General features: G+C 71.5%; 50 protein-coding genes, 1 tRNA gene and 2 pseudogenes. 29 read left to right on the top strand and 24 right to left on the bottom strand.

Annotated elements, in window-relative coordinates; all coding sequences use genetic code 11:
• Nucleotides 1-681: 681 nt before the first annotated feature.
• The 3 genes from ACFYPM_RS26850 to ACFYPM_RS26840 all read left to right on the top strand — a co-directional run bounded on the left by ACFYPM_RS26850 (nt 682) and on the right by ACFYPM_RS26840 (nt 2,468).
• On the top strand, nt 682-1,143 hold the full coding sequence (locus ACFYPM_RS26850; RefSeq protein ID WP_387202402.1) for a hypothetical protein: 462 nt from the start codon (nt 682-684) through the stop codon (nt 1,141-1,143).
• Between the two features lie 60 nt (nt 1,144-1,203).
• Nucleotides 1,204-1,821 (top strand): WHG domain-containing protein, encoded by a 618-nt coding sequence (locus tag ACFYPM_RS26845; protein ID WP_357377017.1) that lies wholly within the window; start codon nt 1,204-1,206, stop codon nt 1,819-1,821.
• A 68-nt stretch (nt 1,822-1,889) separates the two neighbouring features.
• Nucleotides 1,890-2,468 carry a TetR/AcrR family transcriptional regulator gene (locus ACFYPM_RS26840; RefSeq protein ID WP_387202399.1) on the top strand — a complete coding sequence of 193 codons (579 nt, stop codon included), beginning with the start codon at nt 1,890-1,892 and terminating at the stop codon, nt 2,466-2,468.
• Between the two features lie 12 nt (nt 2,469-2,480).
• Here the strand turns inward: ACFYPM_RS26840 and ACFYPM_RS26835 are convergent, their stop codons facing one another.
• Complete coding sequence (locus ACFYPM_RS26835) at nt 2,481-3,107, bottom strand: hypothetical protein (protein ID WP_387202396.1); 627 nt, start codon at nt 3,105-3,107, stop codon at nt 2,481-2,483.
• 167 nt (nt 3,108-3,274) lie between these two features.
• Between ACFYPM_RS26835 and ACFYPM_RS26830 the strand changes: the two genes are divergently transcribed.
• Together ACFYPM_RS26830 and ACFYPM_RS26825 are read left to right on the top strand one after the other, a co-directional pair.
• Entirely contained in the window at nt 3,275-3,985 is a 711-nt protein-coding gene (locus tag ACFYPM_RS26830; RefSeq protein WP_387202393.1) for an HAD family hydrolase, read from the top strand.
• 345 nt (nt 3,986-4,330) lie between these two features.
• Nucleotides 4,331-5,116, top strand: coding sequence for a L,D-transpeptidase (locus ACFYPM_RS26825; RefSeq protein ID WP_387202390.1), 786 nt, complete (start codon nt 4,331-4,333; stop codon nt 5,114-5,116).
• A 13-nt stretch (nt 5,117-5,129) separates the two neighbouring features.
• Here ACFYPM_RS26825 and ACFYPM_RS26820 read toward each other — a convergent pair whose 3' ends face one another.
• From ACFYPM_RS26820 to ACFYPM_RS26800, 5 genes are all read right to left on the bottom strand, one after another.
• Nucleotides 5,130-5,405: a hypothetical protein gene (locus ACFYPM_RS26820; protein WP_387202387.1), complete on the bottom strand. Its 276-nt coding sequence runs from the start codon at nt 5,403-5,405 to the stop codon at nt 5,130-5,132.
• A gap of 47 nt (nt 5,406-5,452) precedes the next feature.
• Nucleotides 5,453-5,884, bottom strand: coding sequence for a hypothetical protein (locus ACFYPM_RS26815; RefSeq protein WP_387202384.1), 432 nt, complete (start codon nt 5,882-5,884; stop codon nt 5,453-5,455).
• A 185-nt stretch (nt 5,885-6,069) separates the two neighbouring features.
• Nucleotides 6,070-6,774, bottom strand: a complete 705-nt coding sequence (locus ACFYPM_RS26810; RefSeq protein WP_387202381.1) for a VOC family protein — start codon at nt 6,772-6,774, stop codon at nt 6,070-6,072.
• A 131-nt stretch (nt 6,775-6,905) separates the two neighbouring features.
• Entirely contained in the window at nt 6,906-7,094 is a 189-nt protein-coding gene (locus ACFYPM_RS26805) for a DUF397 domain-containing protein (protein WP_387202378.1), read from the bottom strand.
• On the bottom strand, nt 7,082-7,882 hold the full coding sequence (locus ACFYPM_RS26800) for a helix-turn-helix domain-containing protein (RefSeq protein WP_387202375.1): 801 nt from the start codon (nt 7,880-7,882) through the stop codon (nt 7,082-7,084). The genes ACFYPM_RS26805 and ACFYPM_RS26800 overlap by 13 nt, the downstream gene beginning before the upstream one ends.
• Nucleotides 7,883-8,159: 277 nt before the next feature.
• Between ACFYPM_RS26800 and ACFYPM_RS26795 the strand changes: the two genes are divergently transcribed.
• Nucleotides 8,160-8,414 (top strand): flavin reductase, encoded by a 255-nt coding sequence (locus ACFYPM_RS26795; RefSeq protein ID WP_357524533.1) that lies wholly within the window; start codon nt 8,160-8,162, stop codon nt 8,412-8,414.
• Nucleotides 8,415-8,432: 18 nt separating this feature from the next.
• On the opposite strand, the gene ACFYPM_RS26790 is transcribed toward ACFYPM_RS26795, so the two are convergent.
• From ACFYPM_RS26790 to ACFYPM_RS26775, 4 genes are read right to left on the bottom strand one after another with little or no spacing between them, the layout of a single operon-like run.
• Nucleotides 8,433-8,831, bottom strand: coding sequence for a hypothetical protein (locus ACFYPM_RS26790; protein ID WP_387202372.1), 399 nt, complete (start codon nt 8,829-8,831; stop codon nt 8,433-8,435).
• Nucleotides 8,828-9,151: a hypothetical protein gene (locus ACFYPM_RS26785; protein ID WP_387202369.1), complete on the bottom strand. Its 324-nt coding sequence runs from the start codon at nt 9,149-9,151 to the stop codon at nt 8,828-8,830. Before ACFYPM_RS26785 ends, ACFYPM_RS26790 begins: the two co-directional genes overlap by 4 nt.
• Nucleotides 9,152-9,200: 49 nt before the next feature.
• Entirely contained in the window at nt 9,201-9,899 is a 699-nt protein-coding gene (locus ACFYPM_RS26780) for a hypothetical protein (RefSeq protein WP_387202366.1), read from the bottom strand.
• Nucleotides 9,900-9,902: 3 nt separating this feature from the next.
• Nucleotides 9,903-10,280 carry a PadR family transcriptional regulator gene (locus tag ACFYPM_RS26775; RefSeq protein ID WP_387202363.1) on the bottom strand — a complete coding sequence of 126 codons (378 nt, stop codon included), beginning with the start codon at nt 10,278-10,280 and terminating at the stop codon, nt 9,903-9,905.
• Nucleotides 10,281-10,494: 214 nt separating this feature from the next.
• Here ACFYPM_RS26775 and ACFYPM_RS26770 point away from each other — a divergent pair, with 214 nt between their 5' ends.
• The 5 genes from ACFYPM_RS26770 (at nt 10,495) to malQ (ending at nt 17,357) form a co-directional block, all read left to right on the top strand.
• A complete protein-coding gene (locus tag ACFYPM_RS26770; protein WP_387202360.1) occupies nt 10,495-11,781 on the top strand; it encodes an ABC transporter substrate-binding protein in 1,287 nt (428 codons plus the stop codon).
• Between the two features lie 291 nt (nt 11,782-12,072).
• The gene (locus ACFYPM_RS26765) at nt 12,073-13,056 is read left to right on the top strand and encodes a carbohydrate ABC transporter permease (RefSeq protein ID WP_387202357.1); all 984 of its coding nucleotides are present in this window, start codon (nt 12,073-12,075) and stop codon (nt 13,054-13,056) included.
• A gap of 1 nt (nt 13,057) precedes the next feature.
• Entirely contained in the window at nt 13,058-13,894 is an 837-nt protein-coding gene (locus ACFYPM_RS26760) for a carbohydrate ABC transporter permease (RefSeq protein ID WP_387202354.1), read from the top strand.
• Between the two features lie 10 nt (nt 13,895-13,904).
• The gene (locus ACFYPM_RS26755; protein WP_387202351.1) at nt 13,905-15,113 is read left to right on the top strand and encodes an ABC transporter ATP-binding protein; all 1,209 of its coding nucleotides are present in this window, start codon (nt 13,905-13,907) and stop codon (nt 15,111-15,113) included.
• A 114-nt stretch (nt 15,114-15,227) separates the two neighbouring features.
• Nucleotides 15,228-17,357, top strand: a complete 2,130-nt coding sequence (gene malQ, locus ACFYPM_RS26750) for a 4-alpha-glucanotransferase (protein WP_387202348.1) — start codon at nt 15,228-15,230, stop codon at nt 17,355-17,357.
• A 162-nt stretch (nt 17,358-17,519) separates the two neighbouring features.
• Here malQ and ACFYPM_RS26745 read toward each other — a convergent pair whose 3' ends face one another.
• Nucleotides 17,520-18,629 (bottom strand): winged helix DNA-binding domain-containing protein, encoded by a 1,110-nt coding sequence (locus ACFYPM_RS26745; RefSeq protein ID WP_387202345.1) that lies wholly within the window; start codon nt 18,627-18,629, stop codon nt 17,520-17,522.
• A gap of 157 nt (nt 18,630-18,786) precedes the next feature.
• Here ACFYPM_RS26745 and ACFYPM_RS26740 point away from each other — a divergent pair, with 157 nt between their 5' ends.
• The 5 genes from ACFYPM_RS26740 to wrbA all read left to right on the top strand — a co-directional run bounded on the left by ACFYPM_RS26740 (nt 18,787) and on the right by wrbA (nt 21,939).
• Nucleotides 18,787-19,365: a hypothetical protein gene (locus tag ACFYPM_RS26740; RefSeq protein WP_387202342.1), complete on the top strand. Its 579-nt coding sequence runs from the start codon at nt 18,787-18,789 to the stop codon at nt 19,363-19,365.
• A 93-nt stretch (nt 19,366-19,458) separates the two neighbouring features.
• Nucleotides 19,459-19,851 (top strand): hypothetical protein, encoded by a 393-nt coding sequence (locus tag ACFYPM_RS26735; RefSeq protein ID WP_387202339.1) that lies wholly within the window; start codon nt 19,459-19,461, stop codon nt 19,849-19,851.
• A 64-nt stretch (nt 19,852-19,915) separates the two neighbouring features.
• On the top strand, nt 19,916-20,674 hold the full coding sequence (locus tag ACFYPM_RS26730) for a HipA family kinase (RefSeq protein WP_387202336.1): 759 nt from the start codon (nt 19,916-19,918) through the stop codon (nt 20,672-20,674).
• A complete protein-coding gene (locus ACFYPM_RS26725; RefSeq protein WP_387202333.1) occupies nt 20,671-21,039 on the top strand; it encodes a DUF3037 domain-containing protein in 369 nt (122 codons plus the stop codon). Before ACFYPM_RS26730 ends, ACFYPM_RS26725 begins: the two co-directional genes overlap by 4 nt.
• 282 nt (nt 21,040-21,321) lie before the next feature.
• Nucleotides 21,322-21,939, top strand: a complete 618-nt coding sequence (gene wrbA / locus ACFYPM_RS26720) for an NAD(P)H:quinone oxidoreductase (protein ID WP_357248453.1) — start codon at nt 21,322-21,324, stop codon at nt 21,937-21,939.
• Between the two features lie 88 nt (nt 21,940-22,027).
• Here the strand turns inward: wrbA and ACFYPM_RS26715 are convergent, their stop codons facing one another.
• The gene (locus ACFYPM_RS26715) at nt 22,028-23,947 is read right to left on the bottom strand and encodes an anthranilate synthase family protein (protein WP_387202330.1); all 1,920 of its coding nucleotides are present in this window, start codon (nt 23,945-23,947) and stop codon (nt 22,028-22,030) included.
• A 209-nt stretch (nt 23,948-24,156) separates the two neighbouring features.
• Between ACFYPM_RS26715 and ACFYPM_RS26710 the strand changes: the two genes are divergently transcribed.
• From ACFYPM_RS26710 to ACFYPM_RS26700, 3 genes are all read left to right on the top strand, one after another.
• The gene (locus tag ACFYPM_RS26710) at nt 24,157-25,569 is read left to right on the top strand and encodes an FGGY family carbohydrate kinase (RefSeq protein WP_387202327.1); all 1,413 of its coding nucleotides are present in this window, start codon (nt 24,157-24,159) and stop codon (nt 25,567-25,569) included.
• Between the two features lie 99 nt (nt 25,570-25,668).
• Nucleotides 25,669-28,206: a nitrate- and nitrite sensing domain-containing protein gene (locus ACFYPM_RS26705; protein ID WP_387202324.1), complete on the top strand. Its 2,538-nt coding sequence runs from the start codon at nt 25,669-25,671 to the stop codon at nt 28,204-28,206.
• A gap of 5 nt (nt 28,207-28,211) precedes the next feature.
• A complete protein-coding gene (locus ACFYPM_RS26700; protein WP_357248782.1) occupies nt 28,212-28,625 on the top strand; it encodes a roadblock/LC7 domain-containing protein in 414 nt (137 codons plus the stop codon).
• 80 nt (nt 28,626-28,705) lie between these two features.
• Here ACFYPM_RS26700 and ACFYPM_RS26695 read toward each other — a convergent pair whose 3' ends face one another.
• Nucleotides 28,706-30,049, bottom strand: coding sequence for a GH1 family beta-glucosidase (locus ACFYPM_RS26695; protein WP_387202321.1), 1,344 nt, complete (start codon nt 30,047-30,049; stop codon nt 28,706-28,708).
• An 840-nt stretch (nt 30,050-30,889) separates the two neighbouring features.
• Between ACFYPM_RS26695 and ACFYPM_RS26690 the strand changes: the two genes are divergently transcribed.
• Nucleotides 30,890-33,796: a glycoside hydrolase family 48 protein gene (locus ACFYPM_RS26690; protein ID WP_387202318.1), complete on the top strand. Its 2,907-nt coding sequence runs from the start codon at nt 30,890-30,892 to the stop codon at nt 33,794-33,796.
• Nucleotides 33,797-34,113: 317 nt separating this feature from the next.
• On the opposite strand, the gene ACFYPM_RS26685 is transcribed toward ACFYPM_RS26690, so the two are convergent.
• The gene (locus ACFYPM_RS26685) at nt 34,114-34,836 is read right to left on the bottom strand and encodes a DUF3159 domain-containing protein (protein ID WP_387202315.1); all 723 of its coding nucleotides are present in this window, start codon (nt 34,834-34,836) and stop codon (nt 34,114-34,116) included.
• 82 nt (nt 34,837-34,918) lie between these two features.
• Between ACFYPM_RS26685 and ACFYPM_RS26680 the strand changes: the two genes are divergently transcribed.
• Both ACFYPM_RS26680 and ACFYPM_RS26675 read left to right on the top strand, forming a co-directional pair.
• Complete coding sequence (locus ACFYPM_RS26680) at nt 34,919-35,806, top strand: phosphatase PAP2 family protein (protein WP_387202312.1); 888 nt, start codon at nt 34,919-34,921, stop codon at nt 35,804-35,806.
• 8 nt (nt 35,807-35,814) lie between these two features.
• Nucleotides 35,815-36,483, top strand: coding sequence for a maleylpyruvate isomerase N-terminal domain-containing protein (locus tag ACFYPM_RS26675; RefSeq protein ID WP_387202309.1), 669 nt, complete (start codon nt 35,815-35,817; stop codon nt 36,481-36,483).
• 121 nt (nt 36,484-36,604) lie between these two features.
• Here the strand turns inward: ACFYPM_RS26675 and ACFYPM_RS26670 are convergent, their stop codons facing one another.
• On the bottom strand, nt 36,605-37,468 hold the full coding sequence (locus ACFYPM_RS26670) for a DUF1028 domain-containing protein (RefSeq protein WP_387202306.1): 864 nt from the start codon (nt 37,466-37,468) through the stop codon (nt 36,605-36,607).
• Nucleotides 37,469-37,508: 40 nt separating this feature from the next.
• Nucleotides 37,509-38,723, bottom strand: a complete 1,215-nt coding sequence (locus tag ACFYPM_RS26665) for a low temperature requirement protein A (protein WP_387202303.1) — start codon at nt 38,721-38,723, stop codon at nt 37,509-37,511.
• 153 nt (nt 38,724-38,876) lie between these two features.
• Here ACFYPM_RS26665 and ACFYPM_RS26660 point away from each other — a divergent pair, with 153 nt between their 5' ends.
• Together ACFYPM_RS26660 and ACFYPM_RS26655 are read left to right on the top strand one after the other, a co-directional pair.
• The gene (locus ACFYPM_RS26660) at nt 38,877-39,860 is read left to right on the top strand and encodes an LLM class F420-dependent oxidoreductase (RefSeq protein ID WP_387202600.1); all 984 of its coding nucleotides are present in this window, start codon (nt 38,877-38,879) and stop codon (nt 39,858-39,860) included.
• Nucleotides 39,857-40,648: an SDR family oxidoreductase gene (locus ACFYPM_RS26655; RefSeq protein WP_387202300.1), complete on the top strand. Its 792-nt coding sequence runs from the start codon at nt 39,857-39,859 to the stop codon at nt 40,646-40,648. The genes ACFYPM_RS26660 and ACFYPM_RS26655 overlap by 4 nt, the downstream gene beginning before the upstream one ends.
• 90 nt (nt 40,649-40,738) lie before the next feature.
• Here the strand turns inward: ACFYPM_RS26655 and ACFYPM_RS26650 are convergent, their stop codons facing one another.
• The 5 genes from ACFYPM_RS26650 to ACFYPM_RS26630 form a co-directional block, all read right to left on the bottom strand.
• A complete protein-coding gene (locus ACFYPM_RS26650) occupies nt 40,739-43,069 on the bottom strand; it encodes a transglutaminaseTgpA domain-containing protein (protein WP_387202298.1) in 2,331 nt (776 codons plus the stop codon).
• Nucleotides 43,063-44,232, bottom strand: a complete 1,170-nt coding sequence (locus tag ACFYPM_RS26645) for a DUF58 domain-containing protein (RefSeq protein WP_387202295.1) — start codon at nt 44,230-44,232, stop codon at nt 43,063-43,065. Before ACFYPM_RS26645 ends, ACFYPM_RS26650 begins: the two co-directional genes overlap by 7 nt.
• Before the next feature lie 14 nt (nt 44,233-44,246).
• The gene (locus ACFYPM_RS26640; protein WP_387202293.1) at nt 44,247-45,242 is read right to left on the bottom strand and encodes an AAA family ATPase; all 996 of its coding nucleotides are present in this window, start codon (nt 45,240-45,242) and stop codon (nt 44,247-44,249) included.
• A gap of 27 nt (nt 45,243-45,269) precedes the next feature.
• Nucleotides 45,270-47,903, bottom strand: coding sequence for a fibronectin type III domain-containing protein (locus ACFYPM_RS26635; RefSeq protein WP_387202290.1), 2,634 nt, complete (start codon nt 47,901-47,903; stop codon nt 45,270-45,272).
• 191 nt (nt 47,904-48,094) lie between these two features.
• A complete protein-coding gene (locus ACFYPM_RS26630) occupies nt 48,095-50,593 on the bottom strand; it encodes a hypothetical protein (RefSeq protein ID WP_387202287.1) in 2,499 nt (832 codons plus the stop codon).
• Nucleotides 50,594-50,825: 232 nt separating this feature from the next.
• Between ACFYPM_RS26630 and ACFYPM_RS26625 the strand changes: the two genes are divergently transcribed.
• From ACFYPM_RS26625 to ACFYPM_RS26615, 3 genes and pseudogenes are all read left to right on the top strand, one after another.
• A tRNA-Leu gene (locus tag ACFYPM_RS26625) sits at nt 50,826-50,909 on the top strand.
• Between the two features lie 124 nt (nt 50,910-51,033).
• Nucleotides 51,034-51,722: pseudogene (locus ACFYPM_RS26620) on the top strand (IS3 family transposase); the annotation flags it as partial.
• A gap of 342 nt (nt 51,723-52,064) precedes the next feature.
• The gene (locus tag ACFYPM_RS26615) at nt 52,065-52,574 is read left to right on the top strand and encodes a hypothetical protein (RefSeq protein ID WP_387202284.1); all 510 of its coding nucleotides are present in this window, start codon (nt 52,065-52,067) and stop codon (nt 52,572-52,574) included.
• A gap of 280 nt (nt 52,575-52,854) precedes the next feature.
• Here ACFYPM_RS26615 and ACFYPM_RS26610 read toward each other — a convergent pair whose 3' ends face one another.
• Complete coding sequence (locus tag ACFYPM_RS26610; RefSeq protein WP_387202281.1) at nt 52,855-53,010, bottom strand: hypothetical protein; 156 nt, start codon at nt 53,008-53,010, stop codon at nt 52,855-52,857.
• 363 nt (nt 53,011-53,373) lie between these two features.
• Nucleotides 53,374-54,321 (bottom strand): NADP-dependent oxidoreductase, encoded by a 948-nt coding sequence (locus ACFYPM_RS26605; protein WP_387202278.1) that lies wholly within the window; start codon nt 54,319-54,321, stop codon nt 53,374-53,376.
• A gap of 92 nt (nt 54,322-54,413) precedes the next feature.
• Between ACFYPM_RS26605 and ACFYPM_RS26600 the strand changes: the two genes are divergently transcribed.
• Nucleotides 54,414-54,980: a MarR family winged helix-turn-helix transcriptional regulator gene (locus ACFYPM_RS26600; protein ID WP_387202275.1), complete on the top strand. Its 567-nt coding sequence runs from the start codon at nt 54,414-54,416 to the stop codon at nt 54,978-54,980.
• A gap of 54 nt (nt 54,981-55,034) precedes the next feature.
• Here ACFYPM_RS26600 and ACFYPM_RS26595 read toward each other — a convergent pair.
• Nucleotides 55,035-56,123: pseudogene (locus tag ACFYPM_RS26595) on the bottom strand (IS701 family transposase); the annotation flags it as partial.
• A 273-nt stretch (nt 56,124-56,396) separates the two neighbouring features.
• Here ACFYPM_RS26595 and ACFYPM_RS26590 point away from each other — a divergent pair.
• Nucleotides 56,397-56,642, top strand: coding sequence for a hypothetical protein (locus tag ACFYPM_RS26590; protein ID WP_387202272.1), 246 nt, complete (start codon nt 56,397-56,399; stop codon nt 56,640-56,642).
• The last annotated feature ends 65 nt before the right edge of the window (nt 56,643-56,707 follow it).

Here is a 56,707-nt window from a genome sequence, read left to right as displayed (position 1 = left end):
GGAGCATAGACGCGAGTGTCACTTGTTGACACGAATGAAGGCGGGTGCACGTGCCTGACGATCCGACGGTGTCCGCCAGGGTGGCCCCTTACCTCGGCACGCACGGGGAGCGGTGGCCGAGCACCCCCGTTGGACCTCCGACCTCGGGTGGTCGTTCACGTCCAGTAGCCGTCGACGGCTACTGGACGTGGGGCGTCGACGTCCTACTCGACGGGCCGGACCGCCATGGCCCCGGGCAACTGGCCGCACGTCACGCTCAGCTACGAGAGCGCGACCCTGGTGTCACCGGGGTCGCCCTGAACGGTGTCCCTGAGGTATGCGAGGTCAGCGGCCCCACCGATCGTTGCTGGTACGACGGGGGTGGCGGCGCACCTCTCACTGCGTGGCTGGCCCGCCGGGAGGGACCTCTGGGTGTTGCGGTACTTCTCAAGGACCGGAGTTGGGTTGTCCGGCGTGCTCGACCAGCTCAGTGCGATCGGCGAACGGGACGACTGGTGCGCGATCTGTAGCCGGGCACTGCAACCGTCGATGCCGTCCTGCGTTCCGCAGGGCGGCGAACCGGGCCGCTGTCTGCCCTCGCCCTCGGATCACCCGTGGCCCGCTGCCTCGTGCGCTGAACGGGTTCCCCGGCGCTCGTCGTGGGGCGGCGAACGTGTCCCTCCTTCACTATCCTGATCGTCCATGGGGGCGGACCCGGTGGGTGAGGTTCTCGTGCTCGGGCAGTCACGGGTCTGGCCCGCCGTCGCGGTGCCGGTCGCGATCGTGGTCGGGCTGATCGTCAGCGCGGTCCTGCTCGACTGGGTGAGCTGGTTCGGGATGGTGCTCGGCGCCGCGTCGATAGTCCTCGCGTTCGTCCACTGGCGAAACGCGGTATTGGCTGACGACACCGGGCTGCTGCTCCGCGACCGTGGTGGCCTGCGGCGCTCGTACCCATGGTCGGAGATCGAGCGGATGGGCTGGCAGGATGGCAGTATGTGGGGGAGTTCCCTGGTGGTCTTTCCACGCGGCGGCCCCTACGACGTACCGGGGCCCAACGCGCCAGTCACCGTGGCGCGCCTCTGGCGACCGGGACGCGCACACCTCGCCGACCCGATGCCGGCGCTGCTCCAGGCACACGGCATCAAGGCGCTAGGCGAGCCCTGACACTCCCGCCCGGAGCGTCAGGGAACGGACTCGTTCGCCTTACGGCTGTAAGGTCATGAGGTGACCACACCGAGAGCGCGGGCTCGCAACAAGCGCGGCGAAGGCGCCCAGTTGCGCGAGGAGATCGTCAGTGCCGCCGGCACGCTGCTGGACGGTGGCGACCCGCAGAGCGTGACGCTGCGGGCGGTGGCGCGGGAGGCCGGCATCTCGGCACCGTCGATCTACGCGCACTTTCCGGACCTGGACTCGATTCTGCTGGTGGTCGCGCAGCGCGCGTTCGCCGCCCTGGAGCAGGAGTTGGCCGGGCCGGACGACCCGGATCCGGCCGAGCGGCTGCGGGCGATAAGTGCGGCCTACCTGACCTTCGCCGAGCGTCAGCCCCACCGGTACCGGCTGATGTTCGGGGCGGTCTGGGATGCCAGCCAGGCCCGCGATCGGACGCCGGCGCTGGCGGACGATCTCGCCGTGCTCGGCATGGGAGCCTTCGAGGTCATCCACCGCACCGTCGCCGAGTGTGCCGCGAAGGGGCTCTCGACCAGCGCGGATCCCTTCGCCGACGCGACGGCGCTCTGGGTCGGGCTGCACGGGTTGGCCCAGCTCCGGGTGGCGACGCCGCTCTTTCCCTGGCCACCCAACCTGCGGGAGGCCCTCATCGGCCGGCTGGCACTGCTGGTCTGACCGGCCCAGACAGTCGCCAATCCGTCACCGGGCGACTGCGGTAGGTGTCCGCCCGTACGCTCAACGGCGTGCCCGGACCTGCCGAGAAGGCCACCGAACAGGACCGGCGTGACCTCATCGTCACGGTCGCGCGCGAGCTGGCCGAGGCGGAAGGCTGGGCGGAGGTGAGCACCCGACGGCTCGCCGAGCGGACCGAGATCGACGTCGGTGACCTCTACCGGTATTTCGCGGATCTGGACGCACTCCTGGCCGCCGTGGCCGTCTGCGCCTTCGCCGACCTGGCCGCCGATCTGGCGGAGGCGCACGCGGAGGCGACCAGCAGCCCCGAGGGGGCCTGGCCGGCGGTCGCCAGCGCGTACCTCGACTTCGCGTACACGAATCCGGAGGTCTACGACGCGATGCTCGCGCTGACCCCCGACCTGGCCCTCGGCGTCGATGGTGTCCCGGCCGCGCCGCGCGCGGTGTTCGCCGAACTGCGCGCGGCCCTGACCCCGCTGGCCGAGGGGCGCGACCCGGACACCCTCGCCGAGGTGGGGTGGAGCCTGCTGCACGGCGTGGTGATGCTCACCCGGGGCGGACGGCTCCGACCCGAGGGGCAGGAGGAACGCGAGGTGTTGATCGCCCAGCGGTTGCTCCGGTGGCCGTGACAGGCCGCGTGCTCAGTTGAGGGGCTCGCGGTCGAACGGCCCCTTGTCGACGAACCGGAACGTGCTGTCCAGCGGTGCGTTGCTCAGCTCCTTGAGGATCAGGCCGTTGCCGGCGGCGTGCAGCAGGAACCGGGTCTCACTGCCGATCGCGTACGTGTCGGGGCCCATGGCGGTGATGCTGAACCGCTGGATCGGGTTGTCCACGTCGCAGACGGCGGCCTCGACGGTCAGCTCGGGCTCGATGTCCAGACCGTTCACCTGCCAGCAGGACGGATCGTCGTTGGCGGGGTGATCGTCCTTCGTGCCGAAAGCCTTGATCACGTACTGGTCGCCGCCGATCGGCGTCGGCACGAACAGGACGCGTCCGCCGGTGTCGCCGCCCTCCTCGAGACGACCGCTGAGTTCCAGTGCGTCCCCTGGTCCCTGCACCCGCGCGATCGTGACCTCGCGCTTGCCGGACAGTAGGGGGTCGGCCGCGAGTCCCGGTGACGGCGTTCCCGCCGGGGCCGGCACGGCAACCGACGGCGTCGGCGTGCCCGTCCTGGGCTTCGGCGCCTTGTCGGCGTCGCTCCCGCACGCCACGAGCGCGCCGGTGCACGCCAGCAGTGCCGCGCCGGCAAGCCACTTCATGGTGATCACGTCGTACTCCTCATGAGCTGTCCCGACCCCTCGGCCGCCAGGAATTCTCCCACCCCCCAGACGAACGCCAAGCCGAGGCGGTTCACGGAAAAGTCCGAAAATCAGAGCGGATCTCCCGCCTATCCTGTCCCCTCGACGGGGCGGCGAAGGCATGGGGAGGGGACGGTATGACGGACGGGGCGGCGGCACGGCGGCAGGCGCAGGTGCTGATCTTCGATGCGGACGACACGTTGTGGGAGAACAACGTCGTCTTCGAGCAGGTGATCGACGACTTTCTCGAGTGGCTCGACCATCCCACGATGGATCGCACCGAGATCCGGACGATCCTCGACGACATCGAGCGGGCCAACACGGTGGCGCACGGGTACGGCAGCAAGGTCTTCCTGCGCAGTCTGGCAGAGTGCCTGGAGCGGCTGCGCGAACGGCCGGCCACCGACTCCGAGCGCCAAGAGATCGAGCGCTTGGCGGTCGCCCTCGTCGAGCACCAGGTGGAGCTGATGCCCGGGGTGGCCGACGCGCTCGACGAGCTGGCCGGCCGGCACGAGCTACTGCTGCTCACCAAGGGCGACCAGGCGGATCAGCAGCGCAAGCTGGACGCGTGCGGGCTGCTGCACCACTTCCGGGCCGCGCACATCGTGGCCGAGAAGGACGTCGAGACGTACCGGTGGTTGGTCCGGGAACACCGCTTTGATCCGGCCCTCGCCTGGATGATCGGTAACTCCCCGAAGTCGGACATCCTGCCGGCCCGCGCGGCCGGACTGAACGCGGTCTTCATCCCGAACGAGAACACGTGGGTGCTGGAGCACGACGAACTGGACCCCACCGACTCCGGGGTGTTGCGGCTCGCCGCGTTCCCCGATCTGCTGCGGCACTTCTGAGCGCGTCGAGAGCGAACAGCGTCAGCGATCATGGTCGCGTTACGCCGCACTGTCTGATTTTCACCCTGAGATCAGTCCCGCCGTCGGTCGCCCGACGCGGCTTGTCCGCCCGGTCCGGGCCGGCCTAACCTGGCCCGGCGCTCACGGCCTTCGGGGTGTCGGCCGGGAGCGCGTCGGCGTTCGGCGGCTGGCACCGTGGAGCTGAGTGCCGGAGCTGTCCGCTCCCATCCGGACGGCCGAGGGTCAGGGTCGGGTAGTTGCGGACCCGGCCCTGACCCGGCCACCGATCGATCGCACCGGCGAGCGGGGCAGACCGCACGCCGGTCGTACTGTCAGGATGACGCAATGAACCGCAGAAACCTTCTGTTCGGCGCTGCCGCAGGTCTGGCGGCACCAGCCCTGCTCGCCCCGACGGCGCCCGCGCTCGGCGCGCCCCGGCCGACGCCGCCGTGGGGCACCACGCCGCGGCCCCGCCGCCCCGGATCGAGCACCCCGCGCCGCAACCTGGCCGCCCGGTTGACCACCCTGCCGACGGAGACCCGGCAGGTGATCGTCGTCGGCGCCGCCAGCTACACCACCACCTACGCCACGCTTGAGGCGTACGTGCGGATCAGGGGCCGCTGGCGGCCGGCCTCGGCGGCGTTGCCGGCCCGCCTCGGCTCCGAGGGGTTCAGCGACAACCACGTGGAGGGTGTGCCGACCACCCCCACCGGCGTCTACTCGATCGGCCCCACCATGTACGGCATTGCCACCAACCCGGGAGTGCGATACCCCTACCACCGGTTGGTCAGCGGCGACTGGTGGAACGAGGACCCGTCGTCCCCGCGCTACAACACCTTCCAGCAGAGCGCGACCAACCCGGGTGGGGCCAGCGAGGCGCTGTGGAAGGAGATCCCCTCGTACCGGCACTTCGCGGTGATCACCTACAACATGCCACCTAACGTGGCGACCCCGATCCCCAACGCGGGCAGCGGCATCTTCCTGCACCAAAACCGGGTCAGCGGCGGCAACGCCACGGCCGGCTGTGTCTCGCTCGCCCAGAACCACCTGGTCGGCGTGCTCAACTGGCTGGACCCGGCGCTCTCGCCGCGCATCGTGCTCAGCCCGTACGCCCAGCTCGACCGATATTGACAAGCACTGCCGCTCAGCCGGCCCCGCCCCGGACGATCGACACCGCCACCCGGCAGAACTCGTCCATGTCCGGGTTGAACCCGGCCGCGATGTCGGGATGCAACCCGGAGCGGGTCTCCTCCAACAGTCGCTGGCAGACCTGCTCGACCGGCTCGCCACCGTAGTGGGAGCGGACCCGGTCGGTGGCAGCCTGAAGCGCCGAGGTCAGTTGCTCCTCCAGCGGGCCCCGGAGCTTCTGCTGCACAGGGTCGAGCCCGCGTGGGTCGAGCGTGACATGTGGCTCCGACATCGGTGCTCCCTTCGTCGCCGTCCGCGATACCCCACCGCGGTCGTCGGTCAAACCCCGTCCGGTACGGCGGTGACCCGCACCTCGTACGAGAATTCCTCGGCCGGCTTCTCCTGGTACGACAATCGGCGGATCTGCCGGTCGTCGTGGTAGAGCGCGACGTCCACAAGCACACCGAGGTGGGTGAGGCCGATGGATGACACCCGCTTCTTGTCCTGCAACACGGCGCAGACGCCGCCGAGCAGGGTGCTGGCGTCGCCCGTGCGGTGCCCGGGCGGACACCGCAGGACCAGCTCCACCTCGATGGGTCCGGCCAACGGCGTCCAGCCGGTGCGCTGAGCGGCCGCGAGGGCGGCCTGGAGCAGGGTGCGGACCCTCGTCGCCTGCCGGTGCCCGGCCGCGAAGATGGACAACGCTTCGGTCTTGACCGGTGGCAGGCCGCTCACCTCGAACGTCAGGGCGAGAGCGCGGGTGTCCTGCACGACGGCACCTCCTCGTTGGGACGATCCTGCCGAACCGGGGGAGCGGCGGTGGGGCGTTCCCGCGATTACCAACCGATCGGGCAGGCAGGGGGCGGCCGGAGGCGTGTCGACGGCGGCGGCGAACGCGCCGGCGGCGGCGCTAGGAAAACGCTAGCCGACGCCGCCCGCCCTCGGTAGTCGGCCAGTCACCCGATGGGGCGCGGCGGAAAGGCGCAGAACTCGTTGCCCTCCGGGTCGGCCAGCACCCACCACCAGCGCGCCGCGTCGAGCGGCTCCCGCAGTAGCGTCGCGCCCGCCGCGATCAGCGCCGTCGGCTCCGGGTCGACCAGGTCGACGTCCCAGTGCAGCCGGTTCTTGACCGTCTTGGGCTCGGGCACCCCGGCGAAGACCCAGTGGTCCCAGGGGAACCCGGCCGCGCCGGTGACGCCCGCGTGGGTCGACTCGTCCTCGACGGTGCCGCCGACCACACCGGCCCACCAGATCGCCTGCGCGAGTGGGTCGGTCGAGTCGACGACCAGCTCGAACGGGCCCGGCCTGGTGCCCTCGCGAGCCGCGAAAGCACAGAACTCGTTGCCCTCCGGGTCGACGAGGACCCACCAGGTGGCCTCGCCGCCCGGCTCCCGGACCAGCCGTGCGCCGGCCGCGAGCAGCGCCGCCGGGTCGGCGTCGGCCAACCGCAGATCCAGGTGTACGCGGGTCTTGCCCACCCGCGGTTCGGGCACCTTGTTGACCCAGATCGACTCGGCGTTCGAGCGCGCGGAGCGCGGGTCCACCCGGGTGTCGTCGTCACCGGCGTCGGCCACGTCAGCGTCGAGCATCCGGGCCCAGAAGGCACCGAGTGCGAGCGGGTCCGTGGCGTCGAGACAGAGATCCTTGAAGCGTGCGATCACGGTGCCAGCATGCCTGATTCGGGTCCGAGGTGTCCGGCACGCAGCGCCGCGTTGCCGCCGGCCCGGGTAGATCTTGGACAGTTTCCGTTTCGCGCGGACGGAAACTGTCCAAGATCCCCAGGAGGTCTGGTTCAGTGCTGCTTGGCGTACGCGACGAAGGTCTTCCAGGCCGTCGGGTTGACGCGCAGGGTGCCGCCGTCGCGGTCCTTGGTGTCGCGCACCAGCACCACGCTCGGCAGGTTGTCGGCGACCTCCACGCAGGACCCGCCGTTGCCGCCGGACCTGGTCGACGTGCGCCACTGTGGGGTCAGCATGTCCATGACTTCGCCACTTCCTTGATCAGCTCGATTGACGGCCGGCGGGGGAGCGCCTCGTTTCGCACGATCTCCCACGTCTTCGCCAGCTTAGCAACGTCGGTCGGTGCATCGACGATCTGCGCGGTGAGCTGGTTGTCGGCGTGAGCGACCCGCTCACCGTCGGGCATCTCGGCGATGATGAACTGCCCAGCCAACCCCAGATACATCCCCGCGTCCACCGGCACGACGTGCACCTGGATGTGCTCCGCCGTCGCCAACTGCGCCAGGTGCTCGCACTGCTCGACCATGAGCCCCGGCTGGTCGAGCACCGGACGGCGCAGCACCGCCTCGTCCAGCACGGCGATGAGCTGCGGCGGGCGCGGGCGGTGCAGGATCGCCTGCCGCTCCAGCCGGGAGGCGACGATCCGGTCCACGTCCTCGGCGTCGAACCGACCACCGGCCAGGGTGGCCCGCGCGTACCGCTCGGTCTGGAGCAGACCCGGCACGTACGCCAACTCGAACCAGCGCAGCGTGGTCGCCTCCCGCTCGAACTCGATCCACTCGCGCAGCCAGGCCGGCTCGGCGTCGAGCCGGGCCAGCCGATCCAGCATCCGTTGGAAGCGCCCAGCGGTCGGGTGGTGCGTGTCGATAGCCCGCATGTACTCCTTCGTGGGCGCCCGTCCGCCGGTCTCCACCGAGCTGACGTGTGAGCCGGAATAGCCGATGCCCCGGCCGAAGTCGTCCTGACTGAGCCCGAGCCCCGTACGGAACAGGCGCAGCTCGTCCAAGACGTAGTCGGTGACGTTGCCCATCGAATCCCCAATCCCTGCCCAACCTGCACCGGCGTGTCCTTCGTGGCTGCTCGACCGAGCCGCTGAGCTGCACGGATGCCGCGAGCACGTATCGACCGTAGTCGGGTCCTCGCAAACTGTCACCAGTGGCGGGCTCGCTGGTGGCCGGGACGGCGGCGGCGGGCTCTGCCCCGGGGTCGCTCCCGTCTCCCCCTTGCGGGAGCGGCCCCCTTCCCCGCCCCGAGGAGGTCTTTGTGCTGAGCCCGACAGAGCACCACGACGAGACGCGGTGGCGGTGATGGTGGTCCGGCCGCCCGTGCCGCACGTCGCCATGCGTCCGTTGTGGCGGTGCCGCAGCTGCGGCAGCGAATGGCCCTGCCAGCCGGCGAAGCTCACCCTGCTGTCGGAGTACCGGACCAACAGGATCGCGCTGCTCATCTACCTCGGCACGCTCATGAGCGAGGCGACGGCCCAGCTCACCCAGCTCCACCCGGACCACCCGCCGGCTCGGATGACCGAGCGCTTCCTCTCCTGGGCGAGAGCCCGGGGCTGACGCTCGGCCCGCCGTAGGTCATCCCGGGAAGTGAATAAGCGGCACCCCGCCGGAGTATTCCGGCCCTTCACTTGTCAGCACCGCGGAGTCGTGGGCCAGGCCCGCCACGGCGGCGGCGGCCAGGTCGAAGCGGCGGGTCCTGCGCTGCCAGAAGGTCAGCTCCGGCAGATCCTCCGACCGCTCTGGCAGCAGCGCGCAGGAGGGCAGGGCCAGTAGCTTGTGCAGCAGTGCCAGATCCTTGCCGGTCGCGATGGTCAACGCTTCGGTCGCTGCCACCACCGGCACCCCGAACCGCACCCCGTCCTCAATCACCTCGTGGACGGGCTCGCCCACGTGCACGGTCCGGAGGACGCCGTAGCCCAGCAGGGCTGACCGGTCCAGAATCAGCCGGACCGGTGGCGTCGTTTCCCAGGTCACGCGGCGTCAGCGGTGGGAGCGTCGTCATCGCCGTTCATCTCGGCCGCCATGGCGGCGCGGATCTTGGCTCGCTCGGCCTCGAACCGCTCCGGGGACCACTCGGCCTCGACGCCCAGGCGACGGGCACGCGCCTCGGCCACACCCTGCTCGCTCACGTGGATGCCGGAGGCGAGCAACAACTCCCTGTGCTGCTCCACCCGTCGGCGACGGCGCACCGACTCGGTGACGTAGGCACTGGCCATGCGGTTGCCCTGGCTCTCCAGGATCTGACTCACGTCCGGGGGAACGGAGATCGTGAAGCGGCGCTGAGGCTCTGTCATACGCGCAGCCTACACCTGTCATACTCCAGGATCGGTGCTGCTCGTGGAGTCAGGCGGGTTTGACCGTGGTGGCGTCCGGGTGCGACGTGTCGGAGGCGGGCCGGCTCTCCCGCAGTGCCAGGCGACGCGCCACCATCGTGGCGCCCGCGATCGCGGCCAGGACCATGGCGATCTCCATGATCACCACCGACGGTGCCGTGCTGTAGCCGGTGGCCCAGGCGAAGCCGATGGTGATCGGCGTGATGACGATGCCGGCCGCCGGCACGAGGACGCTCATCAGTCGAGTCGTCCGCCGGATCTCGGGCAGGTCGCGGAGCAGGGTCCGGACCGCGACGACCGCTCCGGCGGCGACCACCGCGCCCGGCACGCCGTAGGCGACGGCGACGGCGAGCTGGATCGGTACGTCTATCGAGCGGGGGATGTCGATCAGGTAGACGAATACCGGGTAGACCGCCATCAGAAGGGTGTAGCCGAGCACGGCACCGAGCACCGCGCCGATCAGTGCGGTGGCGACGAGGCGGCCGTAGTCCCCGCGCACCCGTCGGACGACGGCAGCCTCGTCGGCGAGCCGCCGCGCGAAGCCGGCCACGTCACCGCCGATCAACTGCGCGGGATCGCCCCCGTCGGAGGCCGCGGCCCGCAGGTCGAGGCGCAGGTCAGCGGCGAGTGTCGACCGATCGGCGGAGCCGACCCCGTACCCGCGCCACGCCTGGTCGGCCTCGCCCAGCAGGCGGTCGATGGTGTCCATGGGTCAACTCCTCGTGGGGTGCTGGTCGAGCGGGCTGAGAACGGCGTCGACGGTGTCGGTGAAGCGGTCCCACTGTTTCTGCCAGGCGTCCAGGTGGGCCCGGCCGGACCTGGTCAGCGCGTAGACCTTTCGGGGCGGGCCGCTTGGACTGACCTGCTGTTCGTCGGCGACGAGGCCAAGTCGGCGCATCCGGGTGAGCAGGGGATAGATGGTGCCGTAGCTGATGGCGCCGAAGCCGGCCGTCTCCATCCGCCGCACCAGCTCGTAGCCGTGCGCCGGCTCGCGTGCCAGCAGCGCCAGCAGGCACATGTCCAGCGCGCCGCGCAGGAGTTGGGTCTGCCGGTCGTTGTCGTCGATGGACTGGCTCTCCGCCGCTACCATGCGACACATACTACCTCGCTAGTTGGCGTCGCGATATACCAGAACCAACTTTCGCTGTGACAGCCAGGTTTCGCGACTTCGCAGGTGGGGCAGAGTAGCCGCACAGAGCATCCGGGCCGGGCGTTTTCGCAGCTCGTCAGACCTGGACGCGGCTCGCCGTGCGCCGGGGCACGGATGCCCTCCCCGGTCTTTCGCCGAGGAGAGGGGGAGGGCGATGACGGACCCCGAAACGGCACGACACCGACGCCGGCCAATTGTTCGGCTGGGCGCGGCGGCCGCCGCGATGGCGCTTGTCGCACCGCTCGCCGCGTGCGGCGCCGACGACGATGGCGGCCCACCGACGATCAACCTGTACTACCCGCCCGAGCAGAACCTGCAAAAGGTCGTCGACGACTGCAACACGCAGTCGCAGGGGCGGTACGAGATCGCCTACCAGGTGCTGCCCCGACAGGCCGACGACCAGCGGGTGCAGATGGTGCGCCGGCTGGCCGCCCAGGACAGCGGAATGGACCTGCTCGGGCTGGACGTGACCTGGACCCAGGAGTTCGCCAGCGCCGACTGGATTCGCGAGTGGACCGGCCAGGACAAGGCCGAGGTCGAGCAGGGCACCCTCGCCGGGCCGCTGTCCACCGCCCGCTACGAGGACAAGCTGTACGCGGCGCCAAAGAACACGAACGTCCAGTTGCTCTGGTACCGCAAGGATCTGGTGCCGCAGCCGCCGACCACCTGGGACCAGATGATCAGCGCGGCCCAGCAGCTCAAGGACCAGGGAAAGCCGTACCAGGTGCTCACCATGGGCGCCCAGTACGAGGGCCTGGTTGTCCTCTACAACACCCTGGCCGAGAGCGCCGGAGGCAAGATCCTCAACGACGACGGCACCCAGGCCGTGATGGACGACGGCACGGTCCGGGCGTTGGAGCAGCTCAAGAAGTTCGCCACCTCGGGCGTGACCTCGCCGTCGTTCAGCAACGCCACGGAGGACCCGGTCCGGCTGGAGTTCCAGTCCGGTTCGGGCGCGTTCCAGGTGAATTGGCCGTTCGTCTACCCGGCCCTGCAGGAGGCCAACCCGGACCTGGCCAAGCAGGTCGGCTGGGCCCGGATCCCCGGCGTCGACGAGGGCACCCCCAGCAAGGTCACCATCGGCGGGGTCAACCTGGCCGTCAGCTCCTACTCCAAGCACCCGGAGCTGTCCTTCGAGGCGGCCCGGTGCATCCGCAGCGCCGAGCACCAGAAGTTCTCCGCCATCAACGACGGCGTGCCACCCACCATCGAGGCGGTCTTCGACGATCCGGAGATGACCGAGGCGTACCCGATGAAGGACACCATCCTGGAAGAGCTGAAGGAACCGGCGACTCGTCCCCTGACGCCGGCCTACCAGAGCATCTCCACGGTGATGTCGGCGATCCTGTCGCCGCCGTCGGCAATCCGTCCACAGCAGACCGCCGACGAGCTGCGCGGTGCCATCGCCGACGCCCTCCAATCCAAGGGGGTCCTGCCGTGAGCGCGAGGAGTGAGCCGGTCCTGCGAGCCCCGCAGTCGCGAAGAAAGGTGGCACCGTGAGCGCGAGGAGTGCGCCGTTCCTGCGAGCCCCGCAGTCACGAAAGAGGGTGGCACCGTGAGCGCGAGGAGTGCGCCGGTCCTGCGAGCCCCGCAGTCGCGAAAGAGGGTGGCACCGTGAGCGCGAGGAGTGAGCCGTTCCTGCGAGCCCCGCAGTCGCGAAAGAGGGTGGCACCGTGAGCGCGAGGAGTGCGCCGTTCCTGCGAGCCCCGCAGTCGCGAGGAAAGGTGGCACCGTGAGCATCAACGCCACGCCGACCGGCGCGGACGTCGCCGGCCAGGAGAGCCGTGCGCCCGCCGCCGTGCCCACCCAACGCGGCGGTGGCCGTAGGCCGCCGTTGAGCGCGAACAAGAAGTCCGAGCGCAGGCTGGGCTGGTTGCTCTGCGCCCCCGCCGCCCTGGTCATGATCCTGGTGACCGCGTACCCGATCCTCTACTCGGTCTGGCTGTCATTGCAGCGCTACGACCTGCGCTTTCCCGACCAGCGTGAGTTCATCGGCCTGGAAAACTACGTCACGGTGCTCACCAACGAGTTCTGGTGGACCGCGTTCGGGGTGACCGCGCTGATCACGGTGGTCACCGTGGCCGTCGAGCTGGTGCTCGGCATGGGTCTGGCGATCATCATGCACCGCACGCTGGTCGGGCGGGGCATCGTCCGCACCTCCGCGCTCATCCCGTACGGGATCGTCACGGTAGTGGCGGCGTTCTCCTGGCGGTACGCCTGGACGCCCGGCACCGGCTACCTGGCCGACGTGTTCAGTGACGGCGCACCCCTCACCGAGCGGGCCAGCTCGCTGGCGATCATCATGCTCGCGGAGATCTGGAAGACCACCCCGTTCATGGCGCTGCTGTTGATGGCCGGGCTGGCACTGGTGCCGGAGGACCTGCTCAAGGCGGCCTCCACCGACGGTGCCACCGCCTGGCAGAAGTTCACGAAGGTGATGCTGCCGGTGATGAAGCCGGCGATCCTGGTCGCGCTGCTGTTCCGCACCCTGGACGCGTTCCGCGTCTTCGACAACATCTTCGTGCTGACCGCCGGCGGCAACGAGACCTCGTCGGTGTCGATGCTCGCCTACAACAACCTGATCCGGGGCCTGAACCTCGGCATCGGCTCGACGATGTCGGTGCTGATCTTCATCGCCGTGGCGATCATCGCGTTCGTCTTCGTGAAGCTGTTCGGCACCGCTGCCCCCGGCAGCGACGACGGGGAGAGGCGCTGACATGGCCGTCGAAACCACCACCCGAGCGAAGCTGCGCTGGGGTCTGCTGGACGTCGTCGTGGTCGTCTTCGCGCTCGTCCCGGTGCTGTGGATCGCGTCGCTGTCGTTCAAGACGCCGGCCACCCTCACCGACGGAAACTTCATTCCTCGGGAGTGGACGCTCGACAACTACAAGACGATCTTCGACACCGACCAGTTCGTCCGGGCACTCGTCAACTCGATCGGCATCGCCCTGATCGCCACGCTGATCGCGGTGGTGCTCGGCGCGATGGCCGCGTACGCGATCAGTCGGCTGGACTTCCCCGGCAAGAAGGTGCTGGTCGGCGTCTCCCTGCTGATCGCGATGTTCCCGCAGGTGTCGCTGGTGTCACCGCTGTTCGAGATCGAGCGGACGATCGGCATCTTCGACACCTGGCTCGGGCTGATCACGCCGTACATCACCTTCGCGCTGCCGCTGGCGATCTACACGCTGTCGGCGTTCTTCAAGCAGATCCCGTGGGACCTGGAGAAGGCGGCGAAGATGGACGGTGCCACGCAGGCCCAGGCGTTCCGCCGGGTGATCGCCCCGCTGGCCGCGCCCGGGTTGTTCACCACGGCGATCCTGGTGTTCATCTTCTGCTGGAACGACTTCCTGTTCGCCATCTCGTTGACCTCCACCGAACGGTCCCGCACGGTGCCGGCCGCGCTGTCGTTCTTCACCGGCGCGTCGCAGTTCGAGGACCCCACCGGGGCGATCTGCGCCGCCGCCGTCGTGATCACCGTTCCGATCATCCTGTTCGTCCTCTTCTTCCAGCGCCGCATCGTGTCCGGCCTGACCTCCGGCGCAATCAAGGGATAGGTGGGTAGTCATGGCTGACATCGTGCTCGACAAGGTGAGCAAGAGTTTCCCGGACGGGACCGTCGCCGTGCAGGACGTCGACCTGGAGATCGCCGACGGCGAGTTCGTGATCCTGGTCGGCCCTTCGGGCTGCGGCAAGTCCACCACCCTCAACATGATCGCCGGCCTGGAGGACATCAGCTCCGGCGAGCTGCGCATCGGCGGCCAGCGGGTCAACGACAAGGCTCCCCGGGACCGGGACATCGCCATGGTCTTCCAGTCGTACGCCCTGTATCCGAACATGACCGTGCGGGAGAACATGGCGTTCCCGCTGCGGCTGGCGAAGCTGGACAAGGAGACCATCAACCAGAAGGTCGACGAGGCGGCCAAGGTGCTGGAGCTGACCACCCTGCTGGACCGCAAGCCGGCCAACCTCTCCGGCGGTCAGCGGCAGCGGGTGGCGATGGGCCGGGCGATTGTCCGCCAGCCGAAGGCGTTCCTGATGGACGAGCCGCTGTCCAACCTCGACGCCAAGCTGCGGGTGCAGATGCGCACGGTGGTGTCCCGGTTGCAGAAGCAGCTCGGCACGACCACCGTCTACGTCACTCACGACCAGACCGAGGCGATGACCCTCGGCGACCGCGTGGTGATCATGCGCGGCGGCGCAGTGCAGCAGGTCGGCCCTCCCCAGGAGCTGTACGACCACCCGCGCAACCTCTTCGTGGCCGGCTTCATCGGCTCCCCGTCGATGAACTTCCTGCACGCCGCCGTACAGGACGGCGGCCTGCACACCGCGCTGGGTGACGTGCCGCTCGGCGACCGGGTCCGCCGCGAGCTGGAGGCGGCCGACGCACCCCGGGAGCTGATCCTCGGCATCCGCCCCGAGCACTTCGAGGACGCCGAACTTGTCGACGACGACACCCGCCGCCGGGGCATGGAGTTCGAGGCGCCTGTCGACATCGTCGAGTCGATGGGCTCGGACAAGTACGTCTACTTCACCGTGGACGGCGAGAAGGCCAGCGCCGCCGAGTTGGAGGAGTTGGCCGCCGACGCGGGTGCCGCCGACTTCGCCGGTGCGGGTGGCAACCTGGTGACCCGGCTGTCCGCGGAGTCACCGGTGGCCGAGGGACAGTCCCGCCGGGTCTGGTTCAACCTGGAGAAGATCCACCTGTTCGACCCGGCGACCGGCCGCAACCTGACCCTCCACGAGGGCCGCGCAGCCGGCGCGCTGGCCGACTGAACGCCAAATCGCGCCGATCTTGCACTTTCTGTCGCCGATATGAGTTGAACGCCCCACTTTGCCGGGGCAGAAAGTGCAAGATCGGCGCGGGCGGAGGCGGAGGCGGGGGGCGGGATGGATCGACGATTGACTGCGCTGGCTAAGGCGCACGGTGTGTCCACCTGGTACGAGGACTGGCGACACCGTCGCGTCGAGGTCGCACCGGAAACCGTCGTGGGCGTGCTCGGACTGCTCGGCGTGGACGCCACCAGCCCGACCGCCGTGGCCGACGCGCTCGCCGCCGCCCGCGCGGTCGACCGGAGCGCGCTGCCGGCGACTGTGGTGCTCACCCCCGGCGCGACCCGGGCGCTGCCCGGCCCGGGTGTGGTGGCCCTGGAGGACGGCGGTCGGCGTGCCGTCGACAGTGAGCTGCCGGGGGACCTGCCGCTGGGCTGGCACCGGTTGAGCTGCGCCGGCCGGGAGGTGACGCTGGTCGTGGTGCCCCGTCGGCTGCCGGTGCCGCCGCGCACCTGGGGTTGGATGCTCCAGCTCTACGCGCTCAGTTCGGAACGCTCCTGGGGCATGGGCGACCTCGGCGACCTCGCCGACTTCACCGGCTGGGCCGGGGCCACCGGCGCCGGGCTGGTGCTGCTCAACCCGCTGCACGCGGTCGGGCCGGCGCACCCGGTCGCCGCATCCCCCTACTCGCCGGCCAGCCGCCGCTTCGTCAACCCGCTCTACCTGCGCGTCAGCGACACCGCCGCATACACCGCGGCGGACCCGGCGACCCGGGCCGTGGTCGACGCCCTGCGCCCCGACCGTGGGGACCTGATCGACTATGACCAGGTGTGGACGGCCAAGCGGCACGCCCTGGAGCTGCTGCACCCGTACGCCCAGCCGGTCGACCTCGACGCGGACCCGGCGCTGGCGAGCTTCGCCACCTGGTGCGCCCTGGCCGAGCGGCACGGCAACGACTGGCGGGCCTGGCCGGCTGAACTGCACCACCCGGACGCCCCGGCGGTCGCCGAGCAGCGCCGCCAGCTCGCCGACCGGGTGGCCTTCCACGCCTGGCTGCAACACCTGTGCGACGAGCAGCTCGACGCCGTCACGGCGGCGGCCCGCGCCGCCGGAATGCCGGTCGGCGTGGTGCACGACCTGGCCGTCGGCATCGACCCGGGCGGCGCGGACGGCTGGCAGCTCGCCGATGTGCTGGCCCAGGGCGTCCGGGTCGGCGCGCCGCCGGACGACTTCAACCAGCTCGGCCAGGACTGGGGGCTCGCCGCGTGGCGACCGGACCGGCTGGCCGCGACCGGGTACGCCGCGTACCGGGACATGTTGCGCCGGACCCTGCGGCACGCGGGCGGCCTGCGGGTCGACCATGTCGCCGGCCTGTGGCGGCTGTGGTGGGTGCCGCCGGGCGGCGGGGCCGCCGAGGGCACCTACGTGCGCTACGACGCCGAGGCGATGCTCGGCATCCTCGCGTTGGAGGCGCACCGTGCCGGCGCCGTGGTGGTCGGCGAGGATCTGGGTACGGTCCAACCGGCGGTGACCCGTGGTCTGCGCGGGCGCAACATGCTCGGCTCGACGGTGCTGTGGTTCGCCCGCGACGACCAGGGTGACTTCGTCCCACCGGCCCGGTGGCCGCGCAACGCTCTCGCCACGATCTCCACCCACGACCTGCCGACCGCGCCGGGCTTCCTCACCGGCGAGCACGTGCGGGTGCGCGACGACCTGAAGCTGCTCGACACCGACGTGGCGGTGGAGCGGGCTCGCGCCGTCGCCGACCGGGAGCGCCTGCTCACGATGCTGCGGACCGAGCGACTCCTGCCCGACCCGGCCACGGCACCCGACCTGGCCACGGCACCCGACCCGGCGCCGGGCCAGCTCGCCACGGCACCCGACCCGGCGTTGGGTCAGCTCGCCACGGCCTCCGATCCGGCGCTTGACCGGCCGGTCGCGGCAGCCCAAGACGGCGAGGTGGTGGTGGCGATGCACGCCGCGCTCGCGGCAAGTCCGGCCCGGCTGCTCGGCGTCTCCCTCTACGACGTGCTGGGCGAGGTACGCCAGCCCAACCTGCCGGGCACGGTCGACGAATATCCGAACTGGCGGTTGCCGCTGCCCTCCGGTGTGGCGCAGATCCGCGCGGACCCCCGGGTGGCCCGGGTCGTCGACCTGCTCAATGCGGCACGTCCACGATCGGGTGACGCGCGGTCGGCACGCCCACCATCGGGTGACAAGCGGTCGGCGCGCCCGGCCGAGGACTGACGCCCCCCGACCAGGCCGGACCGGACAGCCAAGCCGGACCAGGCCGGACCGGACCAGGCCGGACCAGGCCAGGCCGGACCGGACCGGACCAGGCCAGGCCAGGCCGGACCGGACCAGGCCGGACCAGGCCAAGCCGGCCAGACGGACCGGGGTGGGCAGTGCTCAGGTCGGCCAGTCGAAGCGGGGCGGCAGCCCGAGGTAGTCGGCGTACCGCTGTAGTGCCTGCTCGACGCGGGCCTGCTCGTCGGCCGCCATCGGGGTCAGTGGCTGGACCGAGATGGTGACCCCGGCCCGGCCCACCTTGCGCTTCCACACGCCCACCACCCGGCCGGCGCGGACCACGGTCGCCTGGAAGATGCCGTTGTTGCCCGGCACCACGGCCGCCTGGTGCGCCGGGTCGAGCATCAGCCTGCGATCCCGGTAGCCGAGCAGGTACTCGTCAAAGCCGGGCAGCGCCAGCACGTCATCGGGCGCGGTACGCGGCGCACCGGCCAGCGCCGCGTCGACGTGCATCGGTGCGCCGTCGACCCGTACCGTGCTCAGCAGGTCGCCGGCCGCGGCCAGGCCGCGCCGGGCGTCGGTCAGGGTGAGGCCGGTCCAGCCGGCGAACTCGCGGTCGGTGACCGGCCCGTGCCCCCGGACGTAGCGGTGGGCGAGCAGGGCCAACGCCTCGTCCCGGTCCAGCCGACGTTGCTCCGGCGCCCACTCGTCGAGCAGGGCGAAGGTCTGGTCGGTGCCGACGTTCGGTGCCACACAGGTCACTCCGCGCACACTCGCGTACCAGAGCAGGTGGTAGCCACGTTGTCCGTCGGTGCCCAGGCCGGCTTCGCGCAGGGTCGCCAGGCACTGTGCGCGGGTGAGCCGGCCGCCGCCGGTCAACGCGGTGCCGAGGACGTCCAGCGCCCGATCCGCGTCGGTCTCGGTGAGCCCGAGCTGTGCCCGCCGGGTCGCCGCGCCGGCCAGCGAGCGAACGCCGGTCAGCTCCAGCATCCAGCGGGCGTCGGCGGGTGGGACGAGGTGCACGGTGCCCCGCATCGGCCAGGTACGCAGCGCCTCGCGCCGCTCCAGGGCCGCCTGCACGTCCGTGACGGTCCGGCCAGCCAGCCGCGCGCCCAGCGACCACAGCCCACTGGCCAGGTCCTGTGCCTGCATCGCGCCGAACCACTCGACGACGTCGGCGACACCAGCGGGTCGGGTGCTCGGATGCGGGCGCAGCAGCAGGCTGGTCATCCGCAGACCGAGCGCCTCTGATGCGGTGAGCTCCCCGATCATCGGGCTCCTTCCCCGGAGGTTGCTGCGTCAGGGTAGGCCACCCGACCGACAGTGGACGCCCGGCGGGACGAGGAGGTGGCACGAGGCCGCTGTCCGCACGGGGATCCCCAGCGGAACCGGGCAGGGTGGATCCGGCGCGTGCGGCTACGGTTGGGCGATGGCGATCGAGTGGAACAGCCGGGTCAACCGCGCGTTCGTCCTTCGCGACGCGGTCGATCTGACGGGCGTCCGGCTGGCCGAGTTGCTCGGCTGGCCGGACGCCCGACGGCGGGTCGAGGCACGTGAGGCGAGCGTGGCCCGGCACAGGGGTGGGACAAGCGGTCCGGTTGCTCCGTCGGTGCTCGGACAGCGGGTCGATCCGCACCATGACCGGTTCGCCACCGTCGACGTGTACCTCGAGATCCCCGACTGGGATGCGGCTGCTCTCGTATCCGTCTCGCAGTACGAGCCGCGGACGGAGGACCCGGAGACCGGCATGTTCGCGTGGGTCTCGTCCGCGCGAACGACGGTGTCCCACGCGCTGGCCATCGCCGCGACGGTCGCCCTGGCCGAGTGTGGTGACGGGGAGGTCGTCGACGAGTACGGCTACCTGTCCGACGAGCGGTTGAACCCGCCCGCCGAGCTGTTCGAGCGGTTGCGTGTGCCCGCGGCGCCGGAGTCCCTCGACGCCGCCGTCGACGCCGTCCTGGCCAAGACCCGGCTGCTCCGGCGGTATCCCCGGGTCGACGTCCCCTGACCGGTAGCCCCGCCTCGGGTGGCATAACCGCAGGCCGGCAGGGAAGGCGGCCGACCGGAAGTACGCGAGCCGCGCGTACGAAAGGGGAGTCTCATGACTGCCGCAAGCGAACCGGCACGGGGTGGCGGCGTAACGGCCGGATCCCGGGCACACCGGGCGTCCACCGATGCCAAGACCAGCGCGGCCGCCACCTTCGCACTGGTCTTCGGGGTGGCCGGCCTGTTCAGTGTGTTGACCGCGATCCTCGCCTGGCTGGGGCTGGTGCTCGGCATCATCGGGATCATCCTCGGCATCGTCGGGCTCAAGATGGCACGCCGACCAGGGGTCACCGGCCGCGGCGTGTCGATCGGCGGTCTGGTGCTCAGCATCCTGGCGGTGCTGATCGGCCTGGGCCTCGCCGCGGGCATCACCACCTTCGTCAACAACGAGAACGCGGTGGACCGCCTGCAGACCCAGGTCGACAAGCTGCGCGACAAGATCGACTGACCCGCACGGCCCGGTCTGGGGCGGCCCGCCACCCGTCCCGGCCGGCCCCAGTAGGGTGGGCGGCGTGCTCCGCCAGGTCACCGCCATCCGCTACGTCACCCCGCTGCGCGAGGGTGGGTCGCTGCCGGGCGTGGTGGAGGCCGACGACCTGGGCACGTACGTGGCGAAGTTCCGTGGCGCCGGTCAGGGACCCAAGGCGCTGATCGCCGAGGTGATCTGCGGCGAGTTGGCCCGCCGTCTGGAGCTGCGGGTGCCGCCGCTGGTCGTGCTCGACATCGACCCGGTCATCGGGCGAGCCGAGCCCGACCAGGAGGTGCAGGAGTTGCTGCGCAACAGCGGCGGGGCCAACCTGGGGATGGACTTCCTGCCCGGGGCGCTGGGCTTCGACCCGCTGGCGCACCCCGTCGATGAGGTGCTGGCCTCCCGGGTGCTCTGGTTCGACGCGTACGTGGAGAACGTCGACCGGAGTTGGCGCAACCCCAACCTGCTGGTCTGGCACCGGGAGTTGTGGCTGATCGACCACGGGGCCGCGCTGTACTTCCACCACAACTGGCCGCGGGCCGAGGCGGCCGTGCACCGTGCCTACCGGGCTGACGACCACGTGCTCGCGCCGTACGCCTGCCGGCTGGCCGACGCCGACGCCGAGTTGGCGCCCCGGGTCACCCCGGAGTTGCTCACCGAGGTGCTGGCGCTGGTGCCGGGGGAGTGGCTGACCGCCGCCGACTTCGAGACGGCCGACGCCGCTCGCACCGCGTACCTGGAACATCTGTCCCGTCGGGTCGCCCGCACCGCCGACTGGCTGCCGCAGGGGAGCGCGGCATGAGGCACCCCTTCGAGTACGCGCTGATCCGGCTGGTGCCCCGCATCGAGCGCGGCGAACAGATCAACGTCGGGGTGCTGCTCTACTGCCAACAGCGCGACTTCCTGGCCGCGCGTACGCACCTGGACGCCGACCGGGTCCGCGCGCTGGCACCGGACGTCGACCTGCCGGCGGTGGCCGCCGTGCTCTCGTCCCTCGACCGGACCTGCTCCGGCGACGGGCCGGCGACCCGGATGCGGCTCGGTGAGCGGTTCCACTGGCTGGCCGCTCCGCGCAGCACGATGATCCAGACCGGGCCGGTGCACACCGGGCTCACCACCGATCCGGCGGCCGAGGTGGAACGGTTGATGGCGGCCCTGGTCCACTGAGCGGCGGCGGCCCGGGCTCGGCCCCTGATCGCGCTGCGCCAGCTCCGTTGCTGGCGAAGCGCGATCCCCCGTTCAGGTGCCCGGTGCGGGGCGGCGGTTGGTTCCCGCCGGCACCGGTGACATCAGGATCGCCGTCCGTACGGGGCGCGGGGTCGAAACAGTCGGGAAGTTGCGGAAAACTTGAGCCGGCGGACCGGAACAGGGGTCCGCTTGCCCTGCCGTTAGAGGTCGCGCCCAGCGGGTAGTCGCGGGAGCTGACCCGAGACGAGAAGGGGACATCTGATGGCTGCCCAGACCAAGGTAGCGGTGATCTACTACAGCGCCACCAGCATCACGTACCAGATGGCGCAGGCTGTCTGCGAGGCTGCCGGAGATGCCGGCGCCGACGTACGCCTGCGTAAGGTCCGCGAGCTGGCGCCGGACGAGGCGATCCGCTCCAACTCCGGCTGGCAGGCGCATCACCTGGAGACCCAGGACGTTCCCGAGGCGATGGTCGACGACCTGGCCTGGGCCGATGTGGTGATCATGGGTGCTCCGACCCGGTACGGCATGATCGCGGCCCAGTTGAAGCAGTTCATCGACACCACCGGTCCGCTGTGGGCACAGGGTGCGCTGGCCAACAAGGTCTACGCCGCCTTCACCTCGACGGCGACCTCGCACGGCGGGCAGGAGACCACGTTGACCTCGCTCTTCAACGTCTTCTACCACTGGGGTGGCGTCGTGGTCGCCCCCGGCTACACCGACACCAGCCAGTTCATCGCCGGCAACCCGTACGGTGCCTCGCACACGAGCAACAACGGGGAGATCGCCCCGGATGCCGTGGCACTCGGGGCCTGCGCGCTGACCGCCCGACGTGCGGTGCTGCTCGGCACCGCGCTGAAGGCGGGCATGGCCGGCTGACGACGGCAGGCGACCGGTGGCGCGGGCGGGGGCTCTCGGCCCGTCCACGCCACCGGTCCGCATCCCGCTCTACCCGGCGGCGGGACGGCTATGCGCGCCCGCCCGTGGCGGACAGCTCGTCGGCGCTCGGTGCCGGCAGCAGATCAGTCAACAGCTCGCTGAGCACCGCGAGCCCGTCCGGGCTGAGCACCGACTCCGGGTGGAACTGCACCCCGGCGAAGCCACGCCCCCGGAGGGCGTGCACGGCACCGTCGCCCGCGTCCCGGGCCAGCTCCACCGGCCCGTACGCGCTGGCCACCCGGTCCTCGTCCGCGCGCGCCGTGAACGTGGAGTAGAACCCCACCCGGCGGTCCCGCCCGAACAGTGACACCTCCCGCTGCGTCCCCTGGTAGGGCGCCTCCCGGCGATGCAGGGCCAGCCCCAGCAGCCCAGCCAGCACCTGGTGGCCGAGGCAGACCGCGAGGGTGGGCTGCCCGGTCGCCAGCAACTCGGTCAGCAACTCCCGCAGCGCCACCATCTTCGGCTCGTCCAGGCGGCCCGGGTCACCCGGCCCGGGGCCGACCACCACCAGGTCGTAGCCGTCGACGGGACCACCCGCGTGCCACGGCCGCAGGCTCACCGCGAGGCCCAGCGCGCCCAGTTGGTGGGCCAGCATCCCGGTGAAGGTGTCCTCGGCGTCCACGATCAACACTCGGCGGCCGACCAGTCCAGGCAACCCGGACGCGCCCGGCGCCCGCTGGTCCAGCCAGAACCGTGCCAGCGGCGCGTTGCGCGCGGCCAGCGCGTCGCGTACCTCCGGGTCGTCGGCCAGCCCGGCCACCGGGCCGCCGCCGGCGGACGCCGCCGGCCCGAGGCCGAGCGCGGCCAGCACACCGGCGGCCTTGGCGTGCGTCTCCGCCACCTCGCCCGCCGCCGTCGAGTGTCGGACCAGGGTGGCGCCCACCGGCACCCGCAGGTGGCCGGTGGGGGAGATCTCGGCGGTACGGATCAGGATCGGCGCGTCCAGCGTCTGCTGACCGGCCTCGTCGTGACCGAGTAGCGCCAGCACCCCGGCGTAGTAGCTCCGGCCGCGGCCCTCGTGTCGGGCGATCACCCGGCAGGCGTTCTCCATCGGGCTGCCGGTCACGGTCGGGGCGAACATCGTCTCGCGAAGCACCTCCCGGACGTCGCGGGTGCCCCGCCCGGCCAGCAGGTACTCGGTGTGCGCCAGGTGCGACATCTCCTTCAGGTACGGGCCGATCACCTGGCCGCCGTCCTCGGCGACGGTGGCCATCATCTTCAGTTCCTCGTCGAGCACCATGTACAGCTCCTCGACCTCCTTCGGGTCGGCGAGGAAGCGCAGCAGCGCCGCCCGGTCCGCGGTGCCGCCGCCGGACCGGAAGGTGCCGCTGATCGGGTTCATCATGACCAGCCCGTCGTCGACGCTCACGTGCCGCTCCGGGCTGGCACCGACAAGCGTCCGGGTGCCGGTGTGCACGACGAACGTCCAGTACGCGCCACGTTCGGCCACCAGCAACCGGCGTAGCGCGGCCAGCGCGGCCACCAGCGGTCGACCCTGCACGGTGGCGTGCAGGGTGCGGTGGATGACGAAGTTCGCGCCCTCGCCGCGGCCGATCTCCTCAGCGAGCACCCGTTGCACGGTCCGGGCGTACTCCTCGTCGGTGACGTCGAAGGCGGCGTCGCTGGTGCGGACCGGTTCGTCGGGCAGCGTGGCCAGGGCGTCGGCCAAGGCGACCCGCCGATGCTCGCGGACCTGGAGGCACTCCAGCGGAGCGCCGTCGTCGACGCAGGCGAAGCCGCGTTCGGTGATCTGGCGGTACGGCACCAGGGCCAGCGTCCGCGCCCCGGGCGTGCCCGGTGGCAGCGGGATGTCGGCCAGGCGCTCGACGGTGTCGACCGGGCCGGTGAACAACTCCAGCTCGTCCGCGCCCTCGCGGCGCAGCAACGCGAAGGGTCCCGGGTCGGCACCGCTGGTCACGGCGGTGAGCAGGTCGGTCAGATGGGTCATCGAGTGTCTCCGTGGGGCCGGGCGCCGCCGGTCGAGGCGGCCATCCGGGCCGGGGAGATCCGGCGGCCGCCTCGATGGCGGCCGCGTGGATGGAGCTACGCGCGGAGGGTGGCCGCCGGGTCGGCGGGCCACCAGCAGGTCGGATGCGCGAGCATGTGATCCACCCTACGCGCCCGGCGCCCGCCCGGCACCGGGTAACTTGACCGGCGATGAACATTCTCGCGCTCGACCTGGGTACCTCCTCGGTACGCGGGCTCGTGCTGGACCCCGACAGCCGTCCGCTGCCCGGTGCCCTGGCCCGACGCAAGGTCGACATCGCCATCGGCGACGACGGCACCGGCACGCTGTCCGGCCCCGGCTACCTCGCCTGCCTGATCGAGTGCCTCGACGAGTTGGCCGACGCGGGGCACCTGCACGACGTGGACCTGGTGGCGGTCTCCGCCCAGTGGCACTCGGTGCTGCCGCTCGACCGCGACGGCACCCCGATGGGTCCGGTGGTCACCTGGCTGGACACCCGGCCCGCGCCGGTCGGCGGTACGGCCGGGCCCTCCGACCCGGACGGCTTTCACCAGCGCACCGGCTGCTGGTGGCACCGCTCGTACTGGTCGATGCGCCTGCCCTGGCTGCGCGAGCAGTCCGGCAGCCCGATCGCCCGGTTCGTCGGCCTGCCCGAGTACGTGCTGGGCGAGCTGCTCGACGACGCGCCCATGTCGGTGTCCCAGGCCTCCGGGACCGGCCTGCTCGACCTGCGGACCCTGCGCTGGGACGAGGAGGCGCTGACGCTGGCCGGGGCGCGGCCGGGGGACCTGCCGGCCCTCGGCGGGTTGGACTGGCACGGCCGGCTCCGGGCCGAGAAGGCCCGCCGGTGGCCGCAGCTGGCGCAGGCCCGGTGGTCACCGCCGGTGGGCGACGGTGGGGCGTCGAACGTCGGCTCGGGCTGCGTCGATCCGAGCCGGGCCGCGGTCACCGTGGGCACCTCGGCGGCCGTACGGCTGATGCAGCGCATCCCGGCCGGCGAGCCGATGCCCCGTCTCCCCGAGCGTCTGTGGCGCTACCGGGTCGACCACGACCACGTGGTCACCGGTGCGGCGTACGCCTGCGGCGGCAACCTGTTCGCCTGGGCGAACCGGGAGCTGCGGTTGCCCCAGGGCGCTGAGCTGGACGCGGCGCTGGCGCTGGTGCCGGTGGGCGGTGGCCGACCGGCCGACCCCCGCTTCGGTGGCGACCGGCCGCCCGGTCTGCTGCCGGCGGGCAGCGGGCAGCTCCGCGACCTCAGCTTCAGCACCACCTCGGTGGACATCCTGGCCGGGCTGATGCAGGGCCTGTGTGACCTGGTCGCCGAGGACCTCGCGGTGCTGGAATCCACCATCGACAAACCGGTGGGCGTGGTGCTGGGCGGCGGTGCGGTGGCCGCCTCGGTGTGGTGGCGGCAGGCCTTTGCCGCCGCGCTGGCACCGCGACCGGTGTCGCACCAACGCAACCCGGAGATCGGTGCCACCGGGGCGGCACTCGTGGCGCTGGGTCGGTTCGGAGACGCGATCGGGCTCGCCGACATCGGCCGGACGGACGAGCTGGTCTTGCCGACCACGGCAGGACGTTCCCACCCGCAGTATCCTTCCTGAACCTCCGCGTCGCCCGGGCCGTTGACAGCGCTCCCGAGCCTGGTTGGATGGACTGCGCTCCCCGGACCGCGGTGGACGCGGTAGGACCGAGGAGGCAGGGTGGCGGTGGGTTCCGACCCGGCGAGCGGCACGGTGTCGAGCCACCGCCGACGCCGCTTCGACGTCCGAGTCGTGCCGCATCGACGGCGCTCGCCGTTCCGGCTGCGGGACTGGCGGATGAGCACGAAGCTCGCGACCGTGCTGATGGTGCCGTCGATGGCGTTCCTGGTGCTCGCCGGGGTGCAGACCAGCGCGCTGGTGGGGCGGACGACGGCGTTGAACGACTTCTCCCGCCAGGTCGGCATCGGCCGGCAGATCACCACCGTGGTGCACCAGCTCCAGCAGGAGCGCGACCGCTCGGCGGGGGAACTGGGTGAGCGGCGCGGGGGCGGCGACCGGGACAACGCGGCGTCCAACCTGAGGCCGTTGCAGACGGTGACCGACCGGGCGATCGTGGACCTGCGTCGGGCCGCCGAGCCGCTCGCGGACGCCGACGCGTCCTGGCGGGTCGCCTACTCCGAGGCGATGGAGGCGTACGACCAGGTTGTCGACATCCGGCCGGCGATCCCGCCGGCGGTGCTCAGCAGCGACACGATCCTGAGCAACTACCACCGGGCGATCAGCGCGATGCTCGACCTGCTGGCCGAGCCGACCCCTGGTCAGGACCAGCCCGCGTTGAACAACGCGGTCCTGCGCTACGTGCAGCTGGCCCGGGTCAAGGAACTCTCCTCCCGGCTGCGCGCCCAGCTCTACGCCGCCTCCCGCGCCGGCGGGTACGGCACCGAGGATCGGGTGCTCCTCGCGGACCTGCGCGGCCAACAGTTGACCGCGCTCGGCGCGTTCCGGGTGGCCGCGACCGACGACCAGATTCGCCGCTACGACGAGACCACGGTGACCCCGGAGTTCCAGGTCGCCACGCGGCTGGAGGAACGCAGCCTGCCGGCCAGCGACGCGCCGCCGAAGGTGGTGCCGTCGGAGCAGTGGTGGGCTGCCAGCCAGCAGCGCCAGGACCTGTTGCGCCAGCTCGAGGCGGGGGTGCTGGACGACGCGGTGCGGCAGGCCGACGACGCCAGCAGCGGTCAGCTTCGGACCACCCTGCTGGTCGTCGGCGGCATCGTCGTGGTCCTGCTGGTCGCCCTGCTGATCTCGTTGCTCATCGGACGCTCGGTGGCCCGTTCGATGCGGCTGTTGCGGAGTCAGGCGATCCGGATCGCGCAGGTCGAGCTGCCGGACGCGCTGGACCGCCTCAAGACCGTCACCGGCGGGGTGCCCGCCATCGACGTCGCGCCCGCGGTGGTCCGCTCGCTCGACGAGATCGGCGAGCTGGCCGAGGCGTTCGTGGCGGTGCACCGCAGCGCCGTCACGGTCGCCGTCGAGCAGGCGCTCATGCGGCGCAACGTCAACGCCATGTTCGTCAACCTGGCCCGCCGCAGCCAGGTGCTCGTGGAACGCCAACTGGAGCTGCTGGACGACCTGGAGCGTGAGGAGAGCGACCCGGACCAGTTGGAGAACCTGTTCAAGCTCGATCACCTGGCCGCGCGCATGCGCCGCAACGACGAGAGCCTGCTGGTGCTCGCCGGCACCGACTCGACCCGGCGGTGGAACCGGCCGGTCGGCATCGGTTCGATGCTGCTGGCCGCCGCCGCGGAGATCGAGCAGTATCAGCGGGTCCGCATCGAGTCGGTGTCCGACGGGTATGTGGTCGGGCACGCCGTCGGCGAACTGGTGCACATGTTGGCCGAGTTGCTGGAGAACGCCACTGCCTTCTCCCGCCCGGACACCCTCGTCATGGTGACCGCCAGGGTCGAGGCCGCGACCGCGCTGATCGAGATAGTCGACAGTGGTCTCGGCATGAGCCCGGCCGCGCTGGCCGAGGCGAACGCGGTGCTGGCCAGCCCTCCGGCCGCGGATGTCGCGGCGGTGGAGCGGATGGGTCTGTTCGTGGTCAGCCACCTGGCCGCCCGGCTGGGCGTCAGCGTGCGCCTCGACGGGGGACAGGACGGCCTGGTCGCCCGACTCGTGCTGCCCGCGGTGTTGTTGGCGCCGGAGGGTCCGGTGGAGCTGGATCCACCCGCGCCGGCGCGGATGCTGGCGACGAGCGCCGCGCGGGAGATGGCGGCACCGCCCGGCGGCGCCCGGGAGGCAGACGCGCCGGGCGCGGGCTTCGGTGCCCGGGACCTGCCGGTGGCCGGCCGGCGGCCGGGGGCGGCCGTGCCCCGTCAGGCCCGTCCGGTGCCGGTGCGTTCCGCGGACGTGCTGACCCCGGCCGGCGATCCCGGCGCAGGGGCGGGCTGGTGGTCGCGAGAGGGTTCGTCCGCTCCGGCGGTGCCCGCCGCGGCGGTGCCGCCGGCCATCCCGGTGACCGCCGGCACGAACGAGCGCGGACTTCCGGTGCGGGTGCCGATGGCGCAGTTGAGCGCGGTCACCCGGACGGCACAACCGACCTCGGCGCCGAACCGCGTCGACCTGGACCCGGAAGCGGTCGGTGGCATGCTCTCCCGGCTCTACAGCGGGGTGCGGCGCGCCGAGGCCGAGGACACCACCGAGATTTCCGGGCCACCGTCCGGGGCGCACGACGAAGGGGGACGACGACAGTGACGACGTTGAGCCAGGAGGCGCGTGACCTGAGTTGGCTGGTGAGCGCGTTCGCGGACCGGGTGCCGGGCGTGGCGCACGCGGTGGTGGTCTCCTCGGACGGGTTGCTGGTGGCGATCTCCGATCATCTGCCGCGCGACAACGCGGACAAGCTCGCGGCGGTGACCTCCGGGCTGATGAGCATCACGGCGGGCGCGGCGCAGATGTTCGACGGCGATATCGTGAAGCAGACGGTGGTCGAGATGGGCCGCGGCTACTTCCTGGTGATGCAGATCCGCGACGGTTCGATCCTGGCCACCCTGGCCGCCGGGGACGCGGACATCGGTGTGGTGGGTTACGAGATGGCCCGGCTGGCCAAGCAGGCGGGGGAGATGCTCACCCCGGCGCTGCGAGCGGAGTTGCAGCAGGCGCTGCCCCGCTGAGCGGCCGGTCCGGAACCCGGACGGTCACCGGCTCACCCGAGCCGAGCCGTCCGGGCCCGGCACTCCGGGTGGCGGCCCGCTCAGAAGCCGCCGTCGGTGATGACGGAGCGGTACCAGGTGGCGCTGCTCTTGAGCACCCGCCGCTGGGTCGGGTAGTCCACGTAGACAAGCCCCCAGCGCTGGTCGTATCCCGCGTCCCACTCGAAGTTGTCGAGCAGCGACCAGACGTGGAAGCTCTCCAGTGGCACCCCGGCGGCGATGGCCCGGTGCACGGCGGTGAGGTGGTCGCGCAGGAAGCTGATCCGGCCGGTGTCCTGGACGGTGTCGTCCGCCCCCAGCGTGTCCGCCGTGGGCAGGCCGTTCTCGGTGATGGTGAGGGGAATCGGGCCGTAGTCGCGGGTCACCCGGGTCAGCAGGTCGTACATCCCGTCGGGGTAGATCTGCTGCCACTCGGCCACCGAGGTCGACCAGCGTCGCACGGTGCCGCCGTCGCCGGTGACGTAGATCGGCGTGTAGTACTGCACGGCCAGCAGGTCGATCGGCGCCGAGATGATCTTCAGGTCGCCGTCGCGGATGCCCTGGACCATCCGGCTCTGCGGACCCAGGTCGGCCAGCAGGTCCTCCGGGTAGCTGCCCTTGAGCAGGGAGTCGAGGTAGAGGCGGTTCTCGTAGCCGTCGTAGAGGTGGGCGGCGGCGGCCGCCTGCGGGGAGTCGTCGGCGGGGTAGCAGGGGTGCAGGTTGAGCGCGGGGCCGATCCGGCTGTTGCTGCCGCTGGCCCGCAGCGTGCCGACGGCGAGACCGTGCGCGAGTTGCAGGTGGTGGGCGACCAGGTAGGCGGCGTCCGGGTCCTGTCGGCCGGGGGCGTGGTGACCGGTGAGGTAGCCGTTCTGCACCACGGTCTTGGGCTCGTTGATGGTGAGCCACGCCGGCACCCGGTCGCCCAGGGCGCGGAAGAGCACGTCGGCGTAGTCGGCGAAGCGGTGGGCGGTGTCGCGCGACTCCCAGCCGCCGGCGTCCTGCAGTGCCTGCGGGAGGTCCCAGTGGAACAGGGTGGCCATCGGGGCGATGCCCCGCTCGTGCAGGCCGTCGATGAGCCGGCGGTAGAAGTCGAGCCCGCGCTGGTTGGGCAGGCCGCTGCCGTCGGGCTGGATCCGTGGCCAGGAGATGGAGAAGCGGTAGCTGCGCAGCCCGAGGTCGCGCATGAGGTCGAGGTCCTCGGCGTAGCGGTGGTAGTGGTCGGCGGCCACGTCGCCGGTGTCGCCGTTTCGGGTGCTGCCCGGGACGCGGCTGAAGGTGTCCCAGACGGACTCTCCGCGCCCGTCCTCCTTCGCGGCGCCCTCGATCTGGTACGCCGAGGTGGCCGCGCCCCAACCGAAGTTGTCGGGGAAGCGCAGTGGGCCGGCGGGCCCGGTAGGTATCGACATGGATTCTCCTCGTGGATACGGGGCCACCGCCGAGATTCGGGAGCGCTCCCAGAATAGGCCAGGGGCGGCCGGCCCGGTCAGCTGGCCGTCATGGCGGCCGGCGATGGCGGGTCGAGGCGGTTGGAGGCCCCAGACAGCGAACAAGGCCGCCGGGCGGCGCGGCGCGCCTGTCCCGTCGGCCTCTTTTCCCATCGTGTACGGGGGTTTAGTGTGGGGACGGGGGAGGGCAACCCCCGTCCCCACCGTAACTGCACACACGGGCGGAATTTGGGTCCTGCCGTGCGTGTCGCGCGGGAGCCGGGCCACGCGAGTGGCTCTGGTTCCACCTCCCTCCGTAAGGCGGGACGATGGCTGACGACGGCGTCCGGGCTGGCCCGTCGTCGGCCCTCGGGTTGGTTCGCCGGGCCCGTCAGAGACGACCCCAGCGATCTTCTTGTTGGAACCTTATCGATGGAAGCGCTCCCATCGACCGATGTTGCGACTGTAACGCCCGTCACCGCTTTGTGAAAGACCCAAAACGAGATCGAAACAACGGGCTGAACGAGTGGCGTGTGCGCTTGTTGTGGGAGCGCTTCCATGGCAGACTGTCGATTCAACGCGACAGGAGCCACATCGCGTGAGCGCGGGTTCACCGAGGGCAGCCGGCAGCACGATCCCGGTCACGGTCACCCGATCGCAGCCGGCGGGACCCCCTCCCGTGCGGGCCGCACCGCCCTACCCCGGCCGGGCCCGGGGGAGACCACCTTCCCGGCGCCTCGAATCTCCCGCGGACCACCACCCTCGCGGGCAGGCGCCTTCGCCGGGGACCGTCCCGGCCTGGTCCGAGGAGACACCGCGCACATGAGACAACTGGCAAGACGCCGTCGAGTGGCGATCATCGCTGCCGCCGCGCTCGCCGCCGGCGGGGTGACCCTGCCCGCCGGCGCCGCACAGGCCGCGCCCGCCTGCGACGTGGTCTACGCGACCAATGACTGGAACACCGGCTTCACCGCCAACGTGACGATCAAGAACCTGGGCGACGCGGTCAGCAACTGGACGCTCAAGTGGACCTTCCCGAACAGCAGCCAGCGGGTCACCCAGGGCTGGTCGGCCAGGTTCAGCCAGTCCGGCAGCGAGGTCACCGCGACCAACGAGTCGTACAACGGCAACCTCGGCACCGGTGCCTCCACCACCATTGGCTTCAACGGCTCCCACTCGGGCAGCAACCCGAAGCCCACCTCGTTCACGCTCAACGGCACCCCGTGCAACGGCACCCCGGCCAACCTGCCGCCGACGGTCTCCCTCGGCCTGCCGACCGGGCCGTTCACCGCGCCGGCCGACGTGCCGCTGACCGCCACCGCCAGTGACCCGGACGGGACGATCAGCAAGGTCGAGTTCTACCGCAACGGCCTGCTGATCAACACCGACACCTCCGCGCCGTACGCCTACACGCAGGAGGACCTGCCGGCCGGCAGCTACACCGTCCAGGCCAAGGCGTACGACAACGCCAACGGCATCGGGGTCGACGAGAAGGCGTTCACCGTCGGTGCCGCCAACGGCCCGACACTCGTCGCCACGCCGTCCGCGGTGAGCGTCAGCGAGGGTGGCACCTCCACCTTCAACCTGAAGCTCAGCGCCGCGCCGACGGCCAACGTGCCGGTCACCCTCACCCGCACCGGCGACACCGACGTCACGGTCTCCCCGAGCACCGCCACGCTGACCCCGAGCAACTGGAACACCGGGGTCACCGTCACGGTCGCCGCGGCGGAGGACACCGACACCCTCGGTGGCGCCGCCACCATCACCGCGTCCGCCACCGGTCTCGCCTCGCTGGCGGTCACCGCCACCGAGATCGACAACGACACCCCCGGCGGCGACAACACCTACATCGCGAAGTTCCTCGAGCAGTACGGCAAGATCAAGAACTCGGGCTACTTCAGCCCCGAGGGCGTGCCGTACCACTCGGTGGAGACGCTCATCGTCGAGGCGCCCGACCACGGGCACGAGACGACCTCGGAGGCGTTCAGCTTCTGGCTGTGGCTGGAGGCGAACTACGGACGCGTGACCCAGAACTGGGCGCCGTTCAACAACGCCTGGACGGTGATGGAGAAGTACATCATCCCGACCCACGCGGACCAGCCAACGGCTGGGTCCGCGGGTACTCCGCAGTACGCCGCGGAGTACAACCTGCCCAGCCAGTACCCGTCGGCGTTGAACGCGAACATCCCGGTCGGGCAGGACCCGCTGCGCGCGGAGTTGCAGTCCACCTACGGCACCGGCGACATCTACGGCATGCACTGGCTGATGGACGTCGACAACACCTACGGCTTCGGTCGCTGCGGTGACGGCACCACCAAGCCGGCGTACATCAACACCTTCCAGCGGGGCACCCAGGAGTCGGTGTGGGAGACCATCCCGCAGCCGTCCTGCGACACCTTCAAGCACGGCGGCCAGTACGGCTACCTCGACCTGTTCGTCAAGGACACCGGTGCCCCCGCCAAGCAGTGGAAGTACACGAACGCCCCGGACGCCGACGCCCGCGCCGTGCAGGCCGCGTACTGGGCGCTGACCTGGGCCAAGGCACAGAACAAGCAGGCCGACGTCGCGGCCACCATCGCGAAGGCCGCCAAGATGGGCGACTACCTGCGGTACTCGATGTTCGACAAGTACTTCAAGAAGATCGGCAACTGCGTCGGGGCCAGCACCTGCCCCGCCGGCAGCGGCAGGGAATCTGCGCACTACCTGCTCTCCTGGTACTACGCCTGGGGCGGTGCGTACGACACCAGCCAGAACTGGTCCTGGCGGATCGGCTCCAGCCACAACCACTTCGGCTACCAGAACCCGTTCGCGGCCTGGGCGCTGACCAACACCCCGGAGCTCAAGCCGCAGTCGCCGACCGCGACCGCGGACTGGACCAAGAGCCTGGAACGGCAGCTGGAGTTCTACACCTGGCTGCAGTCCGCCGAGGGCGGCATCGCCGGTGGTGCCACCAACAGCTGGGACGGCAGCTACGCCCAGCCGCCGGCCGGCACCAGCACCTTCTACGGCATGTTCTACGACGTCGACCCGGTCTACAACGACCCGCCGTCCAACCAGTGGTTCGGCATGCAGGCCTGGTCGATGCAGCGCATCGCCGAGCTGTACCTGCAGACCGGCAACGCGAAGGCCAAGGCGCTGCTGGACAAGTGGGTGCCGTGGGCGATCGCCAACACCACCCTGGGCACCAACTGGTCGATCCCGTCGGATATGGCGTGGACCGGTCAGCCGACCACCTGGAACCCGTCCAACCCGCAGCCCAACACCGGCCTGCACGTCGAGGTGATCAGCAAGGGCCAGGACGTCGGCGTCGCCGCCGCCTACGCCCGGATCCTGATCGCGTACGCGGCCAAGTCGGGTGACGCGGCGGCCAAGACGACCGCCAAGGGGCTGCTCGACGGGCTGTCCGCCGCCGCCGACGCCAAGGGTGTCTCCACCACGGAGAAGCGTGGCGACTACCGGCGCTTCGACGACACCTACAACGCCTCCACCGGGCAGGGCGTCTACGTCCCGCCGGGCTGGACCGGGAAGATGCCGAACGGCGACACCATCGCCGCCGGTAAGAGCTTCCTGGACCTCCGGTCCTTCTACAAGAACGACCCGGACTGGCCGAAGGTGCAGGCGTACCTGGACGGTGGCGCGGAGCCCAGCTTCAACTACCACCGGTTCTGGGCACAGGCGGACGTCGCCATGGCGTACGCCGACTACGGCAGCCTGTTCCCGAACGGCTGACGACGACCCGGGGTGGGTGGCGTGGACCGCCCACCCCGGGATCCGGCCGGGGTCCGAGGAACGACGGACCCCGGCCGGCGGACGGCCTGACACCCACGGTCAGGCCGGGGTGGGCCAGCCATCTGGCCGACGCAGCGGATCGGCTGGCCCACCCCACCGCCCGGACTGGAGCCAACCGCAAAAAAGCCCAGAAATTCGGGCCGTCTCGGGATCACGCCGAGGTCCGCAACGGAGTAACGTACGTCACCGGAGAGGCCGCTCCCCCCGTGGCGGCCTCTCCACTTTTTTGCCCGTACCGCCCCCGCTCGGCCCCCCGGTCAGCTCGGCGGTGCCGAGGGCTCTCCACCCACCGGATGACGCAGACCGGGGTGCCCGGCCGGCAACGACCGCCGCAGCACCACCCAGCTCAATGCCAGCGCCGCGGCGACCAGCGGCCAGGTCAGCGCCACCCGGGCCACCACCAGGGCGAGCACCTGCCCACCCAGATACAGCGGCACGAACACCGCCAGCCGCACCAGGTAGGTCGCCGTCCACACCCAACTCGCCCGGCCGTAGCCGCGCAGCAGCGCCCGGTCGCGCCGCCACCGGGTGCGCTGGCCCAGCACACCGCCGACCAACACACCGAGCAGCGGCCAGCGCACCACGATGCTGACCGCCCAGGCGAGAGCGCTTGCGGCGTTGGACAGCACCTGAATGAGAAAGAAGTCCTCGGCCCGGCCGGTGCGCACCGCGATCAGCGCCGCGACGCAGACGGCCAGCAGACCGATCAGCACCGAGCGCGGCCGGTCACCCCGGCGCAGCCGTACGCCGGCCACCACCGCGCCCACCGCCAGCGCCGCGCCGATCCCACCCCACAGCGACTCGCCGCCCAGCAACCAACCCGCCGCGAATGCGAGCGGTGGCAGGGTGGCATCGACGGCGCCGCCCCGCCCGCCCAACAGGTCCGCGAGCGACTCGGCCCGCGCCCGCCCACCGGAGCCCAACCGCTGGTCCGGGTCGGGTGCGACCTGGCCACTGCCGTGCTCCGCTGGTCCGCCCATCGCCGCCTCCTCGCTCTGGCACAACCTAACCGCCGGCGGGCGGCGGGCCACCGGTCGGCTGGCCGACACCTGCCGCTACGGTGTGCGGATGCGCGCGACGGCACGGGGTTGGACCGCGGTCTGGTTGGTCGTACTGGCCCTCGTCCAGACGGCCGCCTTCCTCGCCGTGTGGCGGGTCGCCGTGCACACCGAGATCGGCCAGTGGGTGGACACCGTCGCCCTCACCGGCAACCGGATCGGGCAGGACACCATCGAGGGTCCCGTCGACCGGATCCTCAACGCGATGTCGGTGGTCTCCCTCGTGGCCGCCACCGCGATGATCGGGTTCATCGCGCTGATCCGGGGACGGATCGCCCTGGCGATCACCGCGACCCTCCTGATCGCCGGGGCGAACGTCTCGACCCAGCTGTTGAAGTACGGGCTGAACCGGCCCGACTACGGCGTCGACCCGGAGCGCTCGGCGGTGGGCAACAGCCTGCCCAGCGGGCACACCACGGTCGCCGCGGCGGTGGCGGTCGCGCTCGTGCTCGTGTTGCCGGCCAAGGTGCGGGCGGTCGGCGCCTTCCTCGCCGCCGCCTATGCCGCCATCGCGGGCGTCGCCACCCTCTCCGCCGGCTGGCACCGGCCCAGCGACGCGATCGCCGCGTACCTGGTGGTGGGTGTCTGGGCGGCGCTGGCCGGGCTGGTCCTGCTGATCACCCAGCGGGAGCAGGCCGAGGTCGCTCCCGGCGATGCGCACCGCACGGCCGCGCTGGTGCTCGGGGCGGCCGGGGTGCTCGCCCTGGTCGCCTGCGGGCTGTCCCTCACCTGGCTGGTCGGCCTGCGCGACACCGGCCCGGACGAGCTGAGCCGCCAGCCTCTGTTCGTCGGGTATTCGGGCAGCGCCGCCGGGATCGCCGGCACGATGGCGGTGGTGATGGCGTTGGTGCTCACCGTCGTGCACCGGCTGGTGCCCAGGGTCAAGGGCTGAGCGGACCGATGGACCCGGTCCGCGTGGCGTTCTCCGCGGAGTGCGCGCAGCTCACCGAGATCCTCGCCGAGTTGGTCGACGCCGACCTGGACCGGCCCACCACCTGCGCACCGTGGACGGTCCGGGAGTTGATCGCGCACGTGCGGACCGGAGTCGGCCGGCTGACCGACATGCTCGCCGCGCCCGCCCCGCCCCGCGCCGAGGTCGACGCCGCCGGCTACTTCGGCAGGGCGAAGTTCACCCCGTCTGTCGACGCCGACCGGATCGCCGGAGGCCGCCGCGACGCGTCGCGGGTGGACCGTGCGACGTTGGCGACCGCGATGGACCGCGCTTGGCGGGCTTCCGATGCCGCGGTCGCCGCCGCGCCGCCCGATCGCGTCGTAGGGACCCGGCACGGCGACGCGATGGGCGTCACCGAGTTCCTGCGGACCCGGGTCGTCGAGGTGGGCGTGCACGGTCTGGACCTGGCCGCCGCGCTGGGTCGGCCGCCCTGGCTCACTCCTCCGGCGGCCGAGGTGATCGCCGATCTGCTCACCGGGGGCCGACCGACACCGGCGGGATTGCGCTGGGACCAGCTGACCCTGATCCGTAAGACCACCGGACGGGCGGCGCTGACCGTCCCGGAACGGGCCGCGATCGACGCCGCCGGCTTCCGCTGGCTCGCCTTCGGCCGCTGACCCGCGCGCTGCTGGCTGCCCCGCGCGCCGGCTTCGGACGCTGCTGGCTGCCCCGCGCGCCGGCTTCGGGCGCTGCTGGCTGCGCCGCGCGCCGGCTTCGGGCGGTGCTGGACGGTCGAGGTCAGCTCGCGGCGCGGGGTGCGGGGACGTGCAGGGCGACGCCGCGCAGGTGCGTCAGCACCACCGGGTCGATCCGGCCCGGCACCAACCGCTCCTCGAGGTTCTCCAGCCCCGCCCAGGAGACCAACGCCACTTCCGTGCCACCGTCGGCCACCGGATGGCCCAGCGCGGCGAGCAACGCCGCCACCTCGTCGGCGACCGCGCCGCTCAGGTCCAGCAGGGTGCTCGGGTCGGGCCGGCTGAACAGCATGGAGTGCACGGCGAGCAGCCGGCCCAGCTCGGCGACCGGGTCCGGGTGATCGTCCACCCGGAGGTCGACGAGCACGTCGCTGGTGCCGCCGTACCCGCCGCCGCGCTCGACCACCAGCAGGCCGGCGCTCTGCCGACCCCGCCGGTCGCCGCCGGCCTCGTCGCCGGCCCGCAACGCGGCGACCAACCGCTCGGCGAACGGCAGCGCCGACTTGGCCAGCCAGGCGTCGGCCAGCGCGTTGACGACCTCCGGGCCGGTGAGTACGTTGCCCTGCGCGGCCCAGCCGTCGCCGGCCCGTCCGCCCGCCCACGGGTGGCAGGCCGGCCCGGTCCAGGTGGCACCCGTTCCGTCGACGCCCACCACGCCGAGTTGGCGGTGCTCCCGCTCCGGGTCCGCGGCGATCAGCCCGGCTACCACGTCGGCGGGGGCCACCCCGGTGCGCAGCAGGGTGAGGCCCTGCGGACGGTAGGCGAGGTTGACGTGCGCCTGGGTGGCCAGCGCGCCGACCTCGGCGGCGGCGGCCGGCACCAGCGCCCCGGCGGCGAGGAACTTGCTGGCGACGACGACGCCGTGCCGGCGACCGTCGGCGGAGCGGGCGACGAGCGAGAAGGTCACGCGCCGAGACTAGCGCCCGACGTCGTCGTACCGTGCCAGCTCAGAAGGGCGGCGTGGCGGCCTCCGGTGGGGCACCGCGCGCCCGACGGGCGTCGACGACCACGACGACGGCCAACACCAGCACCCCGACCGCGCTCGCGGCCACAGCGGGCAGGAACAGCAGCGGCGCCGCCGACGCCGCCAACACCAGCAGGGCGATCCACCGGGACGGAGACACGCGCGCGAACACCTCGTACTCCAGGCGGGCACGCCCGGCCAGGAACAGGGCCGGACCACCGAGCGCCATGGTCAGCCACGGCCCCGGGATCTGTTCCAGCGGATGCTGGATGATCAGCTCGTAGCCGATCGCGGTGGCCGCGAGACCGACCACCATCACCAGGTGGGTGTCGGCCGCCGACCGGCCGATGGTGGCGGGGTGTCGGGCCTTCACCACCGCCTCGCCCAGAATCCGCCCGGCCCGCTGCACATAGATCCGCCACAGCAGGATCGAGGTGGCCAACGCGAGCGCGAACGCCCACACGTGCCCCGACTCGTACGGTCCCTCGCTGTACGCGAAACCCGCCACCAGGATCGTCTCGCCCAGCGCGACGAGGAAGAACTGCTGGTACCGCTCCGCCAGGTGTTCCCCGGCGATCTCCCACTTGGAGACCGTCGAACGACCCAGCCCCGGGACCGGCCAGCCGCACCGGGCAGCCAGGTATTCGAGGGCCAGCGCCGCCGTCCAGAGCGTGACCTGCATGTTGGTGCTCAGCAGCGCCCCGGTGATCCAGAACACCCCGCTGACGGAGAACACCACAGCCATGCGTACCTTCAGCCGGCGGTACGGGTGGGCGCCCAACGCGAGCGACAGGATCACCGGTCGGGTCACCTGCGCGACCACGTACGCCACCGCGAACATCAGCGAGGTCTCGCTGAACGCCCGGGGGATCGCCACCCCGAGCAGCATGCTGCACACCAACGCGGTGATCACGACGGTCTGCAGCGGCACCCGGTAGGGGTCGTAGCGGCTCGTCGTCCACGCGGTGCCCTGCCAGACCGACCAGAGTGCGAGCAGTAGCAGCAACGTCTTGCCGCCCCCGGTGAGCGCCGCCATGGCGTGCTCCCGAGCCGGCCCGTCGGTCAGGTCCTCGAACGCGCGCGCCGAGATCCGGGTGAGCGCGAAGACGTACACCAGGTCGAAGAAGAGCTCGAGAAAGGTCGCCCGGCCCGGGTCGCGTTTGACCGGCTCCAGGTGCCCCGCTGCCCCGGAACCCATGGTCAGCGGCCTGCGCCGTTGGTCCGGTCCACCTCGAAGTCGTAGCATCCGCGCCGGCACGGGCGACCGGAAACCGGCGATTCTGCCCAACCCGGGGATCTTGCCCGTACCCCCGTGAACGGGCACGATCGATCGGTGACGAATCGATGGGGCATGACGGTGCCGTTGGGCGGGATCGCGCTGGCGCACCACGACGCGGCCTACGCCGCTCTCGAGCGGGCGGGGTTCACCGACGTCTGGTCGTCCGAGGTCGCCGGGACCGACGGGTTCACCCCGTTGGCGCTCGCCGCGGCCTGGCAGCCGGGGCTGCGGCTGGGCACCGCGATCGCGCCGGTCTTCACCCGGGGTCCCGGCCTGTTGGCGATGAGCGCGGCGGCGCTGGCCGAGGCCGCGCCGGGCCGGTTCACCCTCGGCATCGGCGCGTCCTCACCCGTGCTCGTACAGGACTGGAACGCCGTGCCGTTCGACGAGCCGTTCCGCCGCACCCGCGACATGCTGCGCTTCCTGCGCGCCGCGCTGAGCGGCCAGACCGTCGACCAGGCCTACGACACGTTCACCATCCGCCGGTTCACGCTGGAACAACCGCCGGCGGTGCCGCCACCGATCCTGCTGGCCGCGCTGCGCCCGGGGATGCTCCGGCTGGCCGGTGCCGAGGCCGACGGTGTCATCCTCAACTGGCTCAGCGCCGACGACGTGCCCCGTGCCCTCGCCGAGCTGGGCGAACGGCGTACCGGCTTCGAGGTCGCCGCCCGGATCTTCGTCTGCCCCACCGAGGACGCCGGGTACGCCCGAGCACTGGGCCGCCGGCTCATCACCAGCTACCTCACCGTTCCCGCGTACGCCGAGTTCCACCGCTGGCTCGGCCGGGACGAGACGCTCGCGCCCATGTGGGCGGCCTGGGCCGCCGGTGACCGACGCGGCGCCGGCGCGGCGGTGCCCGACGATGTGGTCGACGCGTTGGTGCTGCACGGCGCACCGCAGTGGTGCCGCGCCCAGGTGCGCCGCTACGCCGACGCCGGTGTCGACGTGCCGATCATGGCGCTGCTGCCCACCCCGGAGGTCACCGCCGGCGGCTCGGCCGCGTTGCTCAGCCTCATCGCCCAGTTGGGCGCCGACCCCGTAGGAGCGTCCGCGTGAACCTCACCGACCGGATCGTGGTGGTCACCGGTGCGGCCGGCGGCATCGGGGCGGCGCTGTCCCGCCGCTTCGCCGCGGAGGGTGCCGCCGCCGTGGTGGTCGCCGACCTGGACCCCGAAGCGGCGGACGCGGTGGCCGAGGGCATCGGCCCGGTCGCGCACGCCATCGCCCTCGATGTCACCGACGAGGAGCAGGTCCGCGACCTCGTCGCCGACACCGAGGAGCGCTACGGCCGGATCGACCTGTTCTGCGCCAACGCGGGGGTGACCACCGGCGGGGGAGTGGAGGTCGACGACGCCGGCTGGGACCGGGCGTGGCGGGTCAACGTGCTCGCCCACGTCTACTCGTCCCGCGCGGTGCTGCCCGGGATGCTCGCCCGGGGTGGCGGGCACCTGCTGCACACCTGCTCGGCGGCGGGCGTGCTGACCGCGGTGGGCGACGCCGCGTACACCGCGACGAAGCACGCCTCGGTGGGCTTCGCCGAGTGGCTCGCCATCACCTACCGGGACCGGGGCATCCGGGTCAGCGCGCTGTGCCCGCAGGGGGTGGACACCCCGATGCTCGCCGACGGGCTCGCCGAGGGGCATCTCGGCGCGCGGGTGGTCGCCGCGTCCGGTGCGGTGCTCACCCCGGACCAGGTCGCCGAGGCGGCCGTCGCCGGGCTGGCCGAGGAACGTTTCCTGATCCTGCCGCACCCGGAGGTCGCCGACTACGCCCGCCGCCGCGCCGAAGACCCGGACGGCTGGCAGGCCGGCATGCGCAAACTCGTCCGCCGCCTGACCCGTTAGGGCGTCTGCCAAAGTCCTCGGTCGAACCGATCAGCGCAGGCTCGCCGCTCTGGAGCCGGGCGAGGGCCGCGGTCGACGCGACGCTCGTGCTCACCGCGGGGACCGGCGGGCGCGGCGCAGGGGAGTGGGGTGCACCGACCAGAGCAGGCGCCGCCACCAGGGACGCGCGGAGCGCAGGCTCTGCACATAGGCCGTCGCCACCTCGGCGGCGCGGGCGGCCTGGTCGGGTGTCGCGGCGCCCGGGGCGAAGCCCACCTGGTTGAGCAGGTCCGCCAGATCGTCGACGCCCGGAGCGTCGGTCGTGCTGTCGTCGGTCGTGCTGTCGGCGGTCGTCTGCGCTCGGGCGGCGGCGAGCGCCTGGCGGGCGTGTCCGGCCACCTCGGTGGCGGCCAGGTCGTCACCGACCGGGCGGCCGGCCAGCCGGAGCGCGTCGGTGACCTCCCGCCAGGCGCCGGCGATGCGCTGACCGGGGTCACCCCGGACCAGCCGGGCGCGGGTGAGTGAACGGCGCATCGCCAGCAGGGTGAGCAGCAGCGCCCCGACCAGCAGCAACAGGCCGCCGCTGCCGCCGGCGACCAGCAGCGGCGTGGACACGCCGCCCCGGCCGGGCGGCCCGTCACCAGCGGCGACCGGCTCCGGTGACGCGGTCGGCTCCACGGTGGGCGCCGGCGCCTCCGACGGTGGCGGATCGTCAGGTGTCGGACGGAAATCCTCCTCCACCGGCCTCGGCTGTTCGTTCGGGCGGGGCAGCGGATCGAACGGCACCCAACCCAGCCCGTCGAACAGCACCTCCGGCCAGGCGAACGCGTCACCGGCAAGCACCGGCCCCTGCCCGCCGGCCCGGAAACCCACCACCACCCGGGTCGGCAGCCCGGACAACCGGCCGAGCACCGCGAACGCCGCCGCGAACTGCTCCGAGGTGCCCTCCTGCCCGCCGCCGGCGCGGGGCCCGAAGAGAAAGAAACCCAGATTCGGGTACGCGTGCCCGCTCGGCGCGTCCGCCACCACCCGGTAGTGCTCGGCCAGGAACTGCTCGATCGCCAGAGCCCGCGCGAACGGGGCGCCGTTGTCCTCGGCGAGCTGCGTGGCCAGCCGGCGCATCGGGTCAGGCACCCCGTCGGCCACCCGCAGCACCCGGGCCACCCCATCGCCGGCGGGCACGTTCGCAGTGGCCAACAGGTTCGAGTCCGGCCGTTCCTCGGCGGAGGTCACCGCGTACCGCAGCCCCGGCGTCAACCCCTCCGGCCGGATCAGCGTCCCGCTCGCCGGGTCGTACGCCACCCGTGCGCCGCTGACCTCCCGGGGCGTCGCCACAGCGGGCAGCAGCCGACCGCTCAGCTCCGCCACGGTGATCTGCTGGCGGACGGTCTCCGCCGTGCTGTCCCGGGACGGGGCGGGAGCCGGCAGGATCCGCCCCGCGTTGCGGTACGTCGCACCGACCCGCCAGGTCACCCCGTCGTAGTCGCTGAGCACCGCCAACCGCATCCGCACACCGCGACCGGCGTCGCCGGCCGACTCGTCCCCCGGTGGGGTGCCACCGGACGCGGGAGGCGCGACACCGGTCCGCTCCGTGCTCACGTCGAGGAGCTTCTGTTCCGGGCGCAGCGCCCAGCCGGAGATCCGAATCAACGGGTTCTCGTCGAGCGTCTGCACCTGCGGCGGCTCCACGTACCGGCGGGGGTCCACCGGCCGCCCGTCGACCTGGTCGGCAACGACCGGTCCGAGCAGCGCGACCAGCCCGACCACCAGCGCCACCCCGAGTGCCGCGCTGGTGGCCAGCCGCAGCCGCACCGCCGCGCGTACCCGGGGAGCCAGCTCGGCAGTGGGGTCGGCGGCGGCCGACGCGGGACCGGTGGGGGCCGCCAGACCAGCCGCCGCGACCGCGACGAACGCCACCGTCACCCCGACCGCCGGGGCGGCATTCGGACCCACCACGTAGAGGCCGGCGGCGTAGAGCCCCGCCGCCGGCAGGTAGCCCAGCAGCACCCGGCCGGTGCGCAAGGCGACCTCCGCACCGGCCAGCCCGGCCAGCCAGGCCGCCACCACGGGCACCAGCACCGTGTCCGGAGTGGGCTCCACCGGGATCATCGCGGTCAGCAGCCGCGGAATACCGTTGCGCGCGGCGTCAGCGGTGATCTCCAGCAGAGCACCCGGAAGCTCGGCCCGATCGGCGGCCAGCCGCAACGACCACAGTGTCCAGCCGGCCATCGCGACCACCGACACCGGCGCCACCAACCAGGACGGCAGCCGTCGGGCGGCCACGCTGACCAGCACCGAACCGGCTGCCGCACCGACGACCAGCCCGATCAGCAGGTTTCCCGCGTACACCCGGCCCAGCACCACCCCGGCCAGCGCGATCAACCCGATCAGCACCAGCGGGACGACCGCCGCCCGCAGCACCCGCCCGGCACGCGTCACCACCGGCGTACCCCGTCCCACTCGGCGGCGAACTGCGCGCCGTCCGCAGCGTCGACCACCACCAGGCCGGCCGCGCCCGGCGGCGTCGGCTCGGGCGCGCCGAACACCCCGACCACCACCGACGGGTACGCGCCACGCAGCGCCCCGACGTGCCCCAGGTCGTCCCGCCCACCCGGCCCGGTCAGGAAGATCAACGTGTCACCGAGCCGGTCCTGGCGCAGCCGGGTGGCAGCCGCGCGGATTGCCTCGTCGGCATCCGAGAGCGCGGCGGCGGCGAGCCGGTCCAGCGGACCGAGCGCCGAGCCGACGTCCGGCGTCCCACCCGGCGCGGCCGGCTCCGCGTCGGCGAACAACAACACCACCGGCAGGTCGGCACGGTGTGCGGCGGTGACGATCGACGCCGCAGCCTCGCACGCCGACTCGAACGACTCCGCCACCCCACCCACCCGCTGGGGGTGCGCGACGGCGCGATTGTCCAGCAGCACGATCAGGTGCGGCAGGCTGGTGTCCACGTTCTCCCGCACCATCAGCTCACCCACCCGGGCGCTGGTCCGCCAGTGCACCCGGCGCAGCTCGTCGCCGACCACGTACTCCCGCAACGAGTCGAACGTGATCGAGCCGTGCGGCACCCCGTCCACCCGGCCGTCGAGGCTGCGCCCCGCACCGCGCGGCACCGCCGTCAGGGGGTGCACCCGGGGGTAGACCCAGACCGGCACCGCCGCGCCGTACGGGCGGGCCAACGCCACCAACCCCAACGGATCGCGCCGGGTCACCCGCAGCGGCCCCACCGGCACCACCCCCCGCCGATGGGTCGGTACGTCGTAGCGGACCTCCGTGTCCCGACCGGGCCGCAGGCGCAACACCGGCACCGGCACGATGCGCTCCCCGCAGCGGTCCTCGGCCAGCAGGTTCGCCGACCGCAGCCGGCCCGCGTTACGCACGGTCAACGTCATGCTCGCCGGCTCGCCGCGGGCCACCCGGTCCGGATCGGCGTGGCGGGTCACGGTCAGCCGGGGCCGCCAGGCCGCGACCAGCGCGGCATAGCCGACGGCCGCGCCGGCCGCCGCGCCCAGCAACGTCAACTCGGGGTACGCGAACCGGAAACCCACTCCCAGCAGCACCACGGCGGCGACGAGCAGCCCGATCCCACGGGCGGTGATCCCCATCGTGCTGGTGCCGGTCAGCCCTGCACCGGAGCGGGCTGCCCCGACGGCAGTGGCACCGGCACCGAGGCGACGGCCTGACGCAGCACCTCGGCGGCGGTCATCCCGCGCACCTGGGCGTCCGGCGTCAGCAGCAGCCGATGCGCGAACACCGACTCGACGAGCGCCTTCAGATCCTCCGGCATGATCCAACCCCGCCCGTCGATGAGCGCGTACGAGCACGCCGCGCGGGTCAACGCGATCACGCCCCGGGGACTGACCCCGACCCGCACCTGTGGGTGGGTGCGGGTCGCGGCGGCCAACCGGACCGCGTACGCGTAGAGCGGCTCGGCGATGTGCACCCGACGGGCCATCCGGACCATCTCCCCCACGGTGGCGGTGTCGGTGACCGGGGTGAGCGCCTCCGGCGAACGCATCGTCGCGCCGCGCAGCACCTCCACCTCGACCGCCTCGTCCGGGTAGCCGACGGACAGCTTCACCAGGAAACGGTCCAGTTGCGCCTCGGGCAGCCGGTAGGTGCCGTCCATCTCCACCGGGTTCTGCGTGGCCACCACCAGGAACGGCGACGGCACCGGGTGCCGGACCCCGTCCACGGTGACGGTGCGTTCCTCCATCACCTCCAGCAGCGCCGACTGGGTCTTCGGCGACGCCCGGTTGATCTCGTCGGCGATGACGATGTTGGCGAAGACCGGCCCCGGATGAAACTCGAAGTCCCGGCTGGCCTGGTTGAAGATGGTCACCCCGGACACGTCCGAGGGGAGTAGGTCGGGCGTGAACTGGATGCGCCGCCACTCACCCTTCACCGTGGCGGCGATGGCCCGCGCCAGGGTCGTCTTACCGACCCCCGGCACGTCCTCCAGGAGCACGTGACCCTGCGCGAAGAGCGCGGTCAGCGCCAGCCGAACCACCTGCGGTTTGCCGAGCACCACCGCGTTGACGTTCTCGGCCAGCCGGGCGGCCAGGGCGGCGAAGCCCTGCACCTCCGGCTGGGTGAGCGGCTCGTGGGTGTTCACGGTCGGCGGTGCTCCTTGCCTGGTGCTTCAGCAGGTGGGCAGGACGTTGATGTTGTCGCCGCCCTCCAGGTTGAGCCAGGCCCAGGGAATGTAGTTCTTCCCCTCGTAGTCGACCTGCACCCACCAGGTGCTGCGCTTGTCGTTGTTGTAGATGTACGCGTAGACCTCTTCACCCGACTTCTTGCAGTACGCCTTCAGCCGGGTCCCGTTGGCCACCCAGCCTGCCTGCCGGTCGTTGTCCTGCTCGGCAACCTTGAAGATCTCGTTGCCGTTGCGCGCGCCGGCAACCTCCCGGGTGCAGTAGCTCGCCTCCGGCCCGGAAGCGCCGTTGTTGCAGGTCGCGATCCCGTACTGCGGTTGGGTGGCCTGGTCCTTCGTGGCCGTGCCCTTACCGGCGGCGTTGGTGGCCGTCACCGTGAACGCGTACGCCGTGCCCGGTGTCAGGCCGGTCATCGTGATGCTGGAGCACGCCCCGGCCTTCGTCGGCTCACCCGCCGTGCTCACCGCGCAGGTGGCCTGACCGCCGCCCGCGTCCACCGTGAACGTCACGGTCGCCGCAGTGGCCGTCGACGACGAGCCGGTCACCGTGACCCGTGGCTCGGCGACCGTACGCGCGGTGGTGGTGGCCTCCGGACCGGGACCCGCCTCGTTGACCGCCTTCACCTTCACCACCACGTTCTGGCCGTTGCCCAGCCCGGTGACTGTCGTGCGGGTGTCGGTCACCTCGCTGGCCCGTCCACCGATGTCCACCAGGTATTTCGACACCGGTCGGCCGTTGGCCTCGGCGGGCGCCCACTGCACGGTGACCGCGCCCGGCTGGTCGGCGACCGTGCCGGCCCGCAGGTCGAGCGGCGCACCGGGCGTCGTGAAGGGCACCACCGTGTTGCTGACCGGCGACGCCGCCGAACCGGCGCCCTTGTCGTTGACCGCCACAACCGTGAACGCGTACTGGGTGCCGAACTCCAACTCACCGGCGGGCACCACCAGCTCCGTCTTCGTCGACTCACCGACCGGCGCGTTCGTTCCCGCCGAACTGGCCGTCACCGCGTACCGCGCGATGGTGTTGCCCTGGCCGTTCGCCGCCGGCCACGTCACCAGCACCGTGCCGTCCGGTCGCTCCTGGGCGGTCGCGCTCGCCGGCGGGTCGGGCACCGCGGCCGTCGGGATCACCGGGTTGCTGGTGCGCGGCGGACCGTCGCCCTTGGCGTTGACGGCGTGCACCGCGAACCGGTACGTCTCGCCGTTGGTCAAACCCGTGACCTCCACCGCGCGTTGGTTGGCACCCACCTCCAGGCGCTGGCCGCCACCCTCCACCACGTACTTGATGATCTCGGCGCCGTTCGCGGCGGACGGCCGCCAGCTCACCCGCGCCTGCGCGTTGCCGGCGGCGGCGGTGACACTGCGCGGCGCGCTCGGCTTGTTCACCCGCGGCTTCTTCGGCGGCGGCGGGGGCGGCGGCGGGGCAACCGGTGGCGGGTCGCCGCCGAGCACGTCGTTGGCGTACTTGTCGACCTCGCGCACCTGGTGCTTGTCGTCCACCACCCGAGCGCTCGCCGCGTCGGGAGAGTTGATGAACAGGCGATTCTCCCGCACCTCCAGCTCCAGCGGCCCGTTCGCCCGCCCCTTGATGGTCTCGACCAGCTGACCACCCGCGTCGAAGGCGTAGATCGTGCCGGTGGCCTCGTCGGCGCAGTAGAACCGGTCCGCCCAGGCCACCGCCGGGCTGAGCCGGTCGCCCTCGCCCGGCACCGTGAACGCCTGCTCCTCCCCACCGTCACCCACCACCAGCACCCGCCGTTCGGCGGGCACGGTGACCGGAACCCGCTGCCCGCTGGTGCGCGTGGGCATCGCCGCCGCACCGGACAGCGTCAACGGCGTCGGGTGAACCTTGCCCTGCTGCACCCGCACCAGCTTCCCGGCCGTGCGGTCGAGCACCGCCACCCCCTCGTCCAGGGTGGACACCACAAGCTCGTGGCTTGCCTCGGCGACGTCGTACGAATCGACCTGCTTCGGGCTGAGCCCGGCACCGGCGGGCGCGGCCGAGGCCGGCTTGGACGGCAACGTGGCGGCGGTGATCGCCGAGACGGTGCCCTGGCTCGGCACCGCGATCCAGAGCCGGCCCTCGCCGTCGAACGTGCCGCCGGTGATGCCCGGGGGATAGTGCACCGGCTCGCCGACCGGGGTCAGCGACCGCGGGTCGAGCTGCCGCACGATGCCCTGCACGGCGTCGACGACGAATGCCGAATCTTCGTGCAGAGCGACGCTCACACCGAGGCCAGGAGTGGTCCGGGTGGTCGCGGTGAGCTGCAGCGTGGCCAGGTCCAGTGAGCTGACCTGCCCGGTGTGTAGGTCACGCAGGACCAGCAGCCGGTCGGTCTGGGTGATCTGCATCGGGTGCCGGACGGCGTTGGGGATCTCGGTGCGGGTGTCCACCTTGGCGGTGACCCCGTTGACCCGGGCAAGCTCGCTGCGCGCCGCGCTCCACAGCCACGAACTCGCGTCGTAGTTGGCCACCGCGTTGTCGGCCGCGCCGAGCCCGAGGACGGTCAGGCCCATGGCCGCCAGCAGCGCGGCCACCGTGCCGACGGTCACCAGCCCGCCGCGCAGCCGGGACCGGCAGCGGGGGGCGTTGGTCTGTACGGCGTCCTCGATGCTGGCCACAGCCGGCTGCCTCCCGTAAGTCATGGCAGGTGACGCGCATCGCGGCCACCCCTCCCCTGAGCCGGGTGCCATCATATGGCCCTGCTGGTGAAGGGGGAACCCGCACCGTCACCCCTGTGGATACCGAGCGTGTGCGCAGTGGACGCCCAGCTCAGCTCGGTTCAGCCCGGCACACCTCAGCCCGGCACACCTCAGCTCGGCGACGGTCGGGCCGACGGCCTGCCGCTCGACGGGGTGGTGCGCTCCCGCGTCGTACAGACCTGTCCGGAGGTCGCGAAGCTGTCGGTGGAGTAGACGGCCAACACCGTGAAACAGTGATCCAGCCGTGAGTTCAACCCGTTGACCGTGTAGCTCGTCCCACCCGGGTCCACGGTGGCCATCACCCCCAGCGGCTGTCCGGCCCGACCGGCGGCGACCATGAACGGCACCGCACCACCGGACGGGTCTGTCCAGGTCAGCGTGATGGTGGTCGCGTCGTCACGGAGCCGCAGATCGCCGGGAGGTGGCCCGACCGACGCCTGTCCCGCAGCGGTCGGCGAGGTCCCCGCGGGCGGCGGATCGTCGCGGGTCAACACCACCACACCCAGGCCGGCCACCGCCACGACGGCCACCCCGGCCGCCACCGCCGCCCCGATCAGCGTCGCCCGGTTGCTTCCCGCCGACCCGCCTTTGTCGACGGGCGAGGGCCGGTGCCCGTCGTGTACCGGGTGGTACTGCTGACCCGGGTACGGCACCTGCGCCGGCTGGTGCGCCCGGGGTGGGTACTGGTCGTGCGTGGGGTACTGGTCCTGCCTCGGGTACTGGTCCTGCCTCGGGTACTGGTCCTGCCTCGGGTACCGATCGTGAGTCGGGTACTGGTCCTGCCTGGGGTACCGATCGTGAGTCGAGTACTGGTCGTGTGTCGAGTACTGGTCGTGTGTCGAGTACTGGTCGTGTGTCGAGTACTGGTCGTGTGTCGAGTACTGGTCGTGTGTTGGGTACTGGTCGTGCGTCGGGTACTGGTCGTGGTGGTTCGGCGGTGCCGCTCGCGGCGCGGTCGGCCGCGACCCCGTTGCCTCGGCGCCTGTGTCCGTCGACCAGGCCGCCGGCGTCGGCTCGGCGGACGGCACGACGGCACTCGACCATGCGGCGGTCGGCGCTGGCTGGACGGCGACGGACGGGGCCGACAGGGCGTCACCCCTGGTCGGGTCGCTGTCGGGCTGGACGGCCGGGATCACCTCGGTCTGATCGAACCTCGCGGAGACGGGCTGGGTGTGTCCGGGTGGTGCGGAGACGGGCTGGGTGTGCCCGGGTGGTGCGGAGACGGGGTAGGGGTGGGCTGGTGGTGCGGAGACCGGGTAGGGGTGGGCTGGTGGTGCGGAGACCGGGTAGGGGTGGGCTGGTGGTGCGGAGACCGGGTAGGGGTGGGCTGGTGGCCCGGAGAAGGGCTGGTGGTGGCCGGGCGGCGTCGTGACCGGTGGGGCAGCGGCTGGTGGTCCGCTGACCGGATGCGCCGGCCCTGGTTGTCCGGCTGCCGGGGACGGTCGGCCCGACGTTGTCACGTCGACGGCGGACGCGACGACCGCTCCGGTCGCCCCGGCGGGTTCGGCTGCGGCCCGGGCAGCCTCCTCGGCGAGGAGCGGTTCGATCTGTCGTACCTGGATCGTGGGGTTGTCCCACGGAGGTGCCGGCGGCCCCGACGTTGGCGCGGGGACGGCCGGTGCCGGGGCGGGTGGGGTCGACGACGGGTGCGGCACGTCGACCGCCGGGTGAGTCGCCTGGTCGCCCGTCCGCTGACGGGGCGGGGCGGTCGGCCCGGCCGTCGGTCGCGGTGGGGGCCGCTGACCAGACGGTGGTGGCTGGCTCTCAGTCCGTTGCCGGGGTGTTTGGCCCTGGGCGCTCGGCTGGGTCGGCTGGCCGTCCGCCCCCAGTCGGAGCGGCTGGCTCTCCGACACTGGCTGGGATGGCTGGCTGACCGCCGGCCGGGCGGACCCGGGTGGTTGCTCGTCGGCGCGTTGGCGGGGCGCCACCCCGGGTGCGGCGACGTTGCCGGGTGACTGGGGTGCGGCGGGGCCGTGTACCCCCGGAGGGGTTGCCTGGGGTGCGGCCGGCGGAGGCCAGGGCGAGTTGGCGGGCGCCAGGCCATCGGCGGAGGGCCGCATCGCGGCCAGGGTCGCCATGGACAGGGTCGGGCCGGACAGCGCCGACCGGACGCCGGACTCCGCCGCCGCGTCCACCGGGGCCGGATCGGAGACCGGCCCGTCCTGCTCGGTCGGCGTCGGCGCGGATGGGCCGAGGTAGGCGCGGGCGGCCCGTATCGACGGGTGGTGCTCCCCGAGGATGGCCGGCCCGGCGGTGGCGACGCGGGTGTAGTTGCGACGGGCCTCGTGCCGGTTGCCCAATTCCTCCGCGACCTCGGCCAGTTCGAAGGCGAGCGCGAGCATCACCGGGTTGGCATGCTCCCAACGCCGCTCGCCCGCCGCGAACGCCTCCTCCAGCACGCGACGGGAGGCGAGTAGATCGTCCGCCTCGCGGTGCAGTCGCGCCAGCAGGTGAGCGGTGTGCAGCATCTCAGGATGATCCACGCCGTAGGGCGGGGGAGCGGATCCGACGGCCTCCGCGAGCAACTGACGGGCGGCCTTGAGGTCACCTGTGGCGCGCACGGCGAGGGCCCGGTGCTGGGCGGCTGCCAGGGGGGAGGGATGGGACACGTGGCAATGCTGCCGGCAGAGGGCCACCGGACGCTACCCAGACACGCCCCGGGCGGCGGGTCGACGGCGGGTCCGCGGCCCTGTGAGCAGCGACGGAAGCGCCGGGAGAAAGGCGTCGGAAGGCGATGTGCATGATCCACGGGCGGCGTGTACAGTAACTCCCCGTGCGGCCCGCCGTGCCGACCATCGGGTGGCAAGATCATCTGGTTGGCAAGGTAGGCTGAACGTGTAGGTCCGGGTGGCGGAATGGCAGACGCGCTAGCTTGAGGTGCTAGTGCCCGTATAGGGCGTGGGGGTTCAAGTCCCCCCTCGGACACATTGTTTCCCCACGAAGCGTGATTCTTCTTCGCGTTTCGAGCGATCCCCGTCCCGTTGGGCGGGGATTTTGCTGTGCGGGTCAGGACGCTCGTCGGGGCGGTCAGCGGGAAGACCGCCGTGTGTACCGGTTCCTGGCCGATGAGGCCCGCGCTGCCGGCCAACCGATGGTCGAGCGCACCGCCTGGAAATTCTGCTCGGGCATGGGCTGGTTCAGCGCGTTCAGCAAGAAGAAGCGTCGGGGCAAGGGCGGCAAGGTCGGTCCGCCAGTGCACGACGATCTGGTGCGCCGCGACCTCACCGCGCACGGCCCGAATCGGTTGTGGCTGGCCGACATCACTGAACACCGCACCGGTGAGGGCAAGCTGTATCTGTGCGCGATCAAGGACGTGTGGTCCAACCGGATCGTCGGCTACTCCATCGACTCACGCAGAAAATCGAGGCTGGCCGTCAACGCCCTGCGCAACGCTGTGGCCCGTCGTGGTGACGTGGCTGGCTGCGTGCCGCACACCGACCGCGGGTCGCAGCTTCGAAGCCGGAAATTCGTCCGTGCCCTCAACCAGCACCACGTGATCGGGTCGATGGGCAGAGTCGGCGCCGCCGGCGACAACGCCGCCATGGAATCGTTCTTCGGCCTGTTGCAGAACAACGTGCTTGATCGCCGGACCTGGACGACCCGGCAGCAGTTGAGGACCGCGATCGTGACCTGGGTCGAACGGACCTACCACCGCCGCCGACGGCAACTATCCTGTCCCGGTTGACCCCTATCGAGTACGAGACCATCATGACCCCACCGACCAGTCAGGCCGCTTGACTTATCGGTGCAGCAGACCCTCTGGTCTCGGATGAGGGTTGGCCGATCACCCAGGCCGCGCAACGTTATGACGTTGCCTGGCGGACTGCGAAGCCGTTACCGCGAGCAGGGCGCTGACAGGGTGCGGGACCGCTCGCCACGCCCACTGCACAGTCCGACCCGCACACCGCTGCCCTGCTCCGCAAGGTCGCGCACCTGGGTCGCAAGCAGCCTGATCTTGAATCTGCCGGGCGCGCCCGGCGCTGTACGCACGATGCGAAAGCTTCCCGCTGCCTGAATTCTCCGACTAGGTTCACTAGTGTTGCGCCGCTTGGGGTGGCGGGCTCTAAGGAGTCGATCGAGATGCGGGAAGTAGATGAGGAGTTCCTGGTCGGCCTAGCAGAAATCGCAGCCACGCTCTTCGGGACGTTCCTCGTGGGCGTGTTCTTCTATCTGGACTCGGGGCAGCGCCGTGCCCGCCAATCCGGGGCTGACCGATACGTGCGTTCGGGTGTGCGGGGCGTGTTCCTGCTGACCGGACTGCCGCTCGTCGTGCCACTCGCACTCGCCAATCTTGATCCGATCTGGGGTGCGCTGGTGTTCGCTGTGATCAGCGCCCTACTGGTCGCTGCGTCAGCCGACTCTGCCTTTCGGATCCTACGGAACCGCGAATCTTGCAAATCGATCGCGCTCGCCGTTAATGAGGTCATCTCGGGCCTAGCCGCGCTCTTGATCGCCGTAACACCCTGGGTCCTCGGCGGATGGATCCCGCCGCCATCCGCGTTCGTCCCATCGCTGGTGCTAGCGCTTGGATGCGGATTCCTCAGCACAGTTGCGCTCGTCATGACTCTTTTTGAGCCTTTTCCAGGCTGATCGTGCAGCTCACGTCTTTAGGCATGCCGCAGATCGATGTAGTGCGTTGCGAGTGGGCATGTTGGAGGCTGCCGCAGTTCCGTCATTCGAGACGTCGGTCCCACGGGCAACGCCCTGAGTAGGCACTTCAGGCTGGTGACCTCTTGGCGGCACCGAAGAGGTCGCTGGATTCGACAACAGCATCGCCCAGCCGGTTCCACAGCAGCTGAGAGGCCGGTTGGACACATTCCAGCCGGTGTCTTCACTACCCACCCGTAGAGATCATAAGTCGCCCATGAGTCTAGTGGGGGAGGAGCGGCGCCGCGGCCCGCTCCGCGAACTGCGCGGTGTAGCCGATTTCGAAGCCCTGCTCGATGCCGTTTTCGCGCGCCCGCTGCAAAGTCGCGCCGGATGGATCGGTCGGTGCGTCCAGAGTGCTGCCCTTACGGAAACCCACCGTCCCGCCTGGTCGCCGGACACGTACATGCGACCGGTGGGCCGACACGACGCGATCGGTCGCAGCTGGCGAATGCCGACACCGCGCTGCTCGGCCAGCGCCTGCAGTAGTGACTCGACGGCCACGAGGCGCTGCCGCAGCTTGCTCTTCCTCCGGCGGGCGCACAGGCACGCATCGCGTCGCCGCAGCCGCCGACCGCCCCCAGTCCGGCGAGGATCGCCACACCCCCCGCCGGGGGTGTGACGATCGGGGCGAGGTGGCTGATGACGAGGGTGACGCCGGCGGCGGTCAACGCGAACGCGCCGAAGTCAGCGTCGAGATCATCCGCAGGCTGGAGCAGAACGTGCGGCGCTCCACCAGCGATCAAGCGAGGGTGACAATGACCTTGCCGTGGCTCTTGCCGGCGGCGATCTGGTCCAAGCCCTCGACGGCCTCGTCCAGAGAAATCACCTGGGACAGGTCACTTCGGAGCTTGCCCGAAGCCGCTTTCTGGGCCAGCGTGGCGATGACGTCACGGTCCGGGCTGGCGATGGTGATGCCACCCCCGGCCAGTCCGAGCGCGGTGGTGGTGTCGGCATCGGGAACCGACGTAATGGTGGATACTCTTCCGCCCGGGCGCGCCGCCTTTAGCGGCACGTCGTTGACGGTGTTGCCCCACAGGTTCACCAGGACGTCGACCCCGTTCGGGTAGAGCGTGCGAACCTGCTCGGCTACCGGCCCGGCGGTGTAGTCGACGATGGCGTCGGCGCCGAGCTCTCGCAGCCGATGGGCGCTGGCGCTGGTTCCGGTGGCCACGACCGTGGCTCCGCGCTCGGCGGCCAGCTGCACGGCGTAGCGTCCGACGCCGCCCGACGCGCCGTTGATTAGGACCGTCTGGCCGGACTGCACGCCGGCTGCGTCGAGCGCGGCCAGGGCGGCGCCACCCGCGAGGGGGAGCGCGGCGGCGGCGGTGTGATCCAGCGTCGGCGGTTTCACCGCCACTGAGGCGGCAGCCACGGCGACGTATTCGGCGAGCGTCCCCGCCTGGAACGGCGCCTCGAACCCGAGGTGGCCGATCACTTCCTCACCGATCGTCACATCGGTCACGCCGTCGCCGACAGCCTCGACGACGCCGGACACGTCACGGCCGAGAACCAGCGGATAACGATGCTCCATGGCTTCGGCCAGCCCTCCTGAGGCCAGCACGTTGTCCATCGGGTTGAGCGCTGCGGCGTGGACTCGGATCAGAACCTGACCGGCTGCAGGGACAGGCGTCGACAGCTCGGCGAGCGCAGGTCGCTCTCCGGCGTCCGGGACGATGACAGCACGCATGATGTGTAACTCCTTGACGTCGTGAACTTAATGCTTGAACAAGCTACTCCTAAACTTCATGCGTGAACAAGTGGATGTCCTAGACTTTCGACATGTCGTCGATCACGCCACGCAACACCGCCCGGCCCACCGGACAACCTGGGCCGGAGACGCCGACGGAGGCGCCTCGCTGGCTCGATGACCAGCAGCAATCCGCGTGGCGGGCCAACGCGGCCATCATGATCAGACTGCCGGCCGCGCTCGATGCCCGGATGCAAACCGAGGCCGGCTTGACCTACTTCGAGTACATGGTGTTGTCGACCCTGTCCGAGGCAGACGACCACACGCTGCGGATGAGCGCCCTCGCCGCCCGTACGTCGTCGTCCCTACCGCGCCTCTCGCAAGTCGCCGGCCGCCTCGAGAAGCGGGGCTTTCTCCGGCGAAGTCGCGTGCCAGGCTCCGGGCGACGCACCAACGCCACCCTGACCGATGTGGGTTACGCAAAGGTCGTGGCCGTAGCACCCGGGCACGTCACTGCGGTCCGCGAATACTTCATCGACGTGTTGAAGCCGGACGACCTGGCCGTACTCGAACGGCTCGGCACCGCCGTCGGGCTCGCGATCGACCGGAACACCCTCGTTCCCGGCGCTGCCGACTCCGCTTCCCGGGGCACCGAATGAGCGGCAACGGCACGCCCGGCAACTACGGCACCGCGGCGGTGCCCCCGCGGCAGCGGTGACGGCGAGGTAGGTATGGGCGCACAGCACGAGTGTTATGTGGCGGTACCAGGCGTCGTACCGGCGCACCTGGTAATGGTCCAAGCCGACCTCGGTCTTCGCGGTCTGGAAGCATTCCTCGACCGCCCACCGGGTCCCGGCGATGCAGATCAGGTCCTCGTCCTGGGTGCCGGCGGGGCCGAAGCACAGGTAGTAGGCCAGGTCGGTGAGGTTGGTGGCGCTGCGGCGGATCAGCAGCCAGTGGCCGTATCCGTCGGCGGTGCCGGGTAGGGAGGCCACGGCCCAGTCGTAGAGTCGTGGTCCTTTGGCGCCGTCGCCGCAGCTGCGGCGCTTCCAGGCCAGGGCCGGCGCGTTGGCGGCCAAGACGTCCGGGCGGGAGTTGCCCGCCGTGGTGGGGATCCGCTGGTTGCGGGGCACGGCGACGACGTAGCCGACGCGCTGCTGCTGCAGCCAGGTCCGGAACTTGGAGTCCTGCCCGTATGCCTCGTCGGCGGTGACCCACCTCGCCGGCAGTCCGGCGGTGATGGCGCGTTCGATCATCCGCAGGCCCAGTGCGGGCTTCGTGGCGAACCCGACGCTGGCTGCGATGCCGGCTTCCTCGCGGCGGGCGGGGTCATCGCACCAGCCACGGGGTCGATACAACTCACGGTCGACCAGCGTGCGCCCGCGCGGGCTGGCATAGGCCAGGAACACCCCGAGCTGGCAGTTCTCCGTCCGCCCGGCCGTGCCCGAGTACTGACGCTGCACCCCGGCGGACTTGGTGCCCTTCTTCAGGAAGCCGGTCTCGTCGACGATCAGCACCCCGTCGTCGTCACCGAGGTGCTCGGGGACGTAGGCGAACAGGTCATCGCGAACAGCGTCCGGGTCCCACGCGGACCTGGTGAGCAGCCGTTGCATCCGGTCCGGCGTGGTGTCGCCGGCGGCCTCGGCCAGGGTCCAGCCGTTCTTGCTGGCTAGGGGTGACAGCAACCCGACCAGGTAGGTCGGCGACTGCCGGCGCGGCTCCGCCCGCCCGAACCGGTGCGCGAACCGCGCCAGCAGATCATCCAAACCCGCCCGCCAGCCCGCAATCTCATCGATCGACACAAGCACGGGAGCCTGCCCGCCCTGCCACAGACCACAACAGACAGACAGTGCGATCACCCGGCCAGCCGCCGAATAGCATCGACATCCGCAGGTACGCGGCCGGCACAATTCAAACGTCGATCATGCCGCTGAGCTGCCGAAACACCAAATCAGGAAAGTGCGGCCGGAGTATTGGTTGACAGGCAACGTCACAGGCTGCGCTGCCTATAGCCAAGATCACGAGGGTAATGCCGTAACGGATGAAGCCGTCGGCTCGACGGTGAGGCCTGCCCGATGGGTGCCAGCTACGAACCGATGAGTCTGGCCAGGTTGGCCACCCATCTGGCATTTGCGGACACCGGCCAGACTCGCTGGAAACTCGTGTGGGAGTTTCTGGAGGAGTACCGCTGGGAACCCGCTGAAACCAGGGTCGACCTGCTCAGGGATGAGCCTGGGCTGACCGGAGAACCACGGTGGGACGCGCTGCTTGCCGCGCTCGCGGAGCACCTGCTAGCTGTACTGACCAAGCACGTTGGTTGAGGTCGTGTGACGACACGACCTGATGGATCTTGATTGGGGAGGACCTCCTGTCGTGGAGTGGAGCT

The organism is Micromonospora sp. NPDC005203, from assembly GCF_042872705.1.
GTDB lineage: Bacteria > Actinomycetota > Actinomycetes > Mycobacteriales > Micromonosporaceae > Micromonospora.
This window is presented reverse-complemented; position numbering and strand designations above follow the sequence as displayed.

Excerpts from the sequence above, each read along its gene's own strand:
- ACFYPM_RS26850 (WP_387202402.1), top strand. The coding sequence starts at position 682 with ATGGGGGCGGACCCGGTGGGTGAGGTTCTCGTGCTCGGGCAGTCACGG.
- ACFYPM_RS26735 (WP_387202339.1), top strand. The coding sequence starts at position 19,459 with ATGACTGCCGCAAGCGAACCGGCACGGGGTGGCGGCGTAACGGCCGGA.
- malQ (WP_387202348.1), top strand. The coding sequence starts at position 15,228 with ATGGATCGACGATTGACTGCGCTGGCTAAGGCGCACGGTGTGTCCACC.
- ACFYPM_RS26740 (WP_387202342.1), top strand. The coding sequence starts at position 18,787 with ATGGCGATCGAGTGGAACAGCCGGGTCAACCGCGCGTTCGTCCTTCGC.
- ACFYPM_RS26745 (WP_387202345.1), bottom strand. The coding sequence starts at position 18,629 with ATGATCGGGGAGCTCACCGCATCAGAGGCGCTCGGTCTGCGGATGACC.
- ACFYPM_RS26715 (WP_387202330.1), bottom strand. The coding sequence starts at position 23,947 with ATGACCCATCTGACCGACCTGCTCACCGCCGTGACCAGCGGTGCCGAC.
- ACFYPM_RS26795 (WP_357524533.1), top strand. The coding sequence starts at position 8,160 with ATGGTGGTCCGGCCGCCCGTGCCGCACGTCGCCATGCGTCCGTTGTGG.
- ACFYPM_RS26780 (WP_387202366.1), bottom strand. The coding sequence starts at position 9,899 with ATGGACACCATCGACCGCCTGCTGGGCGAGGCCGACCAGGCGTGGCGC.
- ACFYPM_RS26830 (WP_387202393.1), top strand. The coding sequence starts at position 3,275 with ATGACGGACGGGGCGGCGGCACGGCGGCAGGCGCAGGTGCTGATCTTC.
- ACFYPM_RS26675 (WP_387202309.1), top strand. The coding sequence starts at position 35,815 with ATGGACCCGGTCCGCGTGGCGTTCTCCGCGGAGTGCGCGCAGCTCACC.
- ACFYPM_RS26760 (WP_387202354.1), top strand. The coding sequence starts at position 13,058 with ATGGCCGTCGAAACCACCACCCGAGCGAAGCTGCGCTGGGGTCTGCTG.
- ACFYPM_RS26785 (WP_387202369.1), bottom strand. The coding sequence starts at position 9,151 with ATGACAGAGCCTCAGCGCCGCTTCACGATCTCCGTTCCCCCGGACGTG.
- ACFYPM_RS26725 (WP_387202333.1), top strand. The coding sequence starts at position 20,671 with ATGAGGCACCCCTTCGAGTACGCGCTGATCCGGCTGGTGCCCCGCATC.
- ACFYPM_RS26695 (WP_387202321.1), bottom strand. The coding sequence starts at position 30,049 with ATGTCGATACCTACCGGGCCCGCCGGCCCACTGCGCTTCCCCGACAAC.
- ACFYPM_RS26755 (WP_387202351.1), top strand. The coding sequence starts at position 13,905 with ATGGCTGACATCGTGCTCGACAAGGTGAGCAAGAGTTTCCCGGACGGG.
- ACFYPM_RS26710 (WP_387202327.1), top strand. The coding sequence starts at position 24,157 with ATGAACATTCTCGCGCTCGACCTGGGTACCTCCTCGGTACGCGGGCTC.
- ACFYPM_RS26615 (WP_387202284.1), top strand. The coding sequence starts at position 52,065 with ATGCGGGAAGTAGATGAGGAGTTCCTGGTCGGCCTAGCAGAAATCGCA.
- ACFYPM_RS26775 (WP_387202363.1), bottom strand. The coding sequence starts at position 10,280 with ATGGTAGCGGCGGAGAGCCAGTCCATCGACGACAACGACCGGCAGACC.
- ACFYPM_RS26645 (WP_387202295.1), bottom strand. The coding sequence starts at position 44,232 with ATGGGGATCACCGCCCGTGGGATCGGGCTGCTCGTCGCCGCCGTGGTG.
- ACFYPM_RS26825 (WP_387202390.1), top strand. The coding sequence starts at position 4,331 with ATGAACCGCAGAAACCTTCTGTTCGGCGCTGCCGCAGGTCTGGCGGCA.
- ACFYPM_RS26665 (WP_387202303.1), bottom strand. The coding sequence starts at position 38,723 with ATGGGTTCCGGGGCAGCGGGGCACCTGGAGCCGGTCAAACGCGACCCG.
- ACFYPM_RS26690 (WP_387202318.1), top strand. The coding sequence starts at position 30,890 with ATGAGACAACTGGCAAGACGCCGTCGAGTGGCGATCATCGCTGCCGCC.
- wrbA (WP_357248453.1), top strand. The coding sequence starts at position 21,322 with ATGGCTGCCCAGACCAAGGTAGCGGTGATCTACTACAGCGCCACCAGC.
- ACFYPM_RS26820 (WP_387202387.1), bottom strand. The coding sequence starts at position 5,405 with ATGTCGGAGCCACATGTCACGCTCGACCCACGCGGGCTCGACCCTGTG.
- ACFYPM_RS26770 (WP_387202360.1), top strand. The coding sequence starts at position 10,495 with ATGACGGACCCCGAAACGGCACGACACCGACGCCGGCCAATTGTTCGG.
- ACFYPM_RS26685 (WP_387202315.1), bottom strand. The coding sequence starts at position 34,836 with ATGGGCGGACCAGCGGAGCACGGCAGTGGCCAGGTCGCACCCGACCCG.
- ACFYPM_RS26660 (WP_387202600.1), top strand. The coding sequence starts at position 38,877 with ATGACGGTGCCGTTGGGCGGGATCGCGCTGGCGCACCACGACGCGGCC.
- ACFYPM_RS26600 (WP_387202275.1), top strand. The coding sequence starts at position 54,414 with ATGTCGTCGATCACGCCACGCAACACCGCCCGGCCCACCGGACAACCT.
- ACFYPM_RS26590 (WP_387202272.1), top strand. The coding sequence starts at position 56,397 with ATGGGTGCCAGCTACGAACCGATGAGTCTGGCCAGGTTGGCCACCCAT.
- ACFYPM_RS26605 (WP_387202278.1), bottom strand. The coding sequence starts at position 54,321 with ATGCGTGCTGTCATCGTCCCGGACGCCGGAGAGCGACCTGCGCTCGCC.
- ACFYPM_RS26800 (WP_387202375.1), bottom strand. The coding sequence starts at position 7,882 with ATGGGCAACGTCACCGACTACGTCTTGGACGAGCTGCGCCTGTTCCGT.
- ACFYPM_RS26805 (WP_387202378.1), bottom strand. The coding sequence starts at position 7,094 with ATGGACATGCTGACCCCACAGTGGCGCACGTCGACCAGGTCCGGCGGC.